Raw genomic sequence first — 56,017 nt, 5'->3', positions numbered from 1 at the left:
GGGCGCGAGGATCGGCCATTGGAGCGGCGCTTTCAGCGGAATGTCGGCTGCATGAAGACGGACGAGAGCCGGTCGTTTCTCAAGGACGGGTTCTGCGAGCATTTGGTCGGATTATTCTTAAGTGTTTGTTGCAATCCTCCTAGGTGCGCGCGACGCCGTCAAGCGTTTTTCGGCAAGCATTACATAGCGGGACGAAACGCCCTGTAACTTCGGTTATTCGTACCGCTTCGCGATCGCCAAGAAACCAGTGTTATGCGCATAAAAACGCACGTCGCCAAATAAGTTCAGAGCGTTTGCGCCGAGTACGTGTCGCATTGGCGGATGTCGCCGGTCGATAACCCTCGCCGCAACCATCGCTGCCGCTGCGCGCTCGTTCCGTGCGTGAATGCTTCGGGCACCACCCGCCCTTGGGACTGCTGCTGCAAGCGGTCATCGCCGATGGCGCCCGCCGCGTTCAGCCCCTGCTCGAAGTCGCCCGGCTCGATCAGCTTCGCGTTTTGCTGTTGCGCGACCGCCGCCCAGACGCCCGCGAAGCAGTCGGCCTGCAACTCCACTCGCACCGACAACGCATTCGCCTGCTCACGCGACATCCGCGAGCGCGCGCGGTCGACCTTGTCCGAGACGCCAAGCACGTTCTGCACGTGATGCCCGACCTCGTGCGCGATCACATACGCCTGCGCGAAGTCGCCGCTTGCACCGAAGCGATCCCGCAGTTCGCGATAGAACGAAAGGTCGATATACACGTTGCGATCCGCCGGGCAATAGAACGGCCCCATCGCCGCCTGCCCCATGCCGCAGGCCGTCTGCGTGCCGCCCGTGAAAAGCACCAGCTTCGGCGCCGGATAGTCCTGGTTGAACTGCGTTCGGAAGATGTGCTGCCACGTGCGCTCCGTGTTGCCGAGCACACGGCGCACGAACACGGCGCCGGCATCGTGAGCCGGTTCCGCGTTGTTAGGCGCGGCCTGACGTTGCGGCGCGTTGCCCTGAAGCACTTGCGCGCCGTTGATGATCGTCATTGGATTGATGCCGAAAAAGTACGACGCAGCCAGCGCCAGGACGATCGTGCCGATGCCGACCGTTCCCCCGCCGATGCCGAAGCCGCCCGATCCCCGCCGGTCTTCGACGTTCCGACTTTCGCTTTCATCATCGAGGCGCATGTTGGTTCTCCTTTTGTTCGCGCGTCACGCGCTTTTCGAAAGCCAATATCGTACCCGGGCGCCACGGCGCTTCCGCGCAGCGCAGACGTGAAACTTCTTCGCCGATTCCGCCGAAACGCGTGTGATGCAGTGCGGTCGATTGTCGCGAGAAGCGCGCCGCGTGCACCACCGGACACGTACGCCGATCATCTCGAAAAACAAGCAATATCAATTGGATACAGGTGCTAAGCCCTTGAAACTGCGGCATTTCCGCGCAATGCGACATCTCTGACGCAGCGCAACAGTCGTGCATTTTCGGCGCTAAGCTGCGGCCGTGATCCGAGGCAATCGTCCCGACACACGGCCGGCCCGGTCTCACCCACGGGCGCGCGTGAATTTCAAAACACAAGTCATCATGCACTCGACTCCTGAAGCAATCGATCTGGCGCGGATACAGTTCGCGTTCACCGTATCGTTTCACATCATCTTTCCTGCGCTGAGCATCGGGCTCGCGAGCTTCATCGCCGTGCTCGAAGGCGCCTGGCTCAGAACGGGCAAGCCCGTCTACAAGGAACTGTGCCTCTTCTGGTCGAAGGTTTTCGCCGTGGCGTTCGGAATGGGCGTGGTGTCGGGCGTCGTGATGGCGTACGAATTCGGCACCAACTGGGGCGGCTTCTCCACCTTCGCCGGTCCGATCACCGGGCCGCTGTTGACCTACGAAGTGATGACCGCGTTCTTCCTCGAAGCGGGCTTCCTCGGCATCATGCTGTTCGGCTGGAACAAGGTCGGTCCGAAGGCGCACTTCGGCGCGACGCTGATGGTCGCCATCGGCACACTCATTTCGACCTTCTGGATCCTGGCTTCGAATAGCTGGATGCAGACGCCGCAAGGCTTTCGCATCGAGGGCGATCACGTCGTTCCGGTCGACTGGTTCGCGATCATCTTCAATCCCTCGTTCCCGTATCGGCTCGCGCACATGGCGATCGCCGCGTTCATCGTCGCCGCGCTGGTGGTGGCCGCGACCGGCGCGTGGCATCTGCTGAAGGGCCGGCGCGATCCGGCGATCAAGAAGACATTCTCGATGGCGCTCTGGCTGCTGCTCGCGCTGACCCCGATCCAGGCGCTCGTCGGCGACGCGCACGGCATCAACACCCGCGAGCATCAGCCGGCGAAGATCGCGGCGATCGAAGGCATCTGGGAGACCGAGAAAGGCGGCACGGCGCTGAACCTGTTCGGCATCCCCGACATGGAAGCCGAAACGACGAAGTACGCGGTGCAGGTGCCGCACCTCGGCAGCCTGATCCTCACGCATAGCTGGGACGGCGAAATCCGCGGCCTCAAGTCGTTTCCGAAGAACGAGCGCCCGAACTCGACGATCGTGTTCTGGAGCTTTCGCGTGATGGTCGGCCTCGGTGTGCTGATGATCGCGATGTCGGTGGCGTCGTGGCTGCTGCATCGCAGGCGCCGGTTGTTCGAAGCGCGCTGGTTTCATCGTTTCGTACTGTGGATGGGCCCGACCGGTTTCATCACGCTGCTCGCCGGCTGGGTGACGACGGAGGCCGGGCGTCAGCCGTGGGTCGTGTACGGCGTGATGCGTACGGCAGATGCGGTGTCGCCGGTCACCGCGCAGCAAGTGGGCGTGTCGCTGCTGGCGTTCGTGATCGTGTACACGATCGTCTTCGGCACGGGCATCTACTATCTGCTGAAGCTGCTGCGCCAGGGCCCCGCGCTGCCGGGACAGACGCCGCACGAGCCTTTACCGGAAGGCACCGCGCGCCGTCCGCTTTCCTTGCCTACTCAGTCCATCGAAGGAGCGTAAGAACATGGACCTGACCATTGCCTGGGCCGCGATCATCGCGTTGGGCCTCTTCATGTACGTGGTGCTCGACGGCTTCGACCTCGGCATCGGCATTCTCTTCCCGTTCTTTCCGGACCAGCACGACCGCGACGTGATGATGAACACCGTCGCGCCGGTCTGGGACGGCAACGAAACGTGGCTCGTGCTTGGCGGCGCGGGGCTTTTCGCCGCGTTCCCGATGGTCTACTCGACCGTGCTTTCGGCGCTCTATCTGCCGCTCGTGCTGATGCTCGTGTGCCTGATTTTCCGGGGTGTGTCGTTCGAGATTCGATCCAAGGCGACACGCACCCGGCACATGTGGGATCTTGCGTTCATCGGCGGATCGGCGGGTGCGACGTTCTTTCAGGGCGTGGCGCTCGGCGCGTTCCTCGAAGGCATCCCGGTGGCGGACGGACGCTTTTCGGGCGATGCCTTCGGCTGGTTCACGCCGTTTTCCATGTTCACCGGCGGCGCGCTCGTCGTCACGTATGCGCTGCTGGGCGCGTGCTGGCTCATCGCGAAGACCGAAGGCGATCTGCAGCGGCGGATGTATCGCGTCGTGTGGCCGCTGACGCTCTTGCAGCTTGCGACGATCGCCGTCGTCAGCGTATGGACGCCGTTGCTCGATGCGGACATCGCGTCGCGCTGGTTCGATTCGCCGCTGTTCTATCGGATGCTGCCCGTGCCGGTGCTCGTCGCGGCTTGCGCATGGGCGATGCGACGGTCCATCGATTCGCGTCATGAGAAGCGGCCGTTCGCGATGGCGCTCGGGTTCGTGTTGCTCGGCTATGCCGGGCTTGTGGCGAGCATCTCGCCGCACGATATTTTTCCCGGCGTCTCGATCTGGGATGCGGCGGCGCCGCGGTCCAGCCAGCTATTCACCATCGTTGGTGCGGCTGTGATCTTGCCGGTGATCGTCGCTTATACGACGTTGGGGTATTGGGTCTTCAGAGGGAAGGTGCGGCATGGCGAACATCACTATCACTGAGCGCATGCGCGGGGTTTTCTGGTTTCTTGCGCTCTGGATTGCCGGGGTCGGCGGGACGATGTTGCTCGCCCTGCCGTTCAAATTGCTCATCAAGTGGGGGGCTTCGGCGGGGTTTTAGTCGCCGTGGCATCTTCAGGCAAGTACGCGTGGTTCATGCAGTAGCCGCCTCCCCGACGGGGGGTAACTTTCTTGGCTGTCGACCAGAGTTGGCGCTTCAGCGCCTTACTCTTGTCCCATACAACGGTAGTCACCAAAGAAAGCAGCTTTTCTCCGAACCGCACGATGCACGAACTTGCGTGTTCACTTCGTAGAACATCAGCGGCACTCAGCTTGTAAGGAGCCTTGAATTACCTTGCGCGCCCGCTGACCCCTCGCGTCCTCCGAGCTCCTTGGCTCGATTCGAACCATCGGTCTGCTGACCGGATTGCCGTTCCCGATGCCTAGAACAACCACCCCGCCACCACGCCGCCCGCGATCCCGAACCCAACCACCGATACCGCCACGAACACCAGCACCTTGCGCGGGAACGACTTGCCCAGCATCACCAGCGACGGCACGCTCACCGGCGGCAGCGTCATCAGCAACGCGCCCGCCGGGCCCGTCGCCATGCCGAGCGACAGCATCGCCTGGATAATCGGCACCTCGCCCGCCGTCGGAATCACGAACAGCGTGCCCGCCACCGCGAACGCGACGATCCACAGCACCGCATTGCCGATATCCGGCCCGATGTGCGGAAAGAGCCACGCGCGCGCCGCACCGAGCAACAACACCAGCACGATGTACTCCGGCACGAGGCGCAACGTCATGCGGCCCAGAATCTTCAGCCAGCGCGTGAACGCCGTGCCCGGATCGTCCTCCTGAATCAGCTTCGACAACGCCTCGCGCGATGCCGCCGCCTGCGCCGGCGTCACCATGCGATTCACCGCACAGCCGAGGCCGAACACCATCAGGACGCCAAGCACCAGGCGCAAGCCCGTCCACTGCCAGCCAAGCACGAAGCCCATGAAAACCAGCGCCGCCGGATTCAGCACCGTGTTGCCCAGCCAGAACGCAATGGCCGCGCCCGGCGCCGCCTGGCGCGCCCGCAAGCCCGCGACGACCGGCGCCGCGCAGCACGTGCACATCATGCCCGGCAAGGACATCAGCCCGCCATTCACGACGCTGCCGAAGTTGTGCTCGCCAAGCGCGCGCGCCACCCAGCGCGGCGGAATCAGCGCCTGGACCGCCGATCCGAGCAGCAGGCCCAGGACCATCGCCTGCCAGATCGCCCGGCCGTAGGCCATCGCGTAGTCGAGCGCGGCCTGCCAGGACGGCTCGGGCGCGCTTGCGGACGTGCCCATCAGAATCGACTTGCCGATCGAATGCTGGCTCGCCGCGACGAACGCGCGGTTGTAGTAGGGGAACCATTTGACATAGAAAAGGCCCGCGACGGCGATCAGCAGGAACACCATCCAGCCGAGCGCGACGCGAGGTTGTCGAAGCGTAGTCATATTTCTTGTTTCTTGAGTGGACAAAGAGGATCAGCCGAGCACCGGCGACGTCTCGGACAACTGCGCGAGCAGCGCCTTCGCCTGATCGAGACTGTCGGCGTCGTTCGGCCGGAACAGCATGTGCGCCGCGTGCGGCAACTCCGTGTACAGCGCGCGGCTGCTGCGGCCATAGGCGGGATCGTAATGACGGTCGATCAGTTCGGCGAACAGCTCGGCGCGCGCATTGTCATCGATCAGCCGATGCCACTGCTCGACCCGCTCGCGGCTATGCAGCGCAACGAGCTTGGACAATTGCGCCTTGAAGAACGCGGGATCATCGAAAAGATGCGCGTAGTCCTGCAACAGGAACGCGATACGGTCCTCGCGGCGCGCTTCGACTTCGACACAGGCGGCGGCGTGCAGGCTGTCGAGCAGCGCATCGGGCATCGTGACCGCGCCGATGCGCCGCCCTTCCGCCTCGATGAACACGGGCCGCGCCGGATCGAAGCCGCGCAGCGTCGCGACGAGCGCCGAATCGAACGCTTTTTGCGTCGGCTGCTCGCGGCCGGGCAGCGCGCCGAGCAGCGAGCCGCGATGCGCCGCCATCCCTTCCAGGTCCAGCACCTGCGCGCCCGCCTGCCCGAGCGCCTGCAAGAGCCGCGTCTTGCCGCTGCCCGTATGGCCGATCAGCGCGACATAACGGAAGCGCCCCGGCAGCGTCGTCAGGCGGTCGAGCACGTCGCGCCGATAACTCTTGTAGCCGCCGTCGAGCTGCCGCGCCTGCCAGCCGATCATGTTGAGCCACGTCGTCATCGAGCCGGAACGCTTGCCGCCGCGCCAGCAATAGATGAGCGGCCGCCAGTTGCGCGGGCGGTCGGCGAAAAGCGTATCGAGATGACGCGCGATATTGCGCGCGACCATCGCCGCACCGACGCGCGTCGCCTCGAACGGCGAAACCTGCTTGTACATCGTGCCGACGATCACCCGCTCCTCATTTTCGAGGACGGGCGCGTTGATGGCGCCAGGAATGTGATCCTCGGCGAATTCGAGCGGCGTGCGGACATCGACGATTTCGTCGAAATCGCCGAGGCGATCGATGGAAACGAGCAGGTTTTTCACTGGAAAATCAACGCAAAAGAGGCGGCGGCGAAGCCCGAAATTATCGCACGGCTCGCCAATTCGCTTCAGCGCGCGATTTTTGTCGCGCTTCTTGCAGGCGATGCAATGCGGTTACAGTGACAGCATCATCGGTTCGGGACCAGGCGATGAGCTACCACGAGACGATCGGCGCACGCCGATACCGCTTCGACGACCTGAAAACGCTGCTCGCCCGCGCCAGCCCGCGGCGCTCCGGCGACGAGCTCGCGGGGGTCGCGGCGGCGTCGGAGGAAGAGCGTGTCGCGGCGAAACTCGCGCTCGCGCAGGTGCCGTTGCGCACGTTGCTCGACGAGCCGCTGATCCCGTACGAGCACGACGAAGTCACGCGCCTGATCGTCGATAGCCACGACGCCGAAGCCTTCGCGCCTGTTGCGCATCTGACCGTGGGCGAGTTCCGCGAGTGGCTGCTTTCAGATAGCGTCGATACCGCCGCGCTCGAACGCATCAAGATGGGCGTGACACCCGAAATGGCCGCTGCCGTTTCGAAGCTCATGCGCAATCAGGATCTGATTCTCGCCGCAAAGAAGCGCCCGGTCGTCACGCGCTTCCGGACGACGATCGGCCTGCCCGGGCGGCTCTCGGTGCGCCTGCAGCCGAATCATCCGACCGACGATCCCAAAGGCATCGCCGCCTCCATGCTCGACGGCCTCTTCTACGGCTGCGGCGATGCGGTCATCGGCGTCAATCCGGCCTCCGATTCGCCCGCCGCCATCGCCGCGCTGCTCAGGATGATGGACGACTTCCGGCGGCGCTTCGACGTGCCGATGCAATCCTGCGTGCTCACGCACGTCACCAACACCATCACCGCGATAGAGCACGGCGCGCCCGTCGATCTCGTGTTTCAGTCGGTCGCGGGCACCGAGCGCGCGAACGCCAGCTTCGGCGTATCGCTTGCGCTGTTGCAGGAAGCGCAGGATGCCGCGAAGTCGCTCGGGCGCGGGACCGTCGGCGATAACGTCATGTACTTCGAAACCGGCCAGGGCAGCGCGTTGTCGGCCAACGCGCATCACGGCGTCGATCAGCAAACGTGCGAGGCGCGGGCGTATGCGGTCGCGCGCCGCTTCGATCCGTTGCTGACGAACACGGTCGTCGGCTTCATCGGCCCGGAATATCTCTACGATGGACGGCAGATCGTCCGCGCGGGACTCGAAGACCACTTCTGCGGCAAGCTGCTCGGCGTGCCGATGGGCTGCGACATCTGCTACACGAATCATGCCGAAGCCGATCAGGACGATATGGACACGCTTCTGACGCTGCTCGGCGTCGCGGGCGTGAACTTCATCATGGGCGTGCCCGGCGCGGACGACGTGATGCTCAACTATCAAAGCACCTCGTTCCACGACGCGCTGTACATCCGCCGCGCGCTCGACCTCGAGCGCGCGCCGGAATTCGAAGCGTGGCTCGAGAGAATGCGCGTCACGGATACGCGCGGCGGACTGCTTCCCGCGCAAGGCCAACCGCTGCTCGACTGGATCGAACCATGAGCATCGAAGCGAACCCGTGGGACGCGCTGCGCCGCTTCACGAACGCGCGCATTGCGCTCGGGCGCGCGGGCAGCAGCTTGCCGACCGCGCCTCTGCTCGCATTCCAGCTCGCGCATGCGCAGGCGCGGGACGCAGTGCATCATCCGCTCGACACGGCCGCCCTCGCCGATGCGATCCACGCCGCCGGCTTCGATACGCTTCAGGCCGCGAGCGCCGCGCCGGATCGCGATCACTTTCTGCGTCGGCCCGATCTCGGCCGCATGCTCGACGATGCCAGCGCGGCGCGCCTCGCCGCGCGTGCGTCGGGTTGCGACATCGTGTTCGTCGCCGCCGATGGCCTTTCGGCAATCGCGACGCAGCGCCACGTCGCGCCGCTGCTGTCCAGAATGCGCGCGCTGCTCGACGGCTGGTCGGTCGGCCCGGTTGTCATCGCGACACAGGCGCGCGTTGCACTCGGCGATCCTGTCGGCGAGCTAATGCGGGCAGCGATTGTCGTGGTGATGATCGGCGAGCGGCCCGGCCTCAGTTCGCCCGACAGCCTCGGCCTCTATGTCACGTACGCGCCGCGCGCCGGACGAAGCGACGCGGAGCGCAACTGCATCTCGAACGTGCGGCCAGAAGGACTTGACTACGACGCCGCCGCGTTCAAGCTGCACTGGCTGCTGAACGAGGCGCGCCGGCTGAAACTCACGGGTGTGGCGCTGAAGGACCACAGCGGCGCACTGCCGCCGCCGTCCTTCGCCGAGGCGAAGCGGCTGGAAGGAAGCGCCTGAGCCGGCAACCTGCGCACGCGCCGCCGTCACCGCGCTCGCGGCGATATCGGCGATATCGGCGAGCGTGGCGCTCAGGCAGAGCGGCGGTGCATCGTCGAAATCGTGCGGAACATCGATGCGTATCTGCGGGCCGCGTTCATCGAACATCGCTGCAAGTTCCGCGAATGCAGCGCCTCCATCCCAACGCCTGGGACTCAACCTCATTCGGTCACGACGCGAGCGCTCGCCACTCGCGCACGCGGCTTCCCTTGCAACAGGAAGTGCGACAGCGCGGGGATCAGCACCAGCGCGCCGATCATGTTCCAGACGAACATGAACGTGAGCAGCACGCCCATGTCGGCCTGAAACTTGATGGGCGACCACGCCCACGTGACGACCGACACCGCCAGCGTCACGCCGATCAGCGCGATCACCTTGCCGGTGAACGCCAGCGCGCCACGGTAGGCCTCCGCGAGCGGTGCGCCGTGCCGCTGCAACGACAATTGCACGCTGACGAGATACAGCGCATAGTCCACGCCGATGCCCACGCCGAGCGCGGTGACGGGCAGCGTCGCGACCTTCACGCCGATGCCGAGCATCACCATGAGCGCCTCGCACAGCAGGGACGTGACGACGAGCGGCGCGACGGCCACCACCACCGCGCGCCAGCTCCGGAAGGTCAGGAAGCACAGCACGGTCACGGCGGCGTAGACGAGCAGCAGCATCGTGCGGTTCGCCTTTTCCACGGCGATGTTCGTGGCCGCCTCGATGCCCGCGCTGCCCGCCGCCGGCAGAAACTGGCGTGAAGACGTGTCGTGCTGCGCGCCGAATGCCTCGACGGCCTTCACCATGCCTTCGAGCGTTTTCGCCTTGTGGTCGCTCAGGAACGCGATCACCGGCGCAACCGTGCGCGCCCCGTTGACCAGTTCGGGATTGGCGACATAAGCTCCGTTGACCGCCGCCGCGGTGATGGCCGGATCGCGGCTGATCGTCATCCAGCGCGGATCGCCTTCGAAGCTTCCCGCCGTGACGCGACGGCTCACGCCGCTCAGCGACATCGTCGTCTGCACGCCCTCGACGCCGCGCAGCACCTGCTCGAGGTTATCCATCTCCATGAGCGTGCTGTAATCGGCGATGCCGCCCGGCGGCGTCTTGACGATCACCGCGAACTGGTCGGTGGACAGCCGGTAGTGGCTCGTCACATACGCGTTGTCGCGGTTGTAGCGCGAGTCCGCGCGCAGTTCGGGCGCGCCCGGATCGAGATCGCCGATCTTCAGCCCCTGCCCGATCACGACCGCGCCGACGCAGAGAATCGCCGCGCACAGCACGGCGGCACATGCGGGGCCGCGCCGCGTGAACGGCACGAGTGCGCGGGCCAGCGGATGGTGCGCTTGCGCGCGCAGGCTGCGCGCCGCCGCCGACGCGCTCACGCCCGTGTACGACAGCATCACTGGCAGAAACACGAGATTCGTGAAGATGAGCACCGCCACGCCGACGCTCGCGGACAGCGCGGGTCCGCGGATCACGGGTATGTCGATCAGCATCAGGACGGCGAAGCCGACCGCGTCCGCAAGCAGCGCCGTGAGGCCCGCGAGGAAGAGACGCCGGAACGTGTAGCGCGCGGCCACGTAGCGATGGATGCCGCGCCCGATGTCCTGCATGATGCCGTTCATTTTCTGGGCGCCGTGCGACACGCCGATCGCGAAAATGAGAAACGGCCAGAGGATCGAATAAGGATCGAGGTCGATGCCGAGCATATGCACGATGCCGAGCTGCCACACGACCGCGCCCAGCGAACAGCCGACCACGAGCGCCGTGCTGCGCAGGCAGCGCGTGTAGGCATAGATCACGGCGGCGGCGATCGCGGCGGCGGCGGCGAAATAAAACGCGACTTGCAAGCCCTGGATCAGGTCGCCGACCAGCTGGGCGAACCCGATCACACGAATGTCGATGCCGTCGCGCGCAAAGTCGCGGCGAACTTGCTCGATGGAAGCCTGCAGCGCGCGCGCGTCGAGCGGCTTGCCGGTGTCGGGATAATGATCGAGCAGCGGAACGAAGATCGTGCTCGAACGCAAATCGTCGCCGACGAGCGAACCGACGATGCCCGCGCGCCCGACGTTCTGGCGCAGGCGGTCGATGCTCGCGGCCGAGCCGTCGTAGTCGTCGGGCATGACGGGGCCGCCCTGGAAGCCGCTTTCCGTCACTTCCGTCCAGCGCACGACGGGCATCCACAGCGACTTCACGAACGCGCGATCCACACCGGGCAGCAGATAGATGCGATCGTTCACCTCACGCAGCGTCTTCAGATAGCGCGGGTCGTAGACGCTGCCGTTGCGCGTCTCGACGACCACGCGCAGCGAATTGCCGAGCGAGCGCAAGGAATCGATATTGGCGAGGTAATTGCGGATGAACGGGCTCGACTGCGGCATCATGCGCTCGTAGCTCGCGCTGACATTCGACTTGCTCGCCGCGAAGCCGAGCACCGCGGTCAGCACCGCGCACACGGTCACGATCCACAGCCGATGATTGAAGATCAGCCGTTCCAGCCAGGACCCCGAATTTGCTTCGAAATCCTCTTTGTTTCGCACGACCTCGTTCGGGTCGGCACGATCTGAATTGAGGTGCATGCGGGTGGTCTCTCTGGCGTGCAACTGCGTTAGCGGATGGAACGGATCGACGCGATCACGGGGCCCGTGAGCGAGGTGATCGCGAGCTTGTCGCCGGGCAAGACCAGCACGCCCGTCAGCATGGCCGTGCGCGGGATGGCAATCGGCATGAAGCGGTTCTCGCGGGCGTCGTAGAAACTCGCTTCGCCGCTCGCGCTGACGAACGCGAACCCTTCGTGCGACGGCACCGGCGCCGCGCCCGTCACCGCGCCATGCAGCGGGCTCGATGCCGTGCTCCACGTCGCGCCGTGGTCCGTGCTCTTGAAGATCGTCCCGCGCAGGCCGAATGCGTACAGTGCCTTTCCGTCTCCCGTCACGCCGAAGAAACTGCCTGCATAGCCCGTCCTGACCGCAACGAACTTGCCGCTCGCGGCATCGAGCCGGAAAACGGCGCCCTGCTCCGCCGCCACGTAAATCTCGCCGCCTTGCCCGAAGACGCCATTCAGATGCAGGAACTGCGGATTGTCGAAGCGATCGAGAATGGGCTCCCAGCGGTTGCCGCCGTCTTCGGTGGCGATCGCCATGCCGAACGGGCCGACCGCGAGGCCATGTTGCTCGTCGCGGAACCACACGCTCAGCAGCGGCAACGACGCGCCGTTCCGGTAATTGAGCGTCAACTGGTCGAGAAACGGCTGCACGGACGTGTCGCCGCGCGCGATCCGCGCCTTGTAGTACGCAGGTAGCGAAGTTGCCGCGATGCGCCCGTCGATCTGGCGCGTCCACGACTCGCCGCCGTCCGCGCTATGCAGCACGACGCCGTCGTGTCCCACGGCCCAGCCTTGCCGCGCGCTCGGAAACGACAGCGCGAGCAGATCGCTGCGCACCGGCACGGCCGCCTGCTTCCAGGTCTTGCCCTCGTCGTCGGACATGACGATCAGCCCGCGCATCCCCGCCGCGACGAGACGCTTGCCGGCGCGTGCAACGGCCATCGCCGGCTGTCCTGCCACGCGCGTCTGCGGCAGCGCGGGGGCATCGAGCGGATCGACGAACGGGTCTTTCGACGCCGCCGATGCCGCCGGACCCGCCGCCGATGCAACCGACGCCGCCGCCATCAGCGCGAAACATGCAACGCTGCGGCGCACCCATTCCCCAACGCAATTGCTGTCGGACATCTTCACCTCAATCTGGGCAATGTAACGAGCCCGCGCCGTCGCGCCGGCGTGTCGCCGGACTGACTGCGGGCTCTTTCCTCGAGCTATGCGCCGCGCATCAACGCAGCCCCGTCCCCGCCATTCCCGCCTGCGTGAAAATATTGGGATTGGTCAGGCTGTCGGACACGCGCAGCAACGGCGCGCCGTTTGCGCCTGTCGCGTAAGTGAGGAAGTAGTTGCCCTTCGCGAGATCGTAAAAGCCGAAGGTGAACGCGTACACGCCGCCGCCGTCATAGAGCGGGAAGTGATAGTTGAGACCGACGCGCCGCATCTTGCCGTCGTGAACCGTAGCCGTCTGCCTCGACGATGGTCCAGCCGTCCTCGTCCACGTAGAAGGTGCGCTTCGAATAGGCGTGGCGTGCATCCGATTTGAGCGTCGCCTCGACCACCCACACGCGATGGCGCTCCCAGCGGACCGCATCCGGATTGATGTGCTTCGCGCCGAAGACATCGTCAGTCGGAAGCTGCGAGAGACGATAGTTGTTATACGGAACGATGAGTTCCTTCTTGCCCGTCAGCTTGAAGTCGAAACGGTCCATGCGGCCCTGGAACATGTTGCCTTCGTCCCAGAAAAGCGCGCCGCCGTACGCTGCCGCCGGGGTGTCGTACTTGTAGTCGGGCGCCATGCGGGTGCGGCGCTGCGCCGGGAAATAGGCCCAGCTCACCTGGTCCGCTTCGGAATAGTTGCTCGAATAGTCGACGAGCGCGGTCTGCCCGGCGAGCGTCGGCGGCGTCAGGATCTGGATCCACGCGCGGTCATACGAACCCGAGAAGTTCATCGTACCGGACCATTCGCCGGAGACGAGGCGCGGCAGATAGCGGCGCTTCTGCGCTTCGCTGCCGGCCATCAGCAGCGCTTCGATCGCGCCGTCGGTAAGCGACGGACACGTCGCCAACGAGAGATTCGCCCCGGACTGCATTTCGAGGCACGCCGCGCCGACGAGTTTCGGCAAGCCCTGCCCGCCATACTCCACGGGATGTGCAAGCCCTTGCCATCCGCCTTCCGCGAACCGGCGGAACGCATCGCTGAATCCTGGCGAGGCGCTGACCGCGCCATCGCGCCATTGCGCCGGCTGCCGGTCGCCGACGGCGTTCAGCGGCGCCCACACCGCGCCGAAGAACCGGGCGGCTTCGTCGAGCACGGACTCCACCGTGGATGCCGTGGCGTCTTCGAAGCCCGGTAAAGCGGCTACGTCGTCGAGACCGGCGAGTTCCTTCATGGCAAACAGCATGTCGCTGATGGGCGCGCGATAGCTCATCTTGTTGTTCTCCGGGAAAGCGTGTGAGGGCGCGCGCGAATGGGACATCGCCTCGCGCGCGCCGTGAAACGATCAATTGAGCTTCATTTCAGCAGGCTGTCCGGACGGCGGCCCCTATCCGGAAGAGAGGGAGACGCGGTGCATTCCGCGCCCTTTCCAAACGACGGGTGACGGCGCTGCCGACGCGGCCAGGGAGGAAGCGTCGGCCTTCACGATGAGTAGAGATGCGCGGCGATCAACGACGAGCGCAGTAGCGACATGAGCCGCGCGCCGGGCTGCCGACGCAAGCCGGGCGTGTCCCGTGTCCGATGGCGGGGTTTTTCGCGCTTGCACATGGACGCGCGCCGGGGTATTTTTCGGGCGCGCCAAAAATTTGACCGTTAGTTGCCTACTTGTGACGAAAAAAACAGCACGCTCAGGTGCTGCTTCTTTCCCCCGGATTAGCGTACTGCCTGACTGTCCGCCGTCGCGACTGGCGCCGTCGCCGGGACAGGCCGCCGGGCACGGAGCCACTCCGCGACCGGCTGATGCAGTCGCGGCACCGACAACAGCGCAAGAATGGCGATGGCATCGGCAGCAAGACCCGCTGGCACATTGATGAGGCCGTCGGTCATCGTGAAGAGAATCGAATCGACGACGAGCGAGATCACCGTTCCCGCGACGAAGCACACCATCCCGTCGCGCCCGACCGCCCCGACCCACGGCAAACGCCGCGCAATGGCCTTCACGACGCCGTAGCGCGCCAGATTCGTCGCGATCCATGCGATCGCCAGAAAATTGACGACGCGCGCGCCCGCCAGATCGCGCTTGAAGGCGCTGTCGAGCACGGGCGGAAGCACGAGCAGCTTGTAATACGCCATGCCCGCGATGAGCGCGAGCGCCGCCGCGCTGATCGTCCAGCCGAAGCGATGCGACGCGATCCGCTGATACACCGGCTGGCAGCGCGCCAGCACGCCCAGCATGAACATCAGTTGCCACGCGGCGGGGTTGAAGTCCCAGAGGGTGTCGTCGACGGAAGGCATGTATTCGCCGATCTGCGGCGCGCACGCCCACAGCACGAGACTCAGGCCGAGCAGCAGCCACGGCTTGCTGCGTGCAAGCGGCAGCGCGAGCGGCACGGACAGCGCGAAGAGCGCGTACATCGGCAGAACGGCGGCGAGATACGGCTGGCGCTCGAACGTCAGAATCTGCCCAATCGACGACAACGGCGCCGCGGTCAGGCTGTCGAGGTCGTGGAGCGCCAGGTTCGGCGCGTGACCGTAGAGCGGCCGCAGAAGGAACGTCGCCACGAGCATCAACACGGCGGTGACGACGAAAGCGCGATAGATTTCGAACGCGCGCTTGATGAAGCGCATGCGCGCCGCGCTTTCAGAGCGGCGTTCGGCGAGCGACACATACGCCGTCGCGGTGGCGAATCCGCCGAGGAAGACGAAGACTTCGGCGGCGTCGTTCAGCGCGAACGCATGCAGCGTGAAGCGCGAAAGCATGCTTCCGCCGATATGATCGACGACGATGATCAGCAGGACGAGTCCACGAAAGAAGTCCAGCTCGACGAGGCGTTGCGATTTTCCGGACATGCGGCGTATGGTGGATTCCTGCGCGGCTCGCAGGCGGTTGAAAAGCGGGCCGCGCGACGCGGCATCGAAGCATAGGAGTTTACCCGTAAATGCGGCGGCGCATCATCGGAACAGACGGAGTTTTCTGTTTCAAATTCGACATTTGTCGCTTTTTGAGATGCGTACGAACTTTCGACGGCCGCATGTCTTGAAAAGTTTTCAACTTGCTTTCATCATGCGGGCGGGGCACGCTAAGATCACGCCCTCTTTCTCACATTCACTACACGCTCGCATGGACTATTTCGCCGCCCTCGTCACCGATCCCGCGGCCTGGGCCGCCCTCGCGACTCTTGTCGTGATGGAGGTCGTGCTCGGCATCGACAATCTGATTTTCATCTCGATCCTCACGAACAAGCTGCCCGCCGCGCATCGGGCGCGCACGCAGCGTATCGGCATCGGGCTTGCGCTGGTGATGCGACTCGGCCTGCTCGGCACCGTGGCGCTGATCGTGCGGCTCACCACGCCGATCTTCGAAGCATTCGGCCACGGCTTCTCGTGGCGTGACCTTATCCTGATCGCGGGCGGCGTCTTCCTCGTCTGGAAAGCGACGACGGAGATTCACCACCACGTTTCGCACGACGATGAACACGCCGGCCCCGCGACGGGCGGCACGCTCACGCCCTTGTCCGCAATCGGGCAGATTCTCGTCCTCGACCTCGTGTTTTCTATCGACAGCATCGTGACGGCCGTGGGCATGACGGAACACATTCCGATCATGTTCGTCGCGGTGATCGCGGCGGTTACGGTCATGCTGTTTGCAGCCGGACCGCTGTCGCGGTTCATCGAGCGCAATCCGACCATCGTGATGCTCGCGCTCGGCTTCCTGCTCGTGATCGGCATGACGCTGATCGCCGAAGGTTTCGGCTCGCACGTGCCGAAGGGCTATATCTATGCGGCGATGGCGTTCTCCGCGCTGGTCGAAGGGCTCAACATGCTGGCGCGCAAGGCGAGCAAGCGCCGGAGTCAGGCGCCGCACGAAGCGAAGCATTGAGCGCCCGGCCAGCGATGCGGCTAGAACGGCAATTCGCGCTGCGGGTTGTCGTTCGCATCGGCATCGGGCGCATGCGCTAAGGACTGCGCACGCAGCCATCGCCCGATTGCGTCGACGACATGCCGGCGCTCCGCCTCGTCGAGCGCCTTGCCCGCCGCGATGCCGTGCCATTTGGCGAGGCACGTCCTGCAGCACGTCGCCGTCGCATGCTGAGCGATGAAGACCGGATGCCCGCGAAACGGCGTCTGCTTGCCGTCGTTCAGCGGCGCTTCCGGGGCGAGGCGCTTGCCGATCAGTTCATGCGCCTGCGCGAGCACCGTTTCGATTCCGCGCTCGCGCACGTACCGCCCTTCCCGCACGCCCAACGCAAAACGCCGGCGAAACGCCGATTTCGCGAGCGCTTCGAAGACGGCGTCGAGGTCGCGCATGCCGGTTCAGTCCTTGGCGTAGAGGGTGGAATCGGCGAAACCGTGCGCGTCCAGCACGCGCCCGACGATGATCATCGCGGTGCGCTCCATGCCCGCTGCGCGCACCTTCTGCGCGATATCCACGAGCGTGCCCTTCACGCGCTCCTCGTCCGGCCAGCTCGCGCGGAACACCACCGCGACCGGACAGTCCTCGCCATAATGCGGCACGAGATCGGCGACGATCCGCTCGATGTGACGCACGCCCAAGTGAATGGCCAAAGTCGCGCGATGACGCGCCAGGTCCGCGAGCGATTCTCCGGGCGGCATCGACGTCTTCGTGGCATAGCGCGTGAGAATGACCGTTTGCGAGATGCCGGGCAGCGTGAGTTCGCAACCGAGCGCCGCCGCCGATGCCGCCGTCGCCGTCACACCCGGCACGATTTCATAAGGAATCCCGAGTGGTTCGATGCGGCGAATCTGCTCGCCGATCGCGCCGTAAAGCGATGGATCGCCGGAATGCACGCGCGCCACGTCTTCGCCTTTTTCATGCGCGTCTTGCAGAAGCGCAACGATGGCGTCGAGATCGAGCTCGGCCGTGTTGACCACACGCGTTGCGCGATGCCCCGTCAGGACGGCATCGGGCACCAGCGATCCGGCATAGAGAATGACCGGACACGTGCGAATCAGCCTTTGCCCCTTGACGGTGATGAGTTCGGGATCGCCCGGCCCTGCGCCGATGAAGTAGACGGTCATTTCATGTGGGTATCGAAAGCGAGCAGCGCATCGAGCGCGCTCGCGGGGTCGTCGAATTCACGCTCGGCGGCGGGCAGCGCGGGACGCGCGAGCATCACGACGGGCAAGCTTCTTTCGCGCGCCACGGCGAGCTTGGCTTCCGTCGCGTTGCCGCCGCTGTTCTTGCTGACGATCACGTCGACGCGCGCCGCATCGAAAAGCGCACGTTCGCCGGCCATATCGAACGGACCGCGCGCATCGACGATATCGGCGTGCGCGTTGCCTTCATGCGGATCGAGACAGCGGATGGTCCAGTGCTGCGACGCGGGGATCGCATCGAGATGCGCAAGCGGTTCACGCCCGAGCGTGAACAGGGGCCGACGAAACGCCGCTATCTGCTCGACGATGCCGCGCCAGTCCGCCGCCTCGCGCCAGTCGTCGCCGGGCTGCGGCTGCCAGGCGGGACGCCTCAGGGCCCACAGCGGAATTCCGGCGGCCGTGCACGCGTCGCGCGCGTGACGGCTCATTTGCGCGGCATAGGGATGCGTCGCATCGACGACGAGCGCGATGTCGCTCGCACGCAGATAGCCGATCAGTCCCGCCACGCCGCCGAATCCGCCGACGCGTACTTCGCATGCAAGATCGGCAGGCACGCGCGCGAGGCCCGCGATGCTGTAGACATGCGGTTTCGCCAGCCGTCGCGCGATGGCGAGCGCGTCGCCCGTTCCGCCAAGGAGCAATAGGCGCTTCATGCCGCGCTTCCCACGATCGCCCCTTGCCTGTCGATGGCGAACGTCTCCACGACGATGCCTCGCGGCGCCACATCGCGTGCGACGTCACGCGCCCGCGCACAGACCACATCGCCCAGTTCGATACCCTCGGCACGCGCCAGCTTCAACGCTTCCTGGCTCGTATTCGCCGCGCGAATCGCGCATTGCAGCGAATCGCCTGCGCCCGCATCGGCGGCCCACACTGCGAGCAGGGCCAGGTCGATGCTCGAACTGCGGCTATGCAGATCCATATGTCCGGCCGCGAGCTTGCTCAGCTTTCCGAAGCCACCACAGAGACTGAGCTTTTCGACGGGCGCGCGCCGCATATGCTTCAGTACCGCGCCGGCGAAATCCCCCATCTCGATCAACGCGATGTCGGGCAGGCCGTAGCGCGCGCGCATCGCGTCTTCGCTCTGATTGCCCGTGCACGCCGCGATATGCCGCACACCGTTGGCCCGTGCCACGTCGATGCCCTGATGAATCGACGCGATATACGCCGAACAGGAAAACGGTCTGACGATGCCCGTCGTGCCGAGAATCGACAAGCCGCCGGCGATACCGAGCCGCGGGTTCATCGTTTTCAGCGCGAGCGCAGCGCCATTTTCGACACCAATGCTCACGTCGAAGCCGCCTGCATAGCCTGCGATGGCCGCGAGGTCTTCGAGGTGCCGCGTCATCATCTGGCGCGGCACCGGGTTGATCGCCGGTTCGCCGATCGCAAGCGCGAGTCCCGCGCGCGTCACGGTGCCGACGCCCGGTCCCGCATGAAAGCGCACGCCTGCAACCGCCGATAGTTGCACGCGCGCAAATACGAGCGCACCATGCGTGACGTCGGGATCATCGCCCGCATCCTTGATGACGCCGGCTTCCGCGACATCGCGCATGTTCTCGACGCGGCGGCAAAATTCCAGCTTCATCGTGACACGCTGCCCTCTTGGCAGCACGATCTCGGCGCGTTCGCCGGCTTCGCCCGTCAGCAAGAGACGCGCGGCCGCGAGACTCGTCACGGTCGCACAGCTTCCGGTGGTATAGCCGCTTCTCAGCGGCGCGGGGGTGTCGGGCGTTTCGTCGCGCATGCGTCGGATGAAGCCATATAGTTAGGAACGCTCACGACTTCGTCGCTTGCAACATCGTGATCGGCAACGCCTGCCGCCATGTATCGAAGCTACCGAGCGGTTCCGCCTGCGCCACCCCGATTCGCGTCAGTTCGCCGCCATGCCGCGCGCGCCACTCGACGAGCGCCGCTTCGCTCTGCAAGGTCACCGCGTTGACGATGAGCCGCCCGCCCTGGCGCAGCCGCGTCCAGCAGGTATCGAGCACGCCGGGTGCAGTCGCCCCTCCGCCGACGAACACGGCATCCGGCGCGGGCAGGCCATCGAGCGCGGCAGGCGCTTCGCCTCTCACGAGCCTGAGTGTCGGCACGCCGAGCGCATCGCGGTTGTGCTCGATGAGACGCTGCCGCCCTTCGTTGGCTTCGATGGCAATCGCGCGGCAAGCCGGATGCGCGCGCATCCATTCGATACCGATGGAGCCGCAGCCCGCGCCCACGTCCCATAGCAATTCGCCGGGTTGCGGCGCAAGACGCGCGAGGGTAATCGCACGGACATCGCGCTTCGTGAGCTGGCCGTCGTGACGGTACGCGTCGTCGGGCAAGCCGGGCGTGAGCGGCGGACCCGCGTGGCCCGCGTGCGTCCTGCACTCGATCGCAACGAGATTGAGCGCGGCGACGTGAGCCTCGCGCCAATCGTCCGCACGTTCGTCAATGCGCCGCTCATCGACGCCGCCCAACTGCTCGAATACGCTGATGCGGCTCGCGCCGAAGCCGTGCGCGGTCAGCAACGATGCGATGGCCGCGGGCGTCGAGCCATCCGCGCTCAAGACGAGAAGACGCGCACCGCGAAACGTATGCGCGAGCAGTTCAGCGGCCGGACGCCCGACGAGCGACACGCATCGAACATCCTGCAACGCCCAGTGCAGACGGGCCGCCGCGAGCGACAGCGACGAAGGCGCAGGAATGACGCGCATTTCATCGGGCGAAAGCTCGCGCGCGAGCGTGGCGCCGACGCCGAAATGCATCGGATCGCCGCTCGCCAGCACGCAGATGCGCGCGCCGCTCGCGCGCTCGGCAAGCACGGCATCGATGGAAAACGGCTTGGGCCACGGCACGCGGCGGGCTGCGATACGCGCGGGAAGAAGCGCGAGGTGCCGCTCGCCGCCGTGGATCGAACCAGCTTCGACGAGCGCGCGACGTGCCGCGCGACTAAGGCCGTGCCATCCGTCCTCGCCGATGCCCACCACGGTCAGCCAGGTCGACATGCGCCGTTCCCTCCTTGCGGTTCGCTACGCGCATCGCGAGAAAACGGCATGCACGAAGCGGTCTGATGGTCGATAAAACCGGGCATAATACAACGTCCGTCGGCGCCTGCGAGGGTCGAACCTCGAGGGCCTAACAGGGAACACAGCAAAACTGTGGCTGCCCCCGCAATTGTACGCAGCGAGTCCGCGCTCCACTGCCACTGGTTTATACCGGGAAGGCCGGCGCGGATGGCGACCTGCCAGCCAAGAGACCTGCCGACGCCAGAATCAACGCTTATTTCGCGCGAGCCGTCCGGGCGGGGTGTACCGGGCAGTTCATGGCGCGATACCGCATCCGTCACGCATTTGAACGCACATTCTTCAGTATCGCGGCCATCGGCCTGTCCGGGCCTCATGCGCATCGTGCCGGCACGAGACGGCGGCCTCGCGCGCTTGCGTCTGACGGGCGGCGAACTCGGCGCACCGGCGGCGCATGCCGTTGCGCGCGCCGCCATGCGCTGCGGCTCGGGCGTCATCGACGTGACCAACCGGGCCAACCTGCAATTGCGCGGCATTCGCGACGATGCCCATGCGGAACTCGTCGAAATCGCAATGAACGCCGGCCTCGGTCCGCAAGCCGCAGGCGGCGACGATATCCGCAACGTGATGCTGAGCCCGCTCGCGAACGCCTCGCTGCGCTCGCTCGCCGCCGGCATCACCGCCGCGATGCAGAGCGACGCCGCGCTGCACGCGTTATCGCCCAAATTCTCGCTGCAGCTCGACGGCGGCGAACGGCTCGCAATGCTCGATCACGCACACGATGTGTGGCTCTCCGCACTCGATGGCGGCGCGCGTTTCGCGTTCGGTTTCGCAGGGTCGATGCCGCATCGCGTCGATCATGCGCCCGCGCTCGGCAGCGTTGCGCGCGATGCCGTCGTGCCTTTCGTCGTCGCGGTGCTTCATGCGTTTCTCGCGCAAGCAACGCCGGAAGAGCATCGCATGCGTGAGTTTCTCGCACGAGTCGGCGTCGCGCGCTTTCTCCATGCGCTCACATTCGACGCCGTATCCACGACATGGCGTCGCGCACCGTCCGATGCATCGCTGCGCCTGGGCGCACATGCCATGCCGGATGACAACGCATGCTATGTCGGAGCGCAACCGCCGCTCGGCCGTCTCGATGCCGCCACACTGGGCGCCCTCGCCGATCTCGCCACATCGCATGGGGAGGGCCGCCTTATCGTGACGCCGTGGCAAAGCATCATCGTGCCGGGCGTCGTGCTGCAAGACACACAAAGCGTGATCGACCGCCTCGATGCGCTCGGCCTCGTGACGGACTCGCGCCATCCGCTTGCGCGACTTATCGCGTGTACCGGTTCGAGCGGCTGCGCGAAAAGTCATGCCGACACCAAAGCCGATGCTTACCGCCTCGCGCCGCTGTTGCCGCCCGATACGCACGTGCATCTGAGCGGTTGCGATCGTTCGTGCGCGGCGGCGCATCCCGTCGCGGTGACGCTGTTCGCTGTCGAAGCCGACCGCTACGACGTGCATTGGCACCCGCGTCGCGTCGCACGAAATCTATCCATCGAAGAGGCGGCCGCATGGCTCGCCCGGAGCCATGCCGATGCTTGACTACATTCGCGACGGCGCAGAAATCTATCGTCAGTCGTTTGCGACGATACGCGCCGAAGCCGACCTGAGCGCCATTCCATCCGACATCGAGAAGCTCGCCGTGCGTTTGATCCATGCGTGCGGCATGATCGATATCGTCGACGACCTGCGTTTCTCTCCCGGCGCGGGCGATGCGGGCCGCGCAGCGCTTGCTGCCGGCGCACCGATTCTCTGCGATGCGCGCATGGTCGCCGAAGGCATCACGCGTGCACGCCTTCCTGCCGACAACCGCGTCGTCTGCACGCTCGGCGATCCGTGCGTGCCCGAACGCGCACGCATGATGAACAACACCCGGTCCGCCGCCGCACTCGAGTTGTGGCGGCCGCACCTTGCGGGCGCGGTCGTCGCGATCGGCAACGCACCGACCGCCCTCTTTCATCTCCTCGACATGATCGATGCCGGCGCACCGGAACCGGCGCTCATTCTGGGCTTTCCAGTGGGCTTCATCGGCGCGGCGGAATCCAAAGCGCTGCTTGCGGCCGACAGCCGCGGGGTGCCGTACGTCACCCTGCTCGGACGGCGCGGCGGAAGCGCGATGACCGCCGCCGCCGTGAACGCGCTTGCTTCGGAGACCGAATGATGAGCGGACGGCTCTACGGCCTGGGCGTCGGTCCCGGCGATCCCGAACTCATCACCGTGAAGGCGTTGCGGCTTCTCAAGTCCGCGCCGGTCGTCGCCTACTTCGTTGCAAAGGGAAAGAGGGGCAACGCATTCGGCATCATCGAATCGCATCTCGACGCGGCGCAGACGCGGCTGCCGCTCGTCTATCCGGTCACGACCGAAGCGCTCGAACCGCCGCTTTGCTACGAAACCATCATCAGCGCGTTCTACGACGAAGCGGCGCTCGCCATCGCCGATCATCTTGAAGCCGGGCGTGATGTCGCGGTGATCTGCGAAGGAGACCCCTTCTTTTACGGCTCATACATGTATCTGCACGATCGCCTCGCCGGACGCTTCGACGCGCACGTGGTTCCCGGCGTGTGCTCGATGCTCGGCGGCGTATCGGTGCTAGGCGCGCCGCTCGTCTATCGCAATCAGAGTCTCAGCGTGCTATCGGGCGTGTTGTCCGAAGACGAACTTCGGCGCAAGCTCGAATCATCGGATGCGGCGGTGGTCATGAAGCTCGGGCGCAACTTCGAGAAAGTGCGCCGGGTGCTGATCGATCTCGGGCTCGACAAGCGCGCGCTTTACGTCGAACGCGCGACGATGGCGAATCAACGCATCGTGCCGCTCGATGAAGTCGATCCGATGGCGTCGCCGTATTTCTCGCTGCTCGTCGTGCCGGGGAAGAAATGGCAGGCATGATCACGCGCCCGACCGTCGCGATCGTCGTGCTCGGCGAAAGCGCGATGCCCACTGCCCGACGCATTCAGGCCCGCTACGCCGGGTCGCTCGTGCATGGTCTTGCGAGCCGCGTCGCCGCTGACGTTGCATACGACGATTTCGGCGCGTACTTGTGTACGCTCTATGCAGCGCATACCCCCATCGTCGCGCTGTGTTCCGCAGGGATCGTGATTCGCGCACTCGCGCCCTGCCTGACCGACAAGCAAGCCGAACCGCCGGTCCTCGCCGTCGCGCAGGACGGCAGCGCAGTCGTGCCGCTCGTCGGCGGGATGAGCGGCGTCAACGTGCTTGCAAGAGAAATCGCCGCGGCGCTCGACGTTCAGCCCGCGATCACGACAAGCGGCGAATTGCGCTTCGGCACATGTCTGCTTGCGCCGCCGGAAGGTTATGCGCTGGCCGATATCGAACGCGGCAAGCGCTTCGTCTCCGACTTGCTCGCGGGCGAAACGACGCGCATCGAAGGGCATGCACCGTGGCTCGATGACGCCGATCTCCCGCGCAATGCCGATGCGCGCCTCGCCGTGCGCGTCACGCCGCATATCGATGCACGCGAAGATGACCTCGTGATTCATCCACGCTGCGTGGTGGCCTGGGTGCACGACATCGGCGGTGCTGTCGCTGAACGCGTGCGCGACGCGTTGCGCGAGCACCGCTTGTCGCCGCTCGCGCTTGCTGCACTCGTCGCGCCGATGCACGCAATGAAAAGCGAGGCATTCACGAGTGCCGCGCAAGCGCTCAACGTGCCGCTGCGTTTCAGCGATGCCATGCCTTCGCAAGACATAAGCATCACTGTCGCCGACAAACCAATCGATATCCTAACTATCGGCCGCGCGCGCGGCGCCCTGACGGTGATCGGTCTCGGTTCGGGCAACGCCGAATCGATGACGCCGGCATCGAAGGCAGCGCTCGCCGCCGCAGAAGACGTGCTCGGCTATGAGACATATCTGCGCATGGCAGGGCCTTATCGCGCCGGTCAACGCGTGCACATGACCGACAACCGCGAGGAGTTGCAACGCGCGCGGCATGCGTTCGAACTCGCAAGCGCCGGGCGCAACGTGGTCGTCGTTTCATCGGGAGACCCCGGCGTGTTCGCGATGGCCGCCGCCGTGCTCGAAGCACTGGACGAAGGCCGCGCAACGCATCCGGAATGGAACGCGGTCAAGCTGACGATCCTGCCGGGCGTATCCGCATCGCTTGCAACGGCTGCGCGCGCGGGCGCACCGCTCGGCCACGACTTCTGCGTACTGTCGCTATCGGACAACCTCAAGCCGTGGGACATGATCGAGAAGCGCATCATGCATGCGTGTGAAGCCGATCTCGTGATGGCCTTCTATAACCCGCTGTCGAAGGCGCGACCCTCTCAGTTCGATCGCGCGATGAATCTCGTGCGGCAGCACCGCGATGCAGCGACGCCCGTGGTGCTCGGCCGCGACGTCGGGCGTCCCGGTGAAACGATGCGCATTGTCACGCTCAGCGAACTGCATGGCGGACTCGTCGACATGCGCACGATGGTGATCGTCGGTTCATCGCGAACGCGCGCGTTCGGCGACTGGGTTTATACGCCGCGCTGGTATTGAAGCAGCGCATCCGCCGATACGCATTGCGCCCGCCACGACAGCGCCAACGCCTTAGCCCCGCCGACGCGCACCGGCCCATCATCGAAATCGACCACGACGATTCGATCCGCAAGCGCGGGTGCGGCGGGCCGCTCATTCACGCGGCCATCGGTCAGCAGCCATAGCCAGCGGCGCTGGCTGGGCCTGCGTCGCGCAGCGCGTGCCAGCACCGTTGCCGCGCTCGATATGCCTAGCGTGAGCGGCGATCCGCCACCGCCGCCAATCGGCGCGATCCATCGCTCGTTGAACCAATGCGCCGCGCCCGGTTGACGGAGCACTTGCGCGCGACCGCCGCCGAAGCATACGAGCGCGACTTCGGCGCGCTCCCGATACACGCGGTCGAACAGCGCGATCAACATGCCTTTCGCGCGTGCCAGACGCTCGCCGCCGACCATCGAAGCGGAGCAATCGAGCACGAAGCAATGCAGCGTGCTCGCATCGCCATCGGTGCGGCGAAAGCGCAGGTGGTTCGCATCGAACGGCAAGGCGCGCTTCGCTCGCAACGTCGCCATCCAGTCGATGCGCGCGCTCTTCGCGCCATCGCGTGCAACGTAGCGGCCTCTTGAACGCGCGTCCTGCCATCGAAGACGATGCGCTTGCGCATCGGCGTCGAGCCTTCGATGGCTCAGGCTTTTTTTGCGGCGAGCGGCCTGACTTGCTTGACCTTCGTCACGCCGACCGGCTCTGGCGGCACGTAGCCCCATTCGCCATCTTGCGCGCTCGCTCCGTCCGAACCGTTGGTGCCGTTCGTGCCCTTCGTGCCGTTCGCCCGGCGAGGCGGCGTTTCATGCGGCGGCGCTTCCTGCTCCCGGCGTCGATGACGCAACACGGCCTCGGCCACGCATTCGACGTGCTTCGTCTCGACGCGATGCGCGCCTTCGAGCGCCGCGAGCGCACGCGCCGCGCGCAGCATCACGAGGTCCGCGCGCAGGCCATCGACTTGTGCGGCGATGCAAAGCTCACTGACGCGCGCATGGACGGCATCGTCGAAATCGAAGTCTCTCAGCGCCGCGCGCGCCACATCGATACGCTCGCCGAGCGCCGCCTGATTGTCCGCGTGAAGTTCGCGGAACGATTCGGGATCCGTATCGAATGCGAGGCGCGACCTGACGATTCGCTGCCGCACGCTCGCATCGAAGCAATTGTCGAGTTCGACCGCAAGCCCGAAGCGGTCCAGCAATTGCGGACGCAGCTCACCTTCTTCCGGGTTCATCGTCCCGATCAGGACGAAGCGCGCATCATGGCGATGCGAGATTCCGTCGCGTTCGATGATGTTCACGCCGCTCGCCGCCACATCGAGCAGCTGATCGACGAGCGGATTGGGCAACAGGTTGACTTCGTCGACATACAACACACCACGATGCGCTCTCGCCAGAAGACCCGGCGAGAAGTTCACGCCGCCGTCACGCAATGCGCTCTGAATGTCGAGCGTGCCGATCAACTGTTCTTCGCTTGCGCCCAACGGCAAGGTCACGAGGCGTCCTTCGGGCAGGAGTTCTGCAAGCGCGCGGGCGGCAGTCGATTTCGCTGTGCCGCGCGGCCCGCTGACCAGCACGCCGCCCAGAGAAGGATCAACGGCCGCTAGCAGCAGAGCCTGCTGCAACGGCGCCTGACCGACGAGCGCGGTGAAAGGAAACACTGGAAATGAAGAGGTTTCGTTCAAGTCTGTCGGCTCTCGAGTTGCTGCTCGACATCGAGCAGATGCTGCGTCACCGCCTCGCGATAGTCGCCCGGCTCTTGCCACAGGCCGCGCTCCATCGCTTCGAGCAAACGCTCGCAGATCGACTGCAACGCGTGCGGATTGTGCCGGGCGATGAAGTCGCGCGTGCCGGCATCGTTCACATAGGCATCGGTGACGAGCGCATATTGGTGATCGGATACGACGCGCGCAGTGGCGTCATAGCCGAAAAGATAATCGACTGTCGCAGCCAGTTCGGATGCGCCCTTGTAACCGTGGCGCTTGACGCCATCGATCCATTTCGGATTGACGACGCGCGCACGCACCACCCGCGAAATCTCTTCGTTCAACGTACGAACGCGTGGCGCTGCGGGGTTGCTGTGATCGGCGTTGTACGCCTGCGGTTGCACGCCCGACAGATGACGCACCGCCGCCACCATGCCGCCTTGGAACTGGTGGTAGTCGTTCGAATCGAGAATGTCGTGCTCGCGATTGTCCTGATTCTGCAAGATCACGTCGAGCGATGAAAGACGCGCGCCGAAGCTCGCGCGCGCTTCGACGCCGTCGCCACCTTGCGAATACGCGTAGCCGCCTGTGCTTTGATAGGCCTCTGATAAATCGGCGTCGGTTTGCCACTGACGCGCATCGATCAGTTCCTGCAAGCCCGCTCCGTATGCACCGGGCTTCGTGCTGAAGACACGCCAGCCCGCACGGCGACGCGCTTCGGTTGTATCGACACCGCGGCCGATGAGTTCATCGCGCTCGCGCAAGATCCGCGCGCGAATCGGGTTCACGTCGTCGGGCTCGTCGTCGAGTTCGGCAACGGCTTGCACGGCCGCGTCGAACAGATGCATGAGATTGGCGAACGCATCGCGAAAGAAGCCCGATACACGCAGCGTGACGTCGACGCGCGGACGATTGAAGATGGTGATGGGCAGAATCTCGAAGTCCGTCACGCGATGACTGCCCGCCGCCCATTTGGGCCGCACGCCGATGAGCGCGAACGCCTGCGCGATGTCGTCGCCCCCCGTGCGCATCGTCGCGGTGCCCCACACCGACAAGCCGATGGCACGCGGATAGTCGCCGTGGTCCTGCACGTGTCGTTCAACCAGCATGTTCGCGGACTTGAGCCCGAGCGACCATGCGGCTTGCGTCGGCAAGGCACGCGTATCGACCGAATAGAAATTGCGACCTGTAGGCAGGACGTCGGGCCTGCCGCGCGATGGCGAGCCGCTCGGTCCCGGCGGCACGAAGCGCCCTTCGAGACCGCGTTTGAGTTGCATGAGTTCTTGTGGTCCGCACGAATCCAGGCGCGGCAGAACATCGCCTTTCAGCCGTTCGAGCACCAGCCTCGTTTGTGGACCGGGCACTTGCGCATCGTCTTCGAGCAGTTGCATCGCGAGACATTCGAGGCGCTCGCGCGTGTCTCCCTCATGACGCCACGGTGCAGTACTCACCGCTTGTAATGCTTCAGGGCGGGGGCCGCTCCATGATGCGGACCAGTCGGCGTCGAGCGGATCGAAGGTATCGCCCAATTGCAGATCGCGTGCGAGCGCGGTGATGAGGCCCGCGTTCGCACCTTGCCCGTCGCCTGCCGGAAAGCGTCCTAACGCAAGCAACGTATCGCGGCGCTGCGCGCCTTGTGGCGATACCCCGAACACATGCAGGCCGTCGCGAATCTGCGCTTCCTTGAGTTCGCAAAGATAGGCATCGGCCCGCGTGAGCAAGGCATCTTCGCCGGCGATGTCACGCGGCGCATCGAGGCCGAGTTCTTCATGCAGCCTGTGTTCGACGATGCTTTCGAGTATCGACTTGCGCAACAGCTTTGCACGGCGCGCATCGACCATCAACGCTTCGTAGTATTCGTCGACTTGACGTTCGAGGTCCTGCAATGGCCCGTAGTTCTCGGCACGCGTGAGCGGCGGCATCAGATGATCGATGATGACCGCCTGCGCGCGCCGCTTCGCCTGACTGCCCTCGCCCGGATCGTTGACGATGAACGGATAGAGATGCGGCATCGGGCCGAGAATCAGGTCGGGCCAGCACAATGCGGACAATGCCACGCTCTTGCCCGGTAGCCATTCGAGATTGCCGTGCTTTCCGACATGCACGATGGCATCGACACTGAAACGCAAGCGCAGCCAGAAATAGAACGCCAGATACGAATGCGGCGGGACGAGGTCGGCGTCGTGATAGCTCGCGTAGTCGCTTCGTTCACGCGAACGCGAAGGCTGAATGCCGACGAAAACTTCGCCGCAACGAAAGCCTGCGATCATGAAGCGGCCGCGTCTTATCGTCGGGTCGTCTTCGGGTGCTCCCCATGTCGCTTCCAGCGCCGCGCGCGCATCGGCGGGCAGCGCGTCATACGCTGCGCGATATTCTTCGAGCGACAGGCTTTGCAGCGCGGGCCGGAGATCGCGCACGACGGGATCGTTCGTGACACCTTGCGTCAACGCTGCGATGAGCGCATCGCCGTTCTCGGGGATATTGCCGACGCGATAGCCTTCGCGCGCGAGCATCGACAGAATATTGATGGCCGATGCCGGCGTATCGAGACCCACACCATTGCCAATGCGCCCTTCGCTCGCCGGATAATTCGCTAGCACGAGCGCGATGCGTTTGGCCGCATTGGGTTTGTGCCGCAGCGCGCACCAGCGCCGACTGAGTTCCGCGACGAAGCGCACGCGCTCTGCATCGGCTTGATAGCGCACAACGTCCACTTGCGTATGCGGACAGTGATACGCGAGCCCTTTGAAACTTACTGCGCGCGTGATGATGCGGCCATCGACTTCGGGCAAGGCGATATGCATTGCGACATCGCGTGAATTAAGGCCCTGATTGTCCTTTAGCCAGTCGTCGCGATTGCCCCCGCTCAGAATTACCTGCAGCACGGGCGCATCGCCCGCAACTTCGAATGCTTCGCTTTCGCCGATGACGCCTGCAGCGAACGCCGTGGTATTCAGCACGAGCGACGCATGATGCTCCGCACACAAGCGTGCAACCACTTCACGGCTGACGCTTTCCTTAAGCGATGAAATGGCAATCGGCAGCGGATTAAGGCCTTCTTTCTCGAGCGATTCGACTAGCGCATCGAATACTGCAGTATTTCCCGCCTGCAGATGCGCGCGATAAAACAGCACCGCGACGACGGGCGCGCCTTCGGTCCATCGCGCGCGCCAGTCGTCGATCACGGCGATATCGCGCTCGGGATGATAGATCGCGACAGGAGGCAATGGACACGGCGGCTGCGGCTCGCGTCCGAAGCCGAGCGCATGAAGAGCGATCGCGCGCAAAAATGCCTCTGCGTTGCGCGCACCGCCTTCCCGCAAATAACGCGACAACACACGGCAGAACGCGGCATCGGCCGTGCTCTTGGCGATCAGATTCGGGTCTTCGGTGAGATCGCCCGAGAACATTGCGAGCACTTGCTTCTCGCTTCTCGCAAGCGTTACCAGCCGCTCGATCCCATAAGGCCAGTACGATTCGCCGCCCAGGTGATCGACGATGACCACTTTCGCATGACGCACGACATCGTCGATATAAAAGTCGACCGATGCGGGCTGGCGCAAGAACGACTGATTAGCGAGCCGCACTTCGGGAAAGCCGGCTTCAAGGCGCGGAAACACGCTGGCCAGCAGCGCGAGCGTCGTGTCAGCGGAACTCAGAACGACGATCGGCGCGCGCGTCTGTTCGATGCGTATGACGCCCGCGGCATCGTCGACGAAGCCGCCGGGCGTCGTGCGTAGCAGATGCATCGTGTCAGGCCTGCACGAGCGAATTACCGAGCGCGGCGTCGAACGCGGCCTGAAGCGCCTGCTGATCGAGGTCTTCGCCGATCAGCACGAAACGGCTCGCCGCTTCGCCTTCGGACCAGCGTCGATCGAAGTAACTGTCGAAACGACGCCCCACGCCTTGCACGACGAGACGCATCGCAGCGCCGGGGAGTGCCGCAAAGCCCTTTACACGATAAATGGTATGTTGCTCGACGAGCGTCTGCAACGCAGCGATCGCCTGCTCGCGCGACTCGATGCGCGCTTTAACCACGACAGAATCGAACTCGTCATGGTGATGATCCGCGTGGCCTTCGTCATCGACTGAGCCATGGTGGTCGTTCCGCAGATGAATCGACTCTTCCGATGCCGATTGCAAGCCAAGCAATGCATGCAGATCGAGCCGGCCCATTTGTGCAGGGACGATCTTCACTTGCGGCGGAATCTCGGGACGTATGAGTGTTTCGACTTTGTGGAACGCATCAGCGTCCATCAGGTCCGTCTTGTTCACGATCACCAGATCGGCCGATGAAAGCTGATCCTCGAACAATTCATGCAGTGGCGATTCATGGTCCAGATTCGGATCGGCCTTGCGCTGTGCATCGACTGCAGCGGGATTCGCCGCGAACTGTCCGCTTGCAGCAGCGGGACCATCGACGACGGTGATGACGGCATCGACGGTAAACGCATTCTTGATGGACGGCCAGTTGAACGCCTGCACGAGTGGCTTCGGCAACGCAAGACCGGACGTTTCGATCAGCACATGGTCGATGCGGTCTCGCCGTTCCAGCAATTGCTCCATCACGGGGTAGAACTCTTCCTGCACCGTGCAGCACAAACAACCGTTCGCAAGCTCATAGAGATTGCGGTCGGCAGACGCCGCTTCGTCATCGCAACCGATGCCGCAGCCTTTCAGAATCTCGCCGTCGATACCGAGCTCGCCGAACTCATTGACGATCACCGCCAGGCGCAAGCCCTGCGCATTCGACATGATATGGCGCATCAAGGTAGTCTTGCCGCTGCCGAGAAAGCCGGTCACGACGGTGACGGGAATCTTGCGGGTTTGCATTGTTGCTCCGTGGCGTGTGTGCGTGCGCGGCGCCGCTCGAGGCATCGAATGCGGATGGAACGGGAAAGGCGCACGGCTTCGTGATCATGAACCGAGCCGCATCCCCGCGGCATGGGTCCTGGCGAAAGTCTGGCCGGTATCCGGGCTTGCGACTCATTACGCCGCCTTCCTGCCGTTGGCAGTGGCGTTTAGCGCAATGCGCGGTATCGTCAATACCGATACCGCCAGTCGCTTACCGTTGCGGGGGCAGCGCAGGTTGGCGCACGCCATACGCATGAAATGGCTAAGCGCTCCCTGCTTCCCGTTTGACTGTGCGCGAAAAGAAGCTCGCGCACGAGCACCAGACTGCGTGAAAGTCTAGGCTTAGCGGACACGAGCGTCAAGGAAACACGCGCCTTAAAGAAGCGCCTATGGTATCTTTGGCCCGCGACTGGTGCTCGCGCGTTCGAACGCAACGCGCAGTTAAACGGGAAACAGGAAGCCGTGTTTCTGGACGAATCACGCGCCAGCCTGTGCTGTCCCCGCAACGGTACGCGACCGGCGGCTTGTGCCATGCAATGCCGCGCACGGTGCTCAAATGCCACTGCCGCGCAGGCGGGAAGGCCGCACGATGAGGTCGCAAGCCCGGATACCGGCCAGCGCAGGGGACGAAGCGCATTGCGTGATTTCATGCGGCGCGCTTCGCCGAACGCCGCGCATCCGCGAGGGACGCATGCACGGCGCAAGCCGCCATTTTCTTTTCGATGATGACCATTAGCGCGACCCGGCGCCATCTTGCAGTCGGCATCGGTTGCAGGCGAGGCGCGAGCGCAGACGCCATCGAGCATGCCGTACGCACGGCGCTCGACGAAGCCGCGCTTTCATTCGATGAAATCGCCTTGGCCGCAAGCATCGACGCTAAAGAATGCGAAGCTGGCCTGCTGGCGTTTTGCGAGCGTCATCGTTTGGCTTTGCATTTTTTTAACGCGGAAGAAATTGCTATAGCGCCGGTGAATTACTCTCGCCAAGCCGCCAGGCACATGAATGTCGACGGCGTGTGCGAGCCTTGCGCCATATTGGCGAGCGGCGGCGGACGGCTCGCACTCGGAAAGACCATCGTCGGCGGCGTGACCGTCGCGATCGCAATGAAGAACGCGCCATCAGACAAGAACGCCCCATGAAAACCGACACCGAATCGCATTTGCGGATGACGCAGCGTCGCAAGGAAGGCCATGAAAAGAAGCAGGCCGCCGCCGATCACGAGAAGGGCCTGTTGATCGTGAATACCGGCAATGGCAAGGGCAAGACCACAGCCGCGTTCGGCATGGCGGTGCGCGTGCTCGGCCACGGCATGAAGCTCGGCGTCGTGCAGTTCATCAAGGGCGCGTTGCATACGTCCGAACGGGATTTTCTCGGCGCGGCAGCGAACTGCGATTTCGTCACGATGGGCGATGGCTATACGTGGAACACCCAGAATCGCGAAGCCGATATGGCGACCGCGCGCAAGGGATGGAACGAAGCGCGCCGCATGATCGAAAGCGGTGAATATCAGATGGTTGTGCTGGATGAACTCAACACCGTGCTCAAGTACGAGTATCTTCCGCTCGATGAAGTGCTCGATGCTCTGAAGGGCCGACCCGCGATGCTTCATGTGGTCGTAACAGGCCGTCATGCGCCGGAGGCGCTCGTCGACATTGCCGATCTCGTCACCGAAATGCGGCTCGTGAAGCATCCATACCGTGAGCAAGGCGTCAAAGCGCAACGGGGCGTCGAATTCTGATGGCGCGCTGCCCTGCACTTTTCATCGGCGCAAGCGCCTCGCATCAGGGCAAGACCACCGTGACGGCTGCGCTTGCCCGTCATCATGCGCGGCAAGGCCGGCGCGTGCGCGTCTTCAAGACGGGGCCTGATTTTCTCGATCCGATGATTCTCGAACGGGCATGCGGTTCGCCCGTTTATTCGCTGCATCTGTCGATGGTCGGCCTCGATGCATGCCGCGCGATGCTTGCACAAGCGGCGCGTGAAGCCGATCTTATTCTTATCGAAGGCGTGATGGGCCTGTTTGATGGCACGCCCAGCAGCGCCGATCTTGCCGCCGCGTTCAACGTGCCCGTGCTGGCCGTGATCGGCGCACATGGCATGGCGCAGACTTTCGGCGCGGTGGCGCTCGGGCTTGCGCGTTATCGCACGGATGTGCCGTTTCATGGCGTGCTCGCCAATCGCGTGGCATCGGCGCGTCATGCGCAAATGTTGTCGGAAGCCATTCCCGAAGGACTGCACTATTGCGGGCATCTTTCCAACGCCGAAGACATCGGGCTGCCTGAGCGTCATCTCGGCCTGACGCAGGCGCAGGAAATCGCGAACCTCGATGCGCGCCTCGACCGCGCTGCCGATGCCATCGCATCAACGGCGCTTCGCGATCTGCCACCGCATGTGGCGTTCGAAGATGCGACGCTTGCGGCGCCGCCGCGTTTGCTCGAAGGCATACGCATCGCGATTGCGCGCGATACCGCGTTTTCTTTCGTCTATCCGGCGAACATCGACTTGCTGATCGCGATGGGCGCGACTGTCGTCACGTTTTCGCCGCTCGCCGACGAACCCTTGCCCGCCGATACCGATGCGCTCTATCTTCCCGGCGGCTACCCCGAACTGCACGCAGCCGCGCTGGCATCGAATGCACGCACGCAAGCATCGATCAGGGAACACGTCGCGCGCGAGCGCCCCGTCTTGGCGGAATGCGGCGGCATGCTTTATCTGCTCGACACGCTAACTGATATCGATGGCAAGCAGCACGCGATGCTCGGCTTGCTGCCCGGCGATGCTTCCATGCAGCGGCGCCTATCGCGCCTTGCGATGCAGCGTCTCGACACCGCACACGGCGCACTCACCGGCCATACGTTCCACTACTCCACGCTCGATACCGCGATGCAGCCGCAACTCATCGCGGCACACGCAACGACGGGCGCGACGGGCGAAGCGGTATATCGGCACGGCCGCATCACGGCAACTTACATGCACGCTTATTGGCCGTCGAACCCGGCGGCAACCGCCGCGATTTTTCGCGGCGAAACACTATGACGACGACATTGGACCTCGCATTCACGATCGAACGCGCGAAAGCGCAAGAACCCATTGGTTCGCCTTGCACCGGCGTATGCAAAATCGATCCCGCACACGGACTGTGCGCGGGATGCTTCAGAAGCCGCGAAGAAATCAAAGCCTTCAGAGCAATGGACGATGCCGCGAAACTGGCGCTTCTCGACGAATTGCCCAACAGACGTGCATCGATGTCGGCGTGAGAATCTCTCAGGCCGCAGCCATTCTTCGCAGCGCGGGACGTTCCAGTTCACGCGCGGCAAGTGCGCCGAAGACCAGACCGAGCGCCGTCCAGATGATCGCCTGAATGCCGATAGCGGCAAGCCGGAAATTCCATAGCAGCGATGCGGAGAAACCGGCGGGTACTTCATCGACGCGAGGAAGGACGAATTGCGCAAGCACCATCAACGCGATATATGCAGCACCGGCGATGACCGTCGCGTTCCAGTTGCCCTGACTCTTATGCAGGCGCCTTTGCAGCCACACCGCGAATACCGCCGCTGCAATGGAGATCGCTAGCATGCCGAAGAACAATGCAGTGCGCGCCCCAATGGTTTCCGGATTGCCGACGGCGGGCGGATTCGGCGGATACATCAGAAACGGCGTGATAGTCACGCTCACGAAACCGAACGTCGCAAGCAATGCCGCCAAGCCGCGCGCGTGAAAAGCGCCGAGCCGCCCGTAGGCCACCGCAAAGACAAGCGAGAAAATGCCGCCGAGCGCCGTGGCGAATACCGCGATGCCGGTCAGCAAACCCAGGCCTGCCTGAGTCTCTCGGCTAACGATTTCTTCGCCGCCTTCGTGTTCATGTGCATGCGCCGCGCTTTCATGCCCTTCATGCCCTTCATGCGCGTGCTCGTGCTGTGCTTCGAAAGCGATGGCCCGCTCGACCGATGCTTCACCGACCGTCTTTGCAAAGGCGAAGCCGAGCAGGCCCGCGACGAGTCCCGCGATCATGCCGCGTATCAACAGACTGCGAATCATGGTGCGTCCTCAGTGGCACGGAAAGCCAAGCAAATGCCGGCCGTCGTGAACGAACTCGTGGACGTAGGTGCCCGACAGAATCGATGTGGCGCCCTGCTCGGCACCGACGAAGTAAATGGCGATCAGCAGAATGAGGCCGATAAACACGGCCCAGGGCAGGACTTCGCGCACCGGAATGGGAGCAGGCGCATCGATAGCCGGCAGAGAAGGGGCAGCGGAACAGGCCGTTGCGTTGGAAGCGTTCATTGATGGTTTCTCCAGGGAAAAGCGCGTCCCGATAGACGAAGAGCATGCAGCGGGGTCTGACTCGCGGCTGTCGGTTGAGACAAGCCGCTTACAGTGGCGCGACCGTGCCGGGCTTGCACCGGCTTCCTCGCATTGCAAGCTTGCCATTCTATGACGATTGCCGGCAAAGTAAAGCAACCATCTCAAGAGCCATTCATTCACGTGAACGTGATTCTGCTTTGCCACGCCGCTACGCACGCCATGAAAGCCGCGCGCTTTCCGACTGGCGACGAACCCGCCGAGCATGACCAACTCATGCATTTGCAATTTCCTCGCGGCTATCCTGTCATGTCGAGTCCCGCCGCCGCGGCGCGTCAGACCGCTGCATGGATCACGAGTCAGTTCACGACCGACCCCGCCTTCGACGACATCGACTATGGGCGTTGGCGCGGCCATGCCGTTCGCGAGATCGCCCAGCAGGAACCGGAAAACGTCGCCGCATGGTTATCGGATGTGAATGCGCGTTCGCATGGCGGCGAGAGCATCGCCGTGCTGGCCGAACGCGTCGGGCAGGCGCTCGAGCGTATCGCCAACGATGCGTCGCATGAATGCTGTGTCGTGGTCACGCATGCAATCGTCGTCAAGGCGGCGCTTGCGCTCGTGCGTGGGGAACCGTTAGCGTCATTGCTAAAGATGGATCTGATGCCGTTGTCGTCGATATGGCTCGACTACGATGCAGCGCAAGGTACTTGGTCCACGCGAAACTTCGATGCCAGCGTGAGGCTCAAACGCATCGACAGCGCGTGACGCTGCCGCACACTCAAGGAGACTCACATGGCGCACTACGTTGACGGTTTCGTCGTACCCGTGCCAATCCAAAAGATTGATGCATATCGGGCCATGGCCGAGGAAGCCGGGAAAATCTGGCTCGAATATGGCGCGCTGCAGTTCGTCGAAACCATCGCCGATGACGTCAAAGCAGGCGAAGTGACCTCGTTCCCCCAAAGCGTCCAGCTAAAGGAAGGCGAAACGGTTGCGTTCTCGTGGATACTCTACGACTCGCGAGAGCAACGCGATGCGGTCAATGAGAAAGTTATGAACGACCCTCGCCTGAAGGCCATGATGGAGAACGCCGAGCCGCCGTTCGACCCGAAGCGCATGTTCTTCGGGGGATTCAAGACGCTCGTCGAACTGGGAAGTGCCTAGAACTCGCTTAGCGCAATTCGCAAAGGACAAGCATCGAAATGTTTATCGCCATGAATCGCTTCAAGATCGTCCCGGGCGCAGAAGCCGACTTCGAACGCCTTTGGACCAGCCGTGACTCTTACCTGAACGAAGTGCCCGGCTTTGTGGAGTTTCATCTGCTGAAAGGCCCGGGCAAGGACGACCATGTACTCTATTCGAGCCATACGGTCTGGGCGAATCGTGCGGCGTTCGAAGACTGGACGCGTTCAGACGCGTTCCGCGCCGCGCATCGCAACGCAGGCGGCGAAACCCGGCAGCTTTACTTGGGCCATCCGGAATTCGAGGGCTTCGAAGTCATTCAGACGATCCGCTGACACGCGCGTTTTACACGCTCATGAAAAAACGCACTAAGTCAGCCGCGAATTAGCTTAAGCCTTGGCGCCGCGCGCCATGCGCTGCAACGTCGAGGAATCGATCGCGGCAGCGCAGATGCGCACGGCTTCTTTCAATGTCCTGGGCCGTCCTTCGCCGAATTGCGATTCGAGCATGGCGACGGCCCTCACTCGCTCGTCGTTCCCTAGCTTCTCGCCTGTCGCAAGCTCCAGTACGGAAATAAAGTAAGCGGCGGGCGGAGTTGCGCGTCCTGCTGGATTGCGGTGCCCTCCGCCGACAACATGCGTCTCGCCGCTTTGGTCGCGGTGGCCATCAAACGCAGTCCGGCGCACGGCCGGCCATGCCGCCCATTCGGTGTCGTTTCGACTAGTCATTGATCTGATCTTCGCTGAAGTGCGGTGCGCCTCGAGCGCATCGCCATTAGTAAATCAGACAGCAAAGAACGTTCCACACCGTTTATGCGTCAGGCTTTTGATCCGACAGAACCGCCCTCGCCACGCGGCATGCAGCAAGATCCCAGGCTGCGCATCCGACTGATTTGAAAACCACGGGACGCCCCGACGCATTGCGCGCACTGAGCGCCGATGAAAGCGGAGTCACAGCGTTCCAGTCGACGCCCGCCAAAATGTAGTCGCCTGCTTCATGGCGGGCACCCGCCAAGTCATCGACATAAAGCTCGCTCGCATGAATGACGGACGACGCGATTTCCGCCGCGTCCGAAGTAAATGCGCCAACACCGATGACAAGGCGAGCCGGGTTCGCCGGCTGCCCGTAGACCGGCGTCTTGCTCGTGGTCGCGGTAATCACGACATCGACCGCATCGGGAACAGAGCCGTGCTCGACCGGCTCCATGTTCGCGCACAGGCCCGCGTTCTCCTCGAAGAACACGCCGGCGCGACCCGGCCGCGAGCCGAGAATATGGATGCGTGCTTCGGGATAAAGGCTTGCAAGCGCCTCGACATGATGCAAGGCCTGCTTGCCGGTACCGATCACGAGCACGGCGCGAGGCGCATGAACGGCAAGCGTGCGTATTGCAAGCATGGATACCGCGGCAGTGCGGCGGCCTGTGACGGTCGGACCATCCAGCATGAATTGCAGCGCGCCCGTCCTGGCATCGAATGCGCTGACCTGGCCGTGTATCGTCGGCAAGCCCAAAGCGCCATTGCCGGCACATACGTTGACGAGCTTATGCATTGCGATATCGGCGGCGGTCGCGGGCATCGACAACATCACGCCGCCGTGGGCAAGCGGCACGACCATGCGCTCGGGACTGAGGATACGCCCCGCCGCGTAGTCGAGCATGGTCGCGGCAAGCGTGTCGACGAGGCGATCGTAAGGCAATAGGCGCGCGGTTTGCATTGCATCGAACGTATCGGTCATCGTGATCGCCTCTGTGAGTTTTAGCGCCAAGCGCCCGGACATTCTAACGGCGCACGAACGCGTGTCAGAAAGCGCGAGCGTTTCTACAATGAACGAATCGTTGCGGCGTCATGTGGCTGCAACGAGACGCGGTCATAATCGGCGGTCCCGCGCCGCGTTCAGCAACGACCGCGCGATCCAAACGCATTCCGGAGCCCGACATGACCATGACGGACAAGCAGCGCCGTTTTCACGCCGATCTGATCGACAGCTACGACGAAGAATTCGAAATGGAGATCGACGACCGTTTGCTGGACGGTGAAGCAGCGTTCTCCGATGAAGAACGAGCGATTCGCAAGACGTATTTCCGCGAACTCTTTCGCCTGCAAGGCAAACTCGTGAAGCTGCAGGATTGGGTCGTGCACACGGGGCACAGGCTCGTCGTGATATTCGAGGGACGCGACGCAGCCGGCAAGGGCGGCGCGATCAAGCGCATCACGCAGCGGCTCAATCCGCGCGTATGCCGCGTGGCCGCCCTGCCCGCGCCGAACAATCGCGAACGCACGCAGTGGTATTTCCAGCGCTACGTGTCGCATCTACCCGCTGGCGGCGAGATCGTCTTGTTCGATCGCAGCTGGTACAACCGCGCGGGCGTCGAACGCGTGATGCACTTCTGCACCGACGACGAATACGAGGAGTTCTTTCGCTCCGTGCCCGAGTTCGAGAAGATGCTGGTGCGCAGCGGCATCCAGATCATCAAGTACTGGTTTTCGATTACCGATGACGAACAGGAAGTGCGCTTTCAGGCGCGCATCGAAGACCCGCTCAAGCAATGGAAGCTGAGTCCGATGGACCTTGAAAGCCGTCGCCGATGGGAAGCGTACACGGCCGCCAAGGAAGTCATGCTGCAGCGCTCGCATATACCGGAAGCGCCGTGGTGGGTGGTGCAGGCCGTCGACAAGAAGCGCGCGCGCCTGAACTGCATTCATCACCTGTTGAGCCAGGTGCCTTATCACGAGATCGAGCATTCTTCGATACAACTGCCGGAACGCGTATTCAATCCCGATTATTTGCGCCAGCCCGTACCACAGGAAATGTACGTTCCCGAAGTCTATTAATGAGCCTTAGCAGCAGTGACGGCAGCCGATACGTTCGATCGCCTGCCCGCGCTGGCGATGCACCGCCTGACGCGCGACGAACTGATAAGCGTGCTGCGAACCCTTTAGCAGCATCACGAACATGACTTGCGCGAGATTGAAGTCGAGCGTGACCATGAGCCGCATGAGCACTAGCAGAGGCAGCACGACGGCGGGTTGATAGATTTGTCTGGCGATCAAGGCTTTCATTGGCGGCTCCCATTCCCATGACTTCGATTCTATGGATAGGAGCGATGGCGATAAATGGCCCGCAAGTGAAGACATATGTTCCTTCACGCGAACAATCGACGCCTCGAAAAAAAAAGCCCCGCGTCAAGCGGGGCCAAACACCGGCATCAGTTCTTTGCGAGACTCGATTCGGGAACCGGCGTGGGCATCGCATCGCCCCATCCGCCGCCGAGCGCGCGTATCAGGTTCACCGTCGATACGGCCTGCGTTCCCGCAAGCTGAACCGCCGCCCGCTGCGATTGCAATACGGTGCGCTCGGCGTCGATCACATCGAGGTAATTCACTGCGCCTTCGGTGTACTGCTTGCGCGAAAGCTGCGCGGCGCGCACCGATGCGTTGACCGCATCGGCCTGCGTCGTGGTCTGCGTTTCGAGGATGCGCAAGTCCGACAAGTTGTCTTCCACTTCGCGGAACGCAACGAGCACTTGCTGACGATAATTCGCCACGTCCTCTTCATAGACGGCGCGCGCATTCGCGAGATTGCCCTTGCGACGGCCGCCATCGAAGATGGGCAGATTGAGCATTGTGCCCGCGAACGGCCCGAGCAGGAACGTGCGGCTCGACCAGTTGAAGAGATCGCCGAGCGTTGCGGATTCGAAGCCGCCCGATCCCGTCAACGTCAAGGACGGAAAGAACGCCGCCTTGGCTACGCCGATGCGCGCATTCGCTGCGGCCATCGCCCGCTCCGCTGCCGCGATATCCGGACGACGTTCGAGCAGCGACGAAGGCAGGCCGGGCGGCAAGCGCACCGTTACCGGCTTGAGCGGATTGGCCGCCATCGTGAATTGCGCGGGCGTCTTGCCGAGCAGCACCGCAAGACCATGTTCCGATGCCGCGCGCAAGCGTTGCACCGTCATCGCATCGGAACGGGCGGTGGCCAGTTCGGACCGTGCGCGCGCGACATCGAGTTCGCTGATGTCGCCCTCCGCGAAACGTCGCTGCACGAGCTTCAGTGCTTCTTCGCGCAAGGTCACGGTCCGCGTGAATACATCGGCTTCCGCATCCAGCTCGCGCAGATTGAAGTAGTTCTGCGCGACATCGGCCTGCAACGCGAGCTGCACCGAACGGAACAGCGCTTCGCTTTGCTGCGTGTCGGCGCTGGCCGCCTGCACCGAGTTCGATACGCGACCGAACAAATCGACTTCATACGACACGCTCGCCTGCGCGCGCCATAACGTCTGCGCAGGAACATTCGCGTTGGGCGGCAGAAATTGCGAGGCCGGCGAGAACTTCTCGCGTGTCGGACCGAAGCCGGCATCGAGCGTCGGAAAAAGCCCTGCACGCGCCGTCTGGTTGATTGCTCGCGCTTCCTTCACGCGGGCCGCCGCAGCCTTCAGGTTCTGGTTGGCCTCTTGCGCCTGACGTTCCAGATCGTTGAGCGTGGCGTCGTCGAACACGGTCCACCACTCGCCGCGCAGCATCTCTTCCGAGGGCTGCGCAGTCTTCCACGTACCCGCTTCCGACGGCGACAGCGTCGGCGTTTCCTTATACGCGGCCGGTGCGTTCACATCCGGCTTCTCATAGGTCGGCGCAAGCGAGCACCCTGCAACCAAAAGCAGCGACGCCATCAAAGCGGGCAAGCCCGACCATCGTTTCATTAGCGACTTATTCATCTTCCACCTCATTGCGCTTCGTACGAAGCACCGATACCGCGCATCTGCGGATGCGTGCCATGCTTGTCCGTCACGTGTTCCGTGCGGCTCAGCTTGCGCAGGATCACGTAGAACACCGGCGTCAGCATGAGACCGAAGAGGGTCACGCCCAGCATGCCGAAGAACACGGCGACACCCATTGCGTGACGCATCTCCGAACCCGCGCCCGACGACAATACGAGCGGCACCACGCCCATGATGAAGGCGATCGATGTCATCAGAATCGGACGCAGACGCAGGCGGCTCGCTTCGATCGCAGCCTGCACGATCGACCGTCCCTGCATTTCCAGCTCGCGTGCGAACTCCACGATGAGAATTGCGTTCTTCGCCGACAAGCCCACGAGCACCATCAAGCCGATCTGCGTGAAGATGTTGTTGTCGCCATCCGTGAGCCATACGCCGACGAGTGCGGACAGAATGCTCATCGGCACGATGAGGATCACCGCGAGCGGCAACGTCAGGCTTTCATACAGCGCAGCGAGCACGAGGAACACGAGCAGCACGCTGATCGGGAACACCCACAGCGCAGCATTGCCCGCGAGGATCTGCTGATACGTGAGGTCCGTCCATTCGAACTTGATTCCGCGCGGCAGCACTTCAGCCGCAATGCGTTCCGCAGCCGCCTGTGCCTGGCCGGACGAATAACCCGGCGCGGGACCACCGTTGATATCGGCCGCGGTGTAGCCGTTGTAGCGCACCACCATTTCCGGGCCATACGTCGGCGATACCTTCACGAGCGATGAAAGCGGCACCATGTCCCCGTTCGCGTTACGCGTCTTCAGCAAGCCGATGTCTTCGGGGTTCGCACGGAACGGCGCATCGGCCTGCACGCGCACCTGATACACGCGCCCGAAGCGGTTGAAGTCGTTGACATAGAGCGAGCCGAGATAGACCTGCATCGTGTCGAAGACATCCGTCACCGAGACGCCCAGTTGCTTGGCTTTCACGCGATCCAGATCCACGTTCAGTTGCGGCACGTTGATCTGATAGCTCGAGAACGTGGGTCCGAGTTCCGGCGTCTGCGATGCGCGCTTGATGAAGGCTTGCGTGGCATCGGCGAGCGCCGCATAGCCGAGCGCGCCGCGATCTTCGAGTTGCATCTTGAAGCCGCCGAGCGTGCCGAGGCCGAGCACCGGCGGCGGAGGAAACACGGCGATGAACGAACCCTTGATACCCGCATACTTCTGATTCAACGCTCCGGCAATTGCATTGGCGGACAGGGACTTGTCATGCACCCGGTCCTTGAACGGCTTGAGCGTGACGAAGACGATGCCTGCGCTCGATGAGTTCGTGAAGCCGTTCACCGACAGGCCCGGAAACTCCACTGCGCTTTCCACGCCCGGCTGCTTCAGCGCGATGTCGCTCATCTGGCGAATCACGCCTTCCGTGCGATCCAGCGATGCGCCATTCGGCAACTGCGCGAAGCTGATCAGATACTCCTTGTCCTGCGCGGGCACGAAGCCGCCGGGCACGATCTTGCCCATCAGCACCGCACCGCCGAGCAGCACCGCATACACGACCATCATCATCGCCTTGCGGTTGATGACGTTCGCCACGCCCTTGCCGTAGGCATCCGATCCGCGATGAAACACCTTGTTGAAGCGGCGGAAGAAGCCGCCGAACACGCGATCCATTCCACGCGTGAGCCAGTCCTTCGGCTCGTCGTGGCCCTTCAGCAGAAGCGCGGCGAGCGCCGGCGACAGCGTCAGCGAGTTGAACGCGGAGATCACCGTCGAGATCGCAATGGTCATCGCGAACTGCTTGTAGAACTGCCCCGTCAGACCGGACATGAACGCGAGCGGCACGAACACGGCAACCAGTGTCAACGCAATGGCGATGATCGGCCCGCTCACTTCGCGCATTGCCTGATACGTCGCATCTCTCGCCGATAAGCCTGCTTCGATGTTCCGCTCGACGTTCTCGACGACGACGATCGCATCGTCGACCACGATACCGATTGCGAGCACCATGCCGAACAGCGACAGCGCGTTGATCGAGAAGCCGAACGCAAGCAACAGCGAGAACGTCCCCACGATCGAAACAGGCACGGCAAGCAGCGGGATGATGGAGGCACGCCAGGTCTGCAGGAACACGATCACCACCAGCACGACGAGCGCGATGGCCTCGATGAGCGTGTGAATCACCGCTTCGATACTGGAGCGCACGAATTGCGTCGGGTCATACACGATCTGATATTCGAGGCCCGCGGGCATGTCGGCCTGCAGTTCCTTCATCGTCTTGCGCACTTCATCGGAAATCTGCAGTGAGTTCGCGCCCGGTTGCTGATTGATCGCGATTGCCACAGCCGACTTGTTGTCGAGCAGCGAGCGCAGGCCGTATTCGGATGCTGCAAGCTCGACGCGCGCGACATCGCTCAGATGCGTGACCGCGCCATCGGGCGACGTCTTCAGCACGATGTCGCGAAACTCCGACTCGTTCTGCAAGCGGCCGCGCGCATTCACGTTCAGTTGCAGCGGCACGTTGGGCAGCGTCGGAGAACCGCCGATCACGCCCGCCGCAACCTGCACGTTCTGCTCGCGAATCGCGTTGACGACATCGGTTGCCGTCATGCCGCGCTGCGCGACCTTTTGCGGATCGAGCCAGACGCGCATCGAATAATCGCCCGAGCCCCACAACTGCACTTCGCCCACGCCGGCGATACGTTCGAGCCGGTCCTTGACGTTGATGAGCGCGTAATTGCGCAGATACGTCATGTCGTAACGGCCGTTCGGCGAGTTCAGGTGAACGACCATCGTAAGTGTGGGCGATGACTTGATCGTCGTCACGCCGAGACGCTGCACGTCCTGCGGCAAGCGCGGCAGCGCCTGATTCACGCGGTTCTGCACGAGCTGCGTGTTCTTGTCGGGATCGGTGCCGAGCTTGAACGTCACAGTCGTCGTGAGGTTGCCGTCGCTGTTCGCCTGCGATTGCATGTACAGCATGTCCTCGACGCCGTTGATCTGCTCTTCGAGCGGCGAAGCCACGGTCTCCGCGATCACCTTCGGATTCGCGCCGGGATACTGCGCATGCACGACGACCGATGGCGGCACGACTTCCGGATACTCGGAGATCGGCAGCTTGAACATGGCGATGATGCCCGCCAGCAGCACGACCACCGATAACACGCCCGCAAAGATCGGGCGGTCGATGAAGAATTTGGATATGTTCATGACGAGTTCTTTCCGTTGGCGATCACGCGCTTCACTGCGCCGATGCGGTCTTTACGACGGGCGCATCGCCGCTGTTGTTCATCGCGACGCCGTTGGCTTTCACCACGTCGTTCGGACGCACGCGCTGCAATCCGTTCACGACGATGCGTTCGCCCGGTTCCAGTCCCTTCGTGATGACGCGCAGGCCGTCGTGCGTCTGACCGAGCGTGACTTCGCGATACTGCACGCGGTTGTCCTTGTCGACGACCATCACGTACTTCTTGTCCTGATCGGTGCCGATGGCGGCATCGTCGACGAGCACGGCCGGATGAGGCGTGCCGCCGCCGACCTTGATGCGCGCATAGAGGCCGGGCACGAGCGAGCCGTCCGGATTGTTGAAGCGTGCCCGCACGCGGATCGTGCCGGATGTCGTGTCGAGGCGGTTATCGACCGAATCGACGACGCCTTCGCGCGAGTAGCCGTCTTCGTTGGCAAGCCCGAGCGACACCGGCACCGTGCTGCCCGCGTCGCGGCCGAGATAGCGCAGATACGTTTGTTCGTCGACATCGAATGAGGCATAGATCGGCGATACCGACACGAGCGTCGTCAGCAACGGCGCATTGCCACCCGTCGATACGATATTGCCTACCGTGAGTTCCGCGCGCGACACGCGCCCCGAAACGGGCGCGGTGATGCGCGTGTAGGCAAGATTGATCTTCGCGGTCTCTACCGCCGCTTGTGCGGCCTTCAGGTTGGCGACGGCTTCGCGAGCGGCGTTCTGCTTCTCGTCGTAATCGCGCCTGGCGATGGCGTTATCGGCAAGCAGACGCTCGGCGCGCGCGGCGTCCGTCGATGTATAGCCGTTGCGCGCCTGCGCTGCGGCGAGTTGCGCTTGCGCGCGATCCACTTCGGCTTCGTAGGGACGCGGATCGATCGTGAAGAGCGGATCGCCCTTCTTCACGAGCGCGCCGTCCCTGAAATGCACCGCGACGATCGTGCCGGGCACGAGCGGGCGAATATCGACGTGATTCACCGCTTCGAGCCTGCCGGAATAGCTTTGCCAATCGGTGATGGTCTTCGAAATGACGGTCGCGACATCCACTTCGGTGGCAGTCGGGCTATGCGCTGCGGCTTTGGCTTCGTTGATCGCCGCGTCGCCGTGGCCGCGCCAGGCGGTATAGCCGCCCGCGCCTGCGATGACCAACGCAGCGCCTAGCGCGGCGTAGATGCGTTTTCGAGTGAAGAACATGATGAAAGGCTCCGGTTGCGTTGAGATTGTTTTTTTATGGTGCTGAGCTAGCGCTTATTTGGTGCGCGCCAGCCGTTTCCTGAAGAATGCGACGACATCGGCCAATGCATCGGGATGTGCCGCAAGCGCGTGATGCGATGCCTTGCAATGCCGCGTGACTTCAGTAGGTACGCCCGCGGAAATGAGTTCCGCTGCGTATTTTTCGGCTTCGATATGCAAGAGGTCGTGCTCCGCGCTCGCAATCAATGCAGGAGGCAAGCCAGCAAGACGACGCGACTCGAGCGGCGCCGCATAAGGATGCAAACGTTGCGACGGGTTGGGCAGATACGCGCGATAACAGCGCGCGCATTCGCTCAGTTCGAGATCGGGGCACAGCACCTTGCGTTCATCGGCGACGCGCGTCATGCTCGGATCGAGCAGCGGCGCCAGAAGCACTTGCGCGGACATGCGGATGTCGCCGCGATCCCGTGCGATGGCGGCCACACAGGTCGCGAGATTGCCGCCCGCATCGTGCCCCGCCACGCCCACGCGCTGCGGGTCGGCCCGTTGCGCGCGCGCATGGGCCACGGCCCATTGCGCCGCGCGATAGGCATCTTCAGGCGCTGCAGGAAACGGATACTGCGGCGCGAGCGAATAGCCGACCGACACGACCCATGCGGGCGTATCGCGTGCGATGGTCGCGGCGGCGGTGTCGGCGTCGTCGAGTGTCCCGCTTGTAAAACCACCGCCATGAAAATAGAGGACGATGGGCAGGACCGTGCCGCCCGAGGCGGGGCGATAGCTGCGCAGCATGATGGGCTGCACATGGCCCGCAATGCGCACCTCTTCGATGCACAGTCTCGGTCCTTGCTCCAAATCCAGCAGTGATGCCATGGTTATTTCCGTGCACGGCCCTGCTTGCAAGGCCGTCACGCATAAGTTGCGATGGTGCGAATTCTGGAGTCCCCGCCTTTTTTAATAAATGCCTATAATCCGGCAACACAATTCGGTCGCCCCGAACAATCATCGCTTAAGCTCCCGGCGATTTTCTTAGCCAGCCGCTTAATTCCCTGCCTCTATAAGCTTCGAAGGTACGAACATGGATCGGCTACAAGCAATGCAGGTCTTTACTCGCGTCGTCGACACCAACAGCTTTTCGCGTGCAGCGGATACGCTGAATCTGCCGCGTGCATCGGTCACGACGATCATTCAAAACCTCGAAGCCTTCCTCAATGTGCGGCTGCTTCAGCGGACCACGCGCCGGCTCAATCTCACGCCCGACGGCGCCGCCTATTACGAGCGATGCGTGCGCATCCTCGCGGACATCGAGGAAGCCGAGAGTACGTTCTCGAACAACGGCAAGGGACCGCATGGCAAATTGCGCGTGGATATGCCGGGCGCAATCGGGCGGCTCATCGTCATGCCTCAGCTATGCGATTTCCACACGCGCTATCCGGACATCGAATTGATGATGGGCTTCGGCGACAAGCCGGTCGATCTCATTCAGGAAGGCGTGGATTGCGTGATCCGCGTCGGCACGCTGCAGGATTCGAGTCTGGTTGCACGGCGCATCGGCGTGTTTCAGGGCGTCACGGTGGCGAGCGCTCAATATCTGGAACGCAACGGTACGCCGAAGACGCTCGACGATCTGCAGAACCATACGGCCGTCAATTACTTCTCGAGCCGCACGGGCCGCATCATGGACATGGATTTCGTCGTGGACGGCGAGACCATCGAAGTGAAGATGCGCGGCATGATCGCGGTGAACGATGCCGAAGCGTATCTGAGCTGCGGGCTCAAGGGCGTGGGCATCGTCCAGGTGCCGCGTTTCATGGCGCTGCCGTATCTGCGTTCGGGCGAACTCGTCGAACTGCTGCCGCAATGGAGTCCGATGCCGATGCCCATTTCAGCGGTATATCCGCATAACCGGCATCTGTCGCCGAAGGTGCGCGTGTTCGTCGACTGGGTCGCGGAACTGTTCGAACGATGCCCGCTGCTGCAAGGCCAGAAGGAAGCGGAAGAGCGTTGCCTGCCGACGAGCACCGCATCGCCGATGGTTGTTCGTCACGGCACGCCCGAAGTGGCGGGCACCGCGGACGTCGTGGTCTAAGCGTCAAGATTATTCGCCGCAATCGATAAATCTATTCGCCAATCGGCCATTTATCCGCCGCACCGACGCGACTACATTTCGTCCTGCCACGGCGCATCGTTATCGTTCATCGACACGATGCGCCGTATCCCGATGGATCGAATGGAGTCGCACCATGAAACGCTATCTGCTTACGAGCCTCTCGCTCGCCGCTGTTTCCGCCGTGATTTCGAGCACCGCTTTTGCGGAAGGCGGTCAGGGAATTGGCCGCGCGGGAACGTATCTCACGCCCGCGCAAACCACGGCAAACGCAAGCGAAGCGCCTAAAACACGGGCGCAAGTGCGCGCCGAACTCGCCGCTGCCTATTCGAACGGCTCTTTGCCGGCGCTCAATCGCAATACCTATCCTTCCCGAAGCATGTGGGGCGATGCCGTCGCCGCACAAGCCGAAGCGCGCAACCGTGCGATCGTCGATTACGCCAACGGCGCGCCGGCGCAAACGGATCTGAGCTCACGCTGATTCGTTCGCCACCCTAACTATTAAAAGGCCAGCATCATGTTCGATATCGACACCACGCTCGATCAATTCTCCCTGCTCGATGATTTTTCGACCGACGCGCCTGTGTGGCGTCCCTTCTCACCGGCTCAAGCGCAAGAGCACCTGGACGCGGAAGAAGTCTAGGACGCCGCCCCCACCGCACTCAAAGCCCGCTCGATCACGCCCGCCAGCTTCGCGAAGGCGGGCGCGATTTCAGCGTGCGGCACACACGCATAGCCCAGCATCAATCCTTTGCGCGCGTCTTCCTGATTCATGTAGTAGTGAGCGAGCGGGCGGGTCACGACGCCGCTCGCAAACGCATCGTCGGTAATGGCGCGATCGCTCGCGTGGGCGGGCAATTCGAGCACGAAATGCAAGCCCGCTTCGTCGCCGCGCACGGCGAGGGTTTCGCCGAAATGCGCGCGGACTGCGTCGATGAGCAACTGGCGCCGCTCGTCGTAAAGGCCGCGCATGCGCCGCACATGCGACGTCAGATGCCCATCCAGAATGAATTCCGTCAGCACGGCTTGCTGCATCAACTGGCCTTCGCGGTATAGCTCCGCGACACCGGTGCGGAACGTATCGACGAGATTTTCCGGCACGACCATATAGCCCATGCGCAAGCCGGGGAACATCATCTTGCCGAGACTGCCGACATAGATGACCTGCCCCGCGTCGTCGAGGCCCTGCAGCGACGAGAGCGGCCGGGTGCGATAACGAAACTCGCTGTCGTAATCGTCCTCGATGATCCACACGCCATGCTGCCGCGCGAATTCGAGCAGCGCACGGCGCCTCGCGAGACTCATCACCATGCCGAGCGGATACTGATGCGACGGCGTCACGAGCGCGATGCTTGGCGGCGCGGCCATGTCGCGCGCACCGGGGTTCAGACCTTCGTCATCCACCGGCACGGGCACGAGCGTCAGCCCCGACGCCTGCAGCACGCTGCGCACGCCCCAGTAGCACGGCTCCTCGACCCACGCGCGATCGCCGCTATCAGTCAGAAGACGCACGGCGAGATCGATCGATTGGTGAATGCCCGTCGTGATGATGATCTGATCCGGCGTGCATTTCACCGAGCGTGCGACGCGCAGATAGTCCGACAACGCGCGCCGCAGCGGCCGATACCCGCCGCCCGGCGCATACGTGAGCAGTTCCGGGCTCGCGCGCTTCCAGAGCCGCGACTGCAGGCGGCTCCAGGTCTGCGACGGAAATTCGGCCACGTCCGGCACGCCCGGCATGAACGCGCCCCACTGCTTCGGCGCGACGCCCGCGTGCGCAATCAGCCGCGCGCCCCGCTTCGAAATGATGCATGGCTTGCGCGGCGCTTCGTCCGCCGGCTCCTGCTTCTTGCGCACGGCCGCACGGTCGTTCGGGGCGGTGTCGGCGACGTAGGTGCCGCTGCCGGTCGTCGACGTGACGTAGCCCTCCGCCGTCAACTGCTCGTACACGTGCAGCACCGTATTGCGCGCGATGCCGAGATCGCCCGCGAGCATGCGCGAGCTCGGCAGCTTCGCGCCCGACGCGAGCTGACCGGTCAAAATGGCCTGCTGCATCGATTCGAGCAACTGCCGGTAAATCGGCACGTCGCGCGCGCGATCGAGCCGCGCATTCAGCCAGTCGGCAAGGAGGATCGTGTTCACGCCGTTTCCCCGGAACGGGAGGCCACGCCGGAAGTGGCTCCCCGGTGAATATTGAAATGGTTCCCCATTGTAGAACCGTCACAGGCTATAGTTAGCGCAAGTAGTGGAAAAAATTTCCGGAGCCGCCCGCCACCCGCCGTCCGCCGTTGGGTTGCGGCGTTGGCAGCCGAAACCCGCATTCAGCTTTCCGAAGGAGACACGGAAGATGAAATCCGATCAGGTGATCGTCAGCTTTCGCGGCGTCCGAAAGACTTACGACGGCGAAACGCTCGTCGTGAAGTCTCTCGATCTCGACATCTATCAGGGGGAATTCCTCACGCTGCTCGGGCCGTCGGGCTCGGGCAAGACCACTTGCCTCATGATGCTCGCCGGCTTCGAATTCCCTACGGGCGGCGAGATCTGGCTCGACGGCAAGCTGCTCAACAAGGTGCCGCCGCACAAGCGCGACATCGGCATGGTGTTTCAGAACTACGCGCTCTTTCCGCATCTGTCGGTGCAGCAGAACGTCGAATATCCGCTGACCGTGCGCAAGATGTCCGCCGAAGAACGTGCTCACCGGGTCAACAACGCGCTGAAGATGGTGCGCATGGACAGCTTCGCGAAGCGTTATCCGGCGCAGTTGTCGGGCGGCCAACAGCAGCGCATCGCGCTGGCTCGCGCGCTCGTCTTCGAGCCGAAGCTCGTGCTGATGGACGAGCCGCTCGGCGCGCTCGACAAACAGTTGCGCGAACACATGCAGTACGAACTCAAGTCGCTGCACGAAAAGCTCGGCGTGACCTTCGTCTACGTCACGCACGACCAGGGCGAGGCGCTGACCATGAGCGACCGCGTCGCCGTGTTCGACAAGGGCATCGTGCAGCAGCTCGATACCGTCGATCACCTCTACGAAGCGCCGTGCAACGAGTTCGTCGCCAACTTCATCGGCGACAGTAACCGGCTGCGGGGCACGATCGAACATACGCATGGCGAGTATTGCGAGATACGGCTCGCGGACGGCACGCGGCTGTCGGGCCTGAACGTCGCGAAGGCGAACGCGGGCGCGGCCGCGGTGGCGTGCATCCGGCCCGAGCGCATGAAGCTCGCGGCGAGCGCGAACGGACACATGAACGGCCACATGAACGGCCACACGAATAGCCACCTGAACGGCCACAAGAACGCGCTCGCGGGCGAAGCAAAAAGCCTCATCTACTTCGGCGATCACGTCCGCATGCGCTGCGGCGTGCGCGATCAGGACGAGTGTTTCGTCAAGGTGCCGCTCGGCACCGAAGCACTCGAAGGCTTCACGCCCGGCGCGCCCATCGCGCTGGAATTCGCGCCCGAGCATTTGCGCGTGTTCGCGTGACACGTTGTCCGGCGTGCCGGCGAGCATGCCCTTCACTCGCAGTTCATCGATAAAACCAAGGCAGGGAGGAAACCATCATGAGGAAGTTCGCACTGTGTTCCAAGGCGGCAGCCGCGCTCATGTGCGCGACGGGCGTATCGGTCGCGTTCGCGGCGGACATCACCGTCGTCAACTTCGGCGGGGCGAACGGCGACGCGCAGAAGGTCGCGTTCAATCAGCCGTTCGAGAAATCGACCAACAACAAGGTGACCGCGGTCGAGTACAACGGCGAGCAGGCCAAGGTCAAGGCGATGGTGGAAGCCAAGCACGTGAACTGGGACGTCGTCGAAGTGGAATCGGGCGATCTCGGCCGTGGCTGCGACGAAGGTCTTTACGAAAAGCTCGACTGGTCGAAGATCGCGAAGAAATCCGAACTGGTGCCCGAATCGCCGCAAACGTGCGGCGTCGGCTTCTTCGTCTGGTCGACTGCGCTTGCCTATAACGCCGACAAGCTCAAGAGCGCGCCGGCCGGCTGGGCGGACTTCTGGGACACGAAGAAATTCCCCGGCAAGCGCGGCATGCGCAAGGGCGCGCGCTATAACCTCGAATTCGCGCTGATGGCCGATGGCGTCGCGCCGAAGGATGTCTACAAGGTTCTCGGCACCAAGGCCGGCGCGGATCGCGCGTTCAGGAAGCTGGAGGAGCTGAAGCCGAGCATCCAGTGGTGGGAAGCCGGCGCACAGCCGCCGCAGTTCCTGGTCGCGGGCGATGTCGTGATGTCGACCGCCTACAACGGCCGTATCGATGCCGCGCGCAAGGAAGGCAAGAACCTGAAGGTCGTGTGGAACGGCAGCATCTACGACCTCGACTACTGGGCCATCCCGAAGGGCTCGCCGAACAAGGACGTGGCGACGCAGTACATCGCGTATTCGGTGTCGCAAAAGCCGCAGCAGGTGTACGCGCAGCATATCGCCTATGGTCCGGTGAACAAGGCCGCGATCACGGCGCTCGACGCGAAGACACAGGCCGACATGCCGAACTCGCCGGCGAACGCGAAGAACGCGGTTTTGCAGGACATGGCGTTCTGGACCGATCACGGCGATGAACTGGAACAGCGCTTCTCGGCGTGGGCATCCAAGTAAGCGGTTGACCGCGGTGCGACGGTCGCGCTTCCCCGAGGCGCGGCCGCGTCACCGCCAAGTTGCAGGGGAGACACCAGCGTGAACACCATCACGATCGCCGCGGACGAGTCGGGCGAATCCACCGCGCGCCTGAAAAAAGAGCTGAAGCTCGCCGACGCCAAGAAACGAGCGATGGCGCTCGCGTTGATCGCGCCGCTCGCCATTTTTCTGTTCCTGATCTTCGTGGTGCCGATCGGCGCGCTGCTCACGCGCGCCATCGAGAATCCCGAAGTGGCGAACGCGTTGCCGCACACCGGCGCGGCGCTCGCCGGCTGGGATCGCAAGGCCGCGCCGCCGGATGCCGCTTATGCCGCGCTCGCGCAGGACCTGACCGCGATCCGGGACGGCGATTCGATGGGCGCCCTCGCCCGCCGCCTGAACACGGAGATTGCGGGCTATCGCTCGCTCGTCGCGAAGACCGCGCGCGCAATGCCCCTCGCCGATGACGACGGCAAGCCGCTTGCGCCGCCGCAGTTGCGCGCGAAGATCATCGACATCGACGAACGCTGGAACGATCCGGTCTACTGGCAGGCCATCGCGAAGAACGCGGGCCGGCTGTCGCCGTTCTACCTGCTCGCGTCGCTCGATCACAAGCAGGACGGCTTCGGTGACATCGTTCACGCCGATCCCGACCAGTCCATCTATCTCAACGTGTTCGGGCGGACCTTCGTCATCGGCTTCGCGGTGACGCTTTTCGCGCTCTTGCTCGGCTATCCGCTCGCCTACTGGATCTCGACGCTGCCGGCGCGCCGCGCGAATCTCGTCATGGTCCTCGTACTGATTCCGTTCTGGACCTCGGTGCTCGTGCGCGTCGCCGCGTGGATCGTGCTGCTGCAAAGCGAAGGGCTCATCAACAAGGCGCTGATCGGCAGCGGACTCATCGGCTCGCCGCTCGCGCTGCTCTTTAATCGCGTCGGCGTCTACATCTCGCTGACGCACATTCTGCTGCCCTTCATGATCCTGCCGCTCTACAGCGTGATGAAATCCGTGCCGCCGACCTATCAGCGCGCGGCGGTATCGCTCGGCAGCCATCCGTTCGCCGCGTTCTGGCGCGTGTATGTGCCGCAGACGTATCCGGGCATCGGCGCGGGCGTGCTGCTCGTGTTCATTCTGGCGATCGGCTACTACATCACGCCCGCGCTGCTCGGCGGGCCGAACGACCAGATGGTGAGCTACTACATCGCCTATTTCACGAACGTGACCATCAACTGGGGCATGGCGTGCGCCCTCGGCGCGCTGCTGCTCGCCGCGACGCTCGTGCTGTACGTCGTCTACGGGCGTTTCACGCGCTCGAACGTGAGTCTGGGGTAACGAACATGAAACTCGCCAAACCGCTGTTCGCGCCGCACACGTCCGCCATCGAGCGCATCTGGTACTTCGCCCTGCGCATTCTGTGCGTGCTGACGCTGCTTTATCTGATCCTTCCGGTGCTGGCCATCGTGCCGCTCTCGTTTTCATCGAGCACCTTCCTCGTCTATCCGATTCCCGGCTTCTCGATGCGCTGGTATCACAACCTCGTCATGTCCGACGAGTGGCGCATGGCCGCGAAGAACAGCTTCATCGTGGCGCCGTCCGCGACGCTGGTGGCGACGATCCTCGGCACGCTCGCCGCAGTCGGGCTGACGAAAGCCAACTTCGCAGGCAAGGGCCTGCTGATGGCCGTGCTCATTTCGCCGATGATCGTGCCGGTGATCGTCGTGGGCGTCGGCATGTACCTGTTCTTCGCGCCGCTCGGCATCGCGAATACTTACTTCGGGCTGATTCTCGCGCATGCGGCGCTCGGCGTGCCCTTCGTGGTAACGACCGTCGGCGCGACGCTGCAGAACTTCAACACGAACCTCGTGCGCGCGAGCCAGTCGCTCGGCGCGAATCCGCTGACGACGTTCTTTCGCGTGACGCTGCCGGTGATCGCGCCGGGCGTGATTTCGGGTGCGCTGTTCGCGTTCGCGACATCGTTCGATGAAGTCGTCGTCACGCTCTTTCTCGCCGGCGCGGAACAGACGACGCTGCCGCGTCAGATGTTCACCGGCATCCGGGAGAACATCAGTCCGACGATCGCCGCGCTGGCGACCATTCTCATCGTCTTTTCGACGAGTCTGCTGCTCGCGCTAGAGTGGTTGCGCGGGCGGGCGGCTGCGCGAGCCGTGGCCGGCTGATTGCCGATCGGGCTGCCTGGCGCGCGCGCCTCGCAGCCCGATGCAATGGTTATTGTCCAAACCGCGAGTCGTTCTGTTCAAAACGCCTGCTTATTCATTTCTATCTCCTTTCAAACAAGGCTGGCCGGTTTGCTTATCGGTCGCTATGAGCGAATCCTGGACAGCCCGCAAAGCCTTGCCAGTCAGGCGTCGGCTGGCTTTCAAACGCGCAGTGTGAAAGCAGATCGGGATTATTCGCGTGAACGGGACAGTGTTTTCACCGATGCCGTATTTATCGGAATATGCTTAATGACGTACGTTCTAGGTCGAGCCAAAGCCTGGAACAATGCCATGACAGCACTTTCGAAACGAGCCGATCCGTGGTCACAAACGGTTCATCAGCTCGAAACGATACCCGCCGATACCGGCCGCACCGCTCCATCGCAACGAACCGCACGCGCCGAGAGCGCCTTCGTCGAACGCCTGACGCGCGACTGGAATCGGGCCCACCCGCAGCCGTCGAACGAGCGGCTGCCCTATCCGCAGGCCATCGTGCGCGTGATCGAGCGCCCGAGCAGCGCGACCGCGCTCGTGTACTGGTCCGATCCCGGCACTTGCC

General features: G+C 63.6%; 53 protein-coding genes, 2 pseudogenes and 4 riboswitches (2 of these 59 only partly in view). Of the genes and pseudogenes, 26 read left to right on the top strand and 29 right to left on the bottom strand.

What is annotated here, in order from left to right:
* Together P9220_RS16040 and P9220_RS16035 are read right to left on the bottom strand one after the other, a co-directional pair.
* A protein-coding gene (locus tag P9220_RS16040) for a flagellar brake protein (RefSeq protein ID WP_309765996.1) crosses the window boundary here: on the bottom strand, positions 1–102 show its start. It extends 801 nt beyond the left edge of the window; 102 of the gene's 903 nt are visible here — the first part of the coding sequence; the start codon lies at positions 100–102; its stop codon lies off the left edge, out of view.
* Between the two features lie 182 nt (positions 103–284).
* On the bottom strand, positions 285–1,157 hold the full coding sequence (locus tag P9220_RS16035; protein WP_309765995.1) for a neutral zinc metallopeptidase: 873 nt from the start codon (positions 1,155–1,157) through the stop codon (positions 285–287).
* A 394-nt stretch (positions 1,158–1,551) separates the two neighbouring features.
* Between P9220_RS16035 and P9220_RS16030 the strand changes: the two genes are divergently transcribed.
* The 3 genes from P9220_RS16030 to P9220_RS16020 are packed head-to-tail and all read left to right on the top strand — an operon-like array spanning position 1,552 to position 4,079.
* Complete coding sequence (locus P9220_RS16030) at positions 1,552–2,955, top strand: cytochrome ubiquinol oxidase subunit I (RefSeq protein WP_309765994.1); 1,404 nt, start codon at positions 1,552–1,554, stop codon at positions 2,953–2,955.
* A gap of 4 nt (positions 2,956–2,959) precedes the next feature.
* Positions 2,960–3,961, top strand: a complete 1,002-nt coding sequence (cydB, locus tag P9220_RS16025; protein WP_309765993.1) for a cytochrome d ubiquinol oxidase subunit II — start codon at positions 2,960–2,962, stop codon at positions 3,959–3,961.
* Complete coding sequence (locus P9220_RS16020; RefSeq protein WP_309765992.1) at positions 3,939–4,079, top strand: hypothetical protein; 141 nt, start codon at positions 3,939–3,941, stop codon at positions 4,077–4,079. The genes cydB and P9220_RS16020 overlap by 23 nt, the downstream gene beginning before the upstream one ends.
* A gap of 322 nt (positions 4,080–4,401) precedes the next feature.
* Here the strand turns inward: P9220_RS16020 and P9220_RS16015 are convergent, their stop codons facing one another.
* Positions 4,402–5,451, bottom strand: a complete 1,050-nt coding sequence (locus tag P9220_RS16015) for a permease (protein ID WP_309765991.1) — start codon at positions 5,449–5,451, stop codon at positions 4,402–4,404.
* Positions 5,452–5,481: 30 nt separating this feature from the next.
* On the bottom strand, positions 5,482–6,549 hold the full coding sequence (gene mnmH / locus P9220_RS16010; RefSeq protein WP_309765990.1) for a tRNA 2-selenouridine(34) synthase MnmH: 1,068 nt from the start codon (positions 6,547–6,549) through the stop codon (positions 5,482–5,484).
* A gap of 146 nt (positions 6,550–6,695) precedes the next feature.
* Here mnmH and P9220_RS16005 point away from each other — a divergent pair, with 146 nt between their 5' ends.
* Positions 6,696–8,072: an ethanolamine ammonia-lyase subunit EutB gene (locus P9220_RS16005; protein ID WP_309765989.1), complete on the top strand. Its 1,377-nt coding sequence runs from the start codon at positions 6,696–6,698 to the stop codon at positions 8,070–8,072.
* Complete coding sequence (gene eutC, locus P9220_RS16000; protein WP_309765988.1) at positions 8,069–8,845, top strand: ethanolamine ammonia-lyase subunit EutC; 777 nt, start codon at positions 8,069–8,071, stop codon at positions 8,843–8,845. Before P9220_RS16005 ends, eutC begins: the two co-directional genes overlap by 4 nt.
* 200 nt (positions 8,846–9,045) lie before the next feature.
* Here the strand turns inward: eutC and P9220_RS15995 are convergent, their stop codons facing one another.
* The 6 genes and pseudogenes from P9220_RS15995 to P9220_RS15970 form a co-directional block, all read right to left on the bottom strand.
* Entirely contained in the window at positions 9,046–11,451 is a 2,406-nt protein-coding gene (locus tag P9220_RS15995; RefSeq protein WP_309765987.1) for an MMPL family transporter, read from the bottom strand.
* 29 nt (positions 11,452–11,480) lie between these two features.
* The gene (locus P9220_RS15990) at positions 11,481–12,602 is read right to left on the bottom strand and encodes a YCF48-related protein (RefSeq protein ID WP_309765986.1); all 1,122 of its coding nucleotides are present in this window, start codon (positions 12,600–12,602) and stop codon (positions 11,481–11,483) included.
* Positions 12,603–12,699: 97 nt separating this feature from the next.
* Positions 12,700–12,912, bottom strand: coding sequence for a hypothetical protein (locus tag P9220_RS15985; protein ID WP_309765985.1), 213 nt, complete (start codon positions 12,910–12,912; stop codon positions 12,700–12,702).
* Positions 12,872–13,408, bottom strand: a pseudogene (locus tag P9220_RS15980) (DUF1329 domain-containing protein); the annotation flags it as partial. The pseudogene P9220_RS15980 and the gene P9220_RS15985, both read right to left, overlap by 41 nt.
* A pseudogene (locus P9220_RS15975) lies at positions 13,409–13,900 on the bottom strand (acyl-CoA dehydrogenase family protein); the annotation flags it as partial.
* A gap of 440 nt (positions 13,901–14,340) precedes the next feature.
* Complete coding sequence (locus tag P9220_RS15970) at positions 14,341–15,477, bottom strand: OpgC domain-containing protein (protein WP_309765984.1); 1,137 nt, start codon at positions 15,475–15,477, stop codon at positions 14,341–14,343.
* 271 nt (positions 15,478–15,748) lie between these two features.
* On the opposite strand from P9220_RS15970, the gene P9220_RS15965 reads away from it, so the two are divergent.
* Complete coding sequence (locus P9220_RS15965; RefSeq protein WP_309765982.1) at positions 15,749–16,507, top strand: TerC family protein; 759 nt, start codon at positions 15,749–15,751, stop codon at positions 16,505–16,507.
* Positions 16,508–16,527: 20 nt separating this feature from the next.
* Here the strand turns inward: P9220_RS15965 and P9220_RS15960 are convergent, their stop codons facing one another.
* The 5 genes from P9220_RS15960 to cbiE are packed head-to-tail and all read right to left on the bottom strand — an operon-like array spanning position 16,528 to position 20,732.
* Complete coding sequence (locus P9220_RS15960) at positions 16,528–16,935, bottom strand: DUF4186 domain-containing protein (RefSeq protein WP_309765981.1); 408 nt, start codon at positions 16,933–16,935, stop codon at positions 16,528–16,530.
* Positions 16,936–16,941: 6 nt separating this feature from the next.
* Complete coding sequence (gene cobM, locus P9220_RS15955; protein ID WP_309765979.1) at positions 16,942–17,667, bottom strand: precorrin-4 C(11)-methyltransferase; 726 nt, start codon at positions 17,665–17,667, stop codon at positions 16,942–16,944.
* Positions 17,664–18,398, bottom strand: a complete 735-nt coding sequence (locus P9220_RS15950; protein ID WP_309765978.1) for a cobalt-precorrin-6A reductase — start codon at positions 18,396–18,398, stop codon at positions 17,664–17,666. The genes cobM and P9220_RS15950 overlap by 4 nt, the downstream gene beginning before the upstream one ends.
* Entirely contained in the window at positions 18,395–19,492 is a 1,098-nt protein-coding gene (locus P9220_RS15945) for a cobalt-precorrin-5B (C(1))-methyltransferase (protein WP_309765977.1), read from the bottom strand. The genes P9220_RS15950 and P9220_RS15945 overlap by 4 nt, the downstream gene beginning before the upstream one ends.
* A 31-nt stretch (positions 19,493–19,523) precedes the next feature.
* Entirely contained in the window at positions 19,524–20,732 is a 1,209-nt protein-coding gene (gene cbiE, locus P9220_RS15940) for a precorrin-6y C5,15-methyltransferase (decarboxylating) subunit CbiE (protein ID WP_309765974.1), read from the bottom strand.
* An 83-nt stretch (positions 20,733–20,815) separates the two neighbouring features.
* Positions 20,816–21,007, top strand: a riboswitch (cobalamin riboswitch).
* A 118-nt stretch (positions 21,008–21,125) separates the two neighbouring features.
* On the opposite strand from cbiE, the gene cobG reads away from it, so the two are divergent.
* The 4 genes from cobG to cobJ are packed head-to-tail and all read left to right on the top strand — an operon-like array spanning position 21,126 to position 25,300.
* Entirely contained in the window at positions 21,126–22,340 is a 1,215-nt protein-coding gene (gene cobG, locus P9220_RS15935) for a precorrin-3B synthase (RefSeq protein ID WP_309765973.1), read from the top strand.
* Positions 22,333–22,959, top strand: coding sequence for a precorrin-8X methylmutase (locus P9220_RS15930; RefSeq protein WP_309765972.1), 627 nt, complete (start codon positions 22,333–22,335; stop codon positions 22,957–22,959). The genes cobG and P9220_RS15930 overlap by 8 nt, the downstream gene beginning before the upstream one ends.
* Positions 22,956–23,684 carry a precorrin-2 C(20)-methyltransferase gene (locus tag P9220_RS15925; protein ID WP_309765971.1) on the top strand — a complete coding sequence of 243 codons (729 nt, stop codon included), beginning with the start codon at positions 22,956–22,958 and terminating at the stop codon, positions 23,682–23,684. Before P9220_RS15930 ends, P9220_RS15925 begins: the two co-directional genes overlap by 4 nt.
* Positions 23,672–25,300 carry a precorrin-3B C(17)-methyltransferase gene (cobJ, locus tag P9220_RS15920; protein WP_309765970.1) on the top strand — a complete coding sequence of 543 codons (1,629 nt, stop codon included), beginning with the start codon at positions 23,672–23,674 and terminating at the stop codon, positions 25,298–25,300. The genes P9220_RS15925 and cobJ overlap by 13 nt, the downstream gene beginning before the upstream one ends.
* On the opposite strand, the gene P9220_RS15915 is transcribed toward cobJ, so the two are convergent.
* From P9220_RS15915 to cobW, 4 genes are all read right to left on the bottom strand, one after another.
* A complete protein-coding gene (locus tag P9220_RS15915) occupies positions 25,279–25,851 on the bottom strand; it encodes a VWA domain-containing protein (protein ID WP_309765969.1) in 573 nt (190 codons plus the stop codon). The genes cobJ and P9220_RS15915 overlap by 22 nt on opposite strands.
* Positions 25,852–25,964: 113 nt before the next feature.
* Positions 25,965–27,002 carry an ATP-binding protein gene (locus P9220_RS15910; protein WP_309765968.1) on the bottom strand — a complete coding sequence of 346 codons (1,038 nt, stop codon included), beginning with the start codon at positions 27,000–27,002 and terminating at the stop codon, positions 25,965–25,967.
* Positions 26,999–30,772 carry a cobaltochelatase subunit CobN gene (gene cobN, locus P9220_RS15905; RefSeq protein ID WP_309765967.1) on the bottom strand — a complete coding sequence of 1,258 codons (3,774 nt, stop codon included), beginning with the start codon at positions 30,770–30,772 and terminating at the stop codon, positions 26,999–27,001. Before cobN ends, P9220_RS15910 begins: the two co-directional genes overlap by 4 nt.
* 4 nt (positions 30,773–30,776) lie before the next feature.
* On the bottom strand, positions 30,777–31,856 hold the full coding sequence (gene cobW / locus P9220_RS15900; protein WP_309765966.1) for a cobalamin biosynthesis protein CobW: 1,080 nt from the start codon (positions 31,854–31,856) through the stop codon (positions 30,777–30,779).
* Positions 31,857–31,969: 113 nt separating this feature from the next.
* Positions 31,970–32,216: riboswitch (cobalamin riboswitch) on the bottom strand.
* Positions 32,217–32,270: 54 nt separating this feature from the next.
* Positions 32,271–32,511, top strand: a riboswitch (cobalamin riboswitch).
* Between the two features lie 88 nt (positions 32,512–32,599).
* On the opposite strand from cobW, the gene P9220_RS15895 reads away from it, so the two are divergent.
* From P9220_RS15895 to P9220_RS15880, 4 genes are read left to right on the top strand one after another with little or no spacing between them, the layout of a single operon-like run.
* Complete coding sequence (locus P9220_RS15895) at positions 32,600–33,016, top strand: cobalamin biosynthesis protein (protein ID WP_309765965.1); 417 nt, start codon at positions 32,600–32,602, stop codon at positions 33,014–33,016.
* Positions 33,013–33,615 (top strand): cob(I)yrinic acid a,c-diamide adenosyltransferase, encoded by a 603-nt coding sequence (cobO, locus tag P9220_RS15890; protein WP_309765964.1) that lies wholly within the window; start codon positions 33,013–33,015, stop codon positions 33,613–33,615. Before P9220_RS15895 ends, cobO begins: the two co-directional genes overlap by 4 nt.
* Positions 33,615–34,913 carry a cobyrinate a,c-diamide synthase gene (locus P9220_RS15885; protein ID WP_309765963.1) on the top strand — a complete coding sequence of 433 codons (1,299 nt, stop codon included), beginning with the start codon at positions 33,615–33,617 and terminating at the stop codon, positions 34,911–34,913. The genes cobO and P9220_RS15885 overlap by 1 nt, the downstream gene beginning before the upstream one ends.
* A complete protein-coding gene (locus tag P9220_RS15880) occupies positions 34,910–35,134 on the top strand; it encodes a DUF1289 domain-containing protein (protein WP_309765962.1) in 225 nt (74 codons plus the stop codon). Before P9220_RS15885 ends, P9220_RS15880 begins: the two co-directional genes overlap by 4 nt.
* A 7-nt stretch (positions 35,135–35,141) precedes the next feature.
* Here the strand turns inward: P9220_RS15880 and P9220_RS15875 are convergent, their stop codons facing one another.
* Together P9220_RS15875 and P9220_RS15870 are read right to left on the bottom strand one after the other, a co-directional pair.
* A complete protein-coding gene (locus P9220_RS15875; RefSeq protein ID WP_309765961.1) occupies positions 35,142–35,915 on the bottom strand; it encodes a CbtA family protein in 774 nt (257 codons plus the stop codon).
* Between the two features lie 9 nt (positions 35,916–35,924).
* Positions 35,925–36,161 carry a CbtB-domain containing protein gene (locus P9220_RS15870; protein ID WP_309765960.1) on the bottom strand — a complete coding sequence of 79 codons (237 nt, stop codon included), beginning with the start codon at positions 36,159–36,161 and terminating at the stop codon, positions 35,925–35,927.
* Between the two features lie 54 nt (positions 36,162–36,215).
* Positions 36,216–36,288, bottom strand: a riboswitch (cobalamin riboswitch).
* Positions 36,289–36,362: 74 nt separating this feature from the next.
* Here P9220_RS15870 and P9220_RS15865 point away from each other — a divergent pair.
* From P9220_RS15865 to P9220_RS15855, 3 genes are read left to right on the top strand one after another with little or no spacing between them, the layout of a single operon-like run.
* Positions 36,363–36,947, top strand: coding sequence for a histidine phosphatase family protein (locus P9220_RS15865; protein WP_309765959.1), 585 nt, complete (start codon positions 36,363–36,365; stop codon positions 36,945–36,947).
* A 27-nt stretch (positions 36,948–36,974) separates the two neighbouring features.
* Entirely contained in the window at positions 36,975–37,346 is a 372-nt protein-coding gene (locus tag P9220_RS15860; protein ID WP_309765958.1) for a DUF1428 domain-containing protein, read from the top strand.
* A gap of 38 nt (positions 37,347–37,384) precedes the next feature.
* On the top strand, positions 37,385–37,699 hold the full coding sequence (locus P9220_RS15855; RefSeq protein WP_309765957.1) for an antibiotic biosynthesis monooxygenase: 315 nt from the start codon (positions 37,385–37,387) through the stop codon (positions 37,697–37,699).
* A gap of 54 nt (positions 37,700–37,753) precedes the next feature.
* On the opposite strand, the gene P9220_RS15850 is transcribed toward P9220_RS15855, so the two are convergent.
* Together P9220_RS15850 and lhpI are read right to left on the bottom strand one after the other, a co-directional pair.
* On the bottom strand, positions 37,754–38,092 hold the full coding sequence (locus P9220_RS15850) for a hypothetical protein (RefSeq protein WP_309765956.1): 339 nt from the start codon (positions 38,090–38,092) through the stop codon (positions 37,754–37,756).
* An 82-nt stretch (positions 38,093–38,174) separates the two neighbouring features.
* Positions 38,175–39,098 (bottom strand): bifunctional Delta(1)-pyrroline-2-carboxylate/Delta(1)-piperideine-2-carboxylate reductase, encoded by a 924-nt coding sequence (lhpI, locus tag P9220_RS15845; RefSeq protein WP_309765955.1) that lies wholly within the window; start codon positions 39,096–39,098, stop codon positions 38,175–38,177.
* Between the two features lie 200 nt (positions 39,099–39,298).
* Here lhpI and ppk2 point away from each other — a divergent pair, with 200 nt between their 5' ends.
* Positions 39,299–40,195: a polyphosphate kinase 2 gene (gene ppk2 / locus P9220_RS15840; RefSeq protein ID WP_309765953.1), complete on the top strand. Its 897-nt coding sequence runs from the start codon at positions 39,299–39,301 to the stop codon at positions 40,193–40,195.
* Between the two features lie 6 nt (positions 40,196–40,201).
* Here the strand turns inward: ppk2 and P9220_RS15835 are convergent, their stop codons facing one another.
* The 5 genes from P9220_RS15835 to P9220_RS15815 all read right to left on the bottom strand — a co-directional run bounded on the left by P9220_RS15835 (position 40,202) and on the right by P9220_RS15815 (position 47,385).
* The gene (locus tag P9220_RS15835) at positions 40,202–40,423 is read right to left on the bottom strand and encodes a hypothetical protein (RefSeq protein WP_309765952.1); all 222 of its coding nucleotides are present in this window, start codon (positions 40,421–40,423) and stop codon (positions 40,202–40,204) included.
* Positions 40,424–40,569: 146 nt separating this feature from the next.
* A complete protein-coding gene (locus P9220_RS15830) occupies positions 40,570–42,075 on the bottom strand; it encodes an efflux transporter outer membrane subunit (protein ID WP_309765950.1) in 1,506 nt (501 codons plus the stop codon).
* A gap of 8 nt (positions 42,076–42,083) precedes the next feature.
* Complete coding sequence (locus tag P9220_RS15825; RefSeq protein WP_309765949.1) at positions 42,084–45,284, bottom strand: efflux RND transporter permease subunit; 3,201 nt, start codon at positions 45,282–45,284, stop codon at positions 42,084–42,086.
* A gap of 31 nt (positions 45,285–45,315) precedes the next feature.
* Positions 45,316–46,512: an efflux RND transporter periplasmic adaptor subunit gene (locus tag P9220_RS15820; RefSeq protein ID WP_309765948.1), complete on the bottom strand. Its 1,197-nt coding sequence runs from the start codon at positions 46,510–46,512 to the stop codon at positions 45,316–45,318.
* 54 nt (positions 46,513–46,566) lie between these two features.
* Positions 46,567–47,385, bottom strand: a complete 819-nt coding sequence (locus P9220_RS15815) for an alpha/beta hydrolase (RefSeq protein WP_309765947.1) — start codon at positions 47,383–47,385, stop codon at positions 46,567–46,569.
* Between the two features lie 205 nt (positions 47,386–47,590).
* Here P9220_RS15815 and P9220_RS15810 point away from each other — a divergent pair, with 205 nt between their 5' ends.
* From P9220_RS15810 to P9220_RS15800, 3 genes are all read left to right on the top strand, one after another.
* Positions 47,591–48,601, top strand: a complete 1,011-nt coding sequence (locus P9220_RS15810; RefSeq protein ID WP_404989553.1) for a LysR family transcriptional regulator — start codon at positions 47,591–47,593, stop codon at positions 48,599–48,601.
* 154 nt (positions 48,602–48,755) lie between these two features.
* Positions 48,756–49,100, top strand: a complete 345-nt coding sequence (locus P9220_RS15805) for a DUF4148 domain-containing protein (protein WP_309765946.1) — start codon at positions 48,756–48,758, stop codon at positions 49,098–49,100.
* A 36-nt stretch (positions 49,101–49,136) separates the two neighbouring features.
* Entirely contained in the window at positions 49,137–49,262 is a 126-nt protein-coding gene (locus P9220_RS15800; protein WP_309765944.1) for a hypothetical protein, read from the top strand.
* Here the strand turns inward: P9220_RS15800 and P9220_RS15795 are convergent.
* Positions 49,259–50,761 (bottom strand): PLP-dependent aminotransferase family protein, encoded by a 1,503-nt coding sequence (locus tag P9220_RS15795; RefSeq protein ID WP_309765942.1) that lies wholly within the window; start codon positions 50,759–50,761, stop codon positions 49,259–49,261. The genes P9220_RS15800 and P9220_RS15795 overlap by 4 nt on opposite strands.
* A gap of 205 nt (positions 50,762–50,966) precedes the next feature.
* On the opposite strand from P9220_RS15795, the gene P9220_RS15790 reads away from it, so the two are divergent.
* From P9220_RS15790 to P9220_RS15770, 5 genes are all read left to right on the top strand, one after another.
* A complete protein-coding gene (locus P9220_RS15790) occupies positions 50,967–52,103 on the top strand; it encodes an ABC transporter ATP-binding protein (protein ID WP_309765941.1) in 1,137 nt (378 codons plus the stop codon).
* A gap of 77 nt (positions 52,104–52,180) precedes the next feature.
* Positions 52,181–53,224, top strand: a complete 1,044-nt coding sequence (locus P9220_RS15785; protein ID WP_404980259.1) for an ABC transporter substrate-binding protein — start codon at positions 52,181–52,183, stop codon at positions 53,222–53,224.
* A 78-nt stretch (positions 53,225–53,302) separates the two neighbouring features.
* On the top strand, positions 53,303–54,574 hold the full coding sequence (locus tag P9220_RS15780; protein WP_309765940.1) for an ABC transporter permease: 1,272 nt from the start codon (positions 53,303–53,305) through the stop codon (positions 54,572–54,574).
* A 5-nt stretch (positions 54,575–54,579) separates the two neighbouring features.
* Entirely contained in the window at positions 54,580–55,419 is an 840-nt protein-coding gene (locus P9220_RS15775; RefSeq protein WP_309765939.1) for an ABC transporter permease, read from the top strand.
* A gap of 330 nt (positions 55,420–55,749) precedes the next feature.
* On the top strand, positions 55,750–56,017 hold the 5' portion of the coding sequence (locus P9220_RS15770) for a DUF3331 domain-containing protein (protein ID WP_309765938.1). 197 nt of this gene lie beyond the right edge of the window; the window shows 268 of its 465 coding nt (coding positions 1–268); the start codon lies at positions 55,750–55,752; the stop codon falls past the right edge of the window.

It is taken from the genome of Caballeronia sp. LZ016 (assembly GCF_031450805.1).
Taxonomy (GTDB): Bacteria; Pseudomonadota; Gammaproteobacteria; order Burkholderiales; family Burkholderiaceae; genus Caballeronia.
Note: the sequence above shows the minus strand (reverse complement) of the source record. Positions and strands in the feature narration are given on the sequence as shown.

What these genes read in the sequence shown, in the direction of transcription:
- cobO (WP_309765964.1), top strand. Translation starts at nt 33,013, where the DNA reads ATGAAAACCGACACCGAATCGCATTTGCGGATGACGCAGCGTCGCAAG.
- cobM (WP_309765979.1), bottom strand. Translation starts at nt 17,667, where the DNA reads ATGACCGTCTACTTCATCGGCGCAGGGCCGGGCGATCCCGAACTCATC.
- eutC (WP_309765988.1), top strand. Translation starts at nt 8,069, where the DNA reads ATGAGCATCGAAGCGAACCCGTGGGACGCGCTGCGCCGCTTCACGAAC.
- P9220_RS15880 (WP_309765962.1), top strand. Translation starts at nt 34,910, where the DNA reads ATGACGACGACATTGGACCTCGCATTCACGATCGAACGCGCGAAAGCG.
- P9220_RS15990 (WP_309765986.1), bottom strand. Translation starts at nt 12,602, where the DNA reads ATGTCCGACAGCAATTGCGTTGGGGAATGGGTGCGCCGCAGCGTTGCA.
- P9220_RS15775 (WP_309765939.1), top strand. Translation starts at nt 54,580, where the DNA reads ATGAAACTCGCCAAACCGCTGTTCGCGCCGCACACGTCCGCCATCGAG.
- P9220_RS15870 (WP_309765960.1), bottom strand. Translation starts at nt 36,161, where the DNA reads ATGAACGCTTCCAACGCAACGGCCTGTTCCGCTGCCCCTTCTCTGCCG.
- P9220_RS15850 (WP_309765956.1), bottom strand. Translation starts at nt 38,092, where the DNA reads ATGACTAGTCGAAACGACACCGAATGGGCGGCATGGCCGGCCGTGCGC.
- P9220_RS15960 (WP_309765981.1), bottom strand. Translation starts at nt 16,935, where the DNA reads ATGCGCGACCTCGACGCCGTCTTCGAAGCGCTCGCGAAATCGGCGTTT.
- P9220_RS15860 (WP_309765958.1), top strand. Translation starts at nt 36,975, where the DNA reads ATGGCGCACTACGTTGACGGTTTCGTCGTACCCGTGCCAATCCAAAAG.
- cobJ (WP_309765970.1), top strand. Translation starts at nt 23,672, where the DNA reads ATGGCAGGCATGATCACGCGCCCGACCGTCGCGATCGTCGTGCTCGGC.
- P9220_RS15930 (WP_309765972.1), top strand. Translation starts at nt 22,333, where the DNA reads ATGCTTGACTACATTCGCGACGGCGCAGAAATCTATCGTCAGTCGTTT.
- P9220_RS15830 (WP_309765950.1), bottom strand. Translation starts at nt 42,075, where the DNA reads ATGAATAAGTCGCTAATGAAACGATGGTCGGGCTTGCCCGCTTTGATG.
- P9220_RS15995 (WP_309765987.1), bottom strand. Translation starts at nt 11,451, where the DNA reads ATGCACCTCAATTCAGATCGTGCCGACCCGAACGAGGTCGTGCGAAAC.
- cobG (WP_309765973.1), top strand. Translation starts at nt 21,126, where the DNA reads ATGCGCATCGTGCCGGCACGAGACGGCGGCCTCGCGCGCTTGCGTCTG.
- cobW (WP_309765966.1), bottom strand. Translation starts at nt 31,856, where the DNA reads ATGCAAACCCGCAAGATTCCCGTCACCGTCGTGACCGGCTTTCTCGGC.
- P9220_RS15885 (WP_309765963.1), top strand. Translation starts at nt 33,615, where the DNA reads ATGGCGCGCTGCCCTGCACTTTTCATCGGCGCAAGCGCCTCGCATCAG.
- P9220_RS15855 (WP_309765957.1), top strand. Translation starts at nt 37,385, where the DNA reads ATGTTTATCGCCATGAATCGCTTCAAGATCGTCCCGGGCGCAGAAGCC.
- P9220_RS15945 (WP_309765977.1), bottom strand. Translation starts at nt 19,492, where the DNA reads ATGCGCGACGAAACGCCCGACACCCCCGCGCCGCTGAGAAGCGGCTAT.
- P9220_RS15785 (WP_404980259.1), top strand. Translation starts at nt 52,181, where the DNA reads ATGAGGAAGTTCGCACTGTGTTCCAAGGCGGCAGCCGCGCTCATGTGC.
- cbiE (WP_309765974.1), bottom strand. Translation starts at nt 20,732, where the DNA reads ATGTCGACCTGGCTGACCGTGGTGGGCATCGGCGAGGACGGATGGCAC.
- P9220_RS15835 (WP_309765952.1), bottom strand. Translation starts at nt 40,423, where the DNA reads ATGAAAGCCTTGATCGCCAGACAAATCTATCAACCCGCCGTCGTGCTG.
- P9220_RS16015 (WP_309765991.1), bottom strand. Translation starts at nt 5,451, where the DNA reads ATGACTACGCTTCGACAACCTCGCGTCGCGCTCGGCTGGATGGTGTTC.
- P9220_RS15810 (WP_404989553.1), top strand. Translation starts at nt 47,591, where the DNA reads ATGGATCGGCTACAAGCAATGCAGGTCTTTACTCGCGTCGTCGACACC.
- cobN (WP_309765967.1), bottom strand. Translation starts at nt 30,772, where the DNA reads ATGCATCTGCTACGCACGACGCCCGGCGGCTTCGTCGACGATGCCGCG.
- P9220_RS15950 (WP_309765978.1), bottom strand. Translation starts at nt 18,398, where the DNA reads ATGAAGCGCCTATTGCTCCTTGGCGGAACGGGCGACGCGCTCGCCATC.
- P9220_RS15970 (WP_309765984.1), bottom strand. Translation starts at nt 15,477, where the DNA reads ATGTCCGGAAAATCGCAACGCCTCGTCGAGCTGGACTTCTTTCGTGGA.
- P9220_RS15815 (WP_309765947.1), bottom strand. Translation starts at nt 47,385, where the DNA reads ATGGCATCACTGCTGGATTTGGAGCAAGGACCGAGACTGTGCATCGAA.
- P9220_RS15925 (WP_309765971.1), top strand. Translation starts at nt 22,956, where the DNA reads ATGATGAGCGGACGGCTCTACGGCCTGGGCGTCGGTCCCGGCGATCCC.
- P9220_RS16005 (WP_309765989.1), top strand. Translation starts at nt 6,696, where the DNA reads ATGAGCTACCACGAGACGATCGGCGCACGCCGATACCGCTTCGACGAC.
- P9220_RS15895 (WP_309765965.1), top strand. Translation starts at nt 32,600, where the DNA reads ATGATGACCATTAGCGCGACCCGGCGCCATCTTGCAGTCGGCATCGGT.
- P9220_RS16020 (WP_309765992.1), top strand. Translation starts at nt 3,939, where the DNA reads ATGGCGAACATCACTATCACTGAGCGCATGCGCGGGGTTTTCTGGTTT.
- P9220_RS15800 (WP_309765944.1), top strand. Translation starts at nt 49,137, where the DNA reads ATGTTCGATATCGACACCACGCTCGATCAATTCTCCCTGCTCGATGAT.
- P9220_RS15825 (WP_309765949.1), bottom strand. Translation starts at nt 45,284, where the DNA reads ATGAACATATCCAAATTCTTCATCGACCGCCCGATCTTTGCGGGCGTG.
- ppk2 (WP_309765953.1), top strand. Translation starts at nt 39,299, where the DNA reads ATGACCATGACGGACAAGCAGCGCCGTTTTCACGCCGATCTGATCGAC.
- P9220_RS15875 (WP_309765961.1), bottom strand. Translation starts at nt 35,915, where the DNA reads ATGATTCGCAGTCTGTTGATACGCGGCATGATCGCGGGACTCGTCGCG.
- P9220_RS15915 (WP_309765969.1), bottom strand. Translation starts at nt 25,851, where the DNA reads ATGGCGACGTTGCGAGCGAAGCGCGCCTTGCCGTTCGATGCGAACCAC.
- P9220_RS15965 (WP_309765982.1), top strand. Translation starts at nt 15,749, where the DNA reads ATGGACTATTTCGCCGCCCTCGTCACCGATCCCGCGGCCTGGGCCGCC.
- lhpI (WP_309765955.1), bottom strand. Translation starts at nt 39,098, where the DNA reads ATGACCGATACGTTCGATGCAATGCAAACCGCGCGCCTATTGCCTTAC.
- P9220_RS16035 (WP_309765995.1), bottom strand. Translation starts at nt 1,157, where the DNA reads ATGCGCCTCGATGATGAAAGCGAAAGTCGGAACGTCGAAGACCGGCGG.
- P9220_RS15820 (WP_309765948.1), bottom strand. Translation starts at nt 46,512, where the DNA reads ATGTTCTTCACTCGAAAACGCATCTACGCCGCGCTAGGCGCTGCGTTG.
- P9220_RS15790 (WP_309765941.1), top strand. Translation starts at nt 50,967, where the DNA reads ATGAAATCCGATCAGGTGATCGTCAGCTTTCGCGGCGTCCGAAAGACT.
- P9220_RS16030 (WP_309765994.1), top strand. Translation starts at nt 1,552, where the DNA reads ATGCACTCGACTCCTGAAGCAATCGATCTGGCGCGGATACAGTTCGCG.
- cydB (WP_309765993.1), top strand. Translation starts at nt 2,960, where the DNA reads ATGGACCTGACCATTGCCTGGGCCGCGATCATCGCGTTGGGCCTCTTC.
- P9220_RS15805 (WP_309765946.1), top strand. Translation starts at nt 48,756, where the DNA reads ATGAAACGCTATCTGCTTACGAGCCTCTCGCTCGCCGCTGTTTCCGCC.
- P9220_RS15985 (WP_309765985.1), bottom strand. Translation starts at nt 12,912, where the DNA reads ATGCGGCGCGTCGGTCTCAACTATCACTTCCCGCTCTATGACGGCGGC.